Here is a 57,153-nt window from a genome sequence, read left to right as displayed (position 1 = left end):
GACCTGGACCGGCCTGGGCTTCGACACCGCCAGCGAGGCCGACGGACTGGCCCTGCTGGAGAGGCTCTTCGCCGGCGTCCTCGACGGCCACCCCCTCATCGGCCGCTCCGGCGCCGACGGCAGCGACCGGTGGCGGCCCTTCCGCACCTTCTTCAACCACACCTGGCACCACGACAACCTCGTCCTGCTCGGCGACGCCGCCCACACCACGCACTACTCCATCGGAGCCGGCACCACCCTCGCCCTGGAGGACGCCATCGCCCTCGCCGACGCCCTGCACGAGCACCCGGTCCTCGCGCAGGCGCTCGCCCACTACGAACGGGAGCGCAAGCAGGCCCTGTTGTCCATCCAGAGCGCGGCCCGCTACAGCGCCCAGTGGTACGAGGACCTGGACCGCTACCTCCAGCTGCCCCCGGACCAGATGTTCGCCCTGCTCGGCCAGCGCCACTCACCCCTGCTGCCGCATCTGCCGCCGCAGCTGTACTACAAGATCGACAGGGCGGCCGGGCAACTGGAGGCCATGCGCCGTCTCAAGCGCTGGCTCGGACCGAAGGTCGCACGCACCGTGCACGCCAGGGCTCTGGCATCCCGCACCTAGGGCCTCACCGGAACAGCCGGTCGAGGAAGGCGTTGCCGAACACGCCGTGGGGGTCGAGGCGGTCCAGGACCCCGGAAGCCTCGCCCCACACGCCCTCCCCGAACGTGCCGGGCACGACCGTGCCCAGCACCTCCCCGTCGCTCCAGGCGGCCTCCTTCGTAAAGGCCCAGCCCTTCGACCACTCGACGCGGGTCATGGCGTACTCGCCGTCGAAGGTGCGCAGCAGAAACCGCTCGATCTGGCTCAGGAAGGCCTCCGCGTACGGTGTCGTGGGCAAGGTCAGGATGTTCAGCCAGACGGCGGTGTCCCACTCGGGACGGTCGTCGCGTGGGCGGAGCGCCGACAGCAGCGGGGTCCGCGCCCCGTCCAGGCCGGCGTCCGCCGGATCGTCGAGGCCGGTCACCCGGATCTCCACCGACCCGTTGACGGGGAACTGCCCCCGGTCGGCGTACGCCGCGAGACGCTCCCGGTAGAAGGCCGTGAACTCGGCCACGACGCGCTGTACTTGCGCCCTGCCGGTGAGCACCGCGTAGCCGTTCGTGGCGATCCTCAGCGTCGTCGGCCGCAGATACAGCAGCGTGTTCTTCGACGGCCCCCAGATGTCCGCCGACAGCGTCGCCGCCAGTCCGAGCGCGGCCACGTCGTACTGCGCGTTGCCGAGCACCGGTGCCAGATACCAGGCCCCGTCCGACACGATGTGCCCCACCAGGTCCGCGACGGGGGTCGGGACGCTGTCGGAGAAGGGATAGTTGTACGGCCTCGTCACGCGCCTCGAGGCCGGCGGCCTGGTGGGGGAGACACTCCACACCTTCAGCCAGGGGAACTCGGTGAAGGCGAACCAGATCGCCTCGACCCGCCCGGACCGGTCCAGGAAGCTCGCGAGGGTGCGCCCGTCGGTGCCGGGCGCGGCGAACAGCTCGCCCGCCGGGATGTCCGTACGGCTGACGCACCGAAGGTTGGTGTTCACGCCCACGCGCAGCACGACCTCGGTGACCAGCGAGCGGCCGAGATGCGCGAGCAGGGCGGCGCAGTCCGCCTCGTCACGGCCGTACGTCCGCAGCACGTACGCACTGCTGGCCTCGTCCCAGACGACGGCCGTCAGCGACAGCACGAGATTGCTCAGCGAACCGTACGTGTGCCCGGGCAACCGCTGTTCGCCGTGCGCCGGTACGGCGGTGCCGTGCGCGTCGACGGTCAGGGCGCCGCCCAGGGTGAGGTTGCCGGGCGCGGGCGCCGCGGTGACGCCGAGGCCATTTTCCTCGAGGTAGGTGAGCAGGGCCTCCAGGGTGACGCCGGTGCCGGCGCGGACGGCCGTCGGCGACTCCAGGGACAGGCCGGTGAGATGGGAGGCGGTGTCCACGAGGAGGACCGGCGCGTCCGACGGGGTGCCCTGCGTGATCGTCAGGGGCGACCACCCGTGCGAGGCACCCCGGGCACGGACCCTCCAACCGTGCCGCCAGGCCCAGTTGACGACGGCGACCACCCGCTCGGCGCGGGCCGGTGCGCAGGCCCACAGGCCGTCGGCGGTGATCTCGCCGACCCAGTTGCGGTACGCCGAGCGGTAGAGCGCCACATCGGCCGGGAAGTCGGGCAACTCCTGTGCCGCGGCGGCCGGATCCGCCGGCAGAAGAGTCGGTACGGCCGTCAGCGCGGCTGCCGTGCGCAGGAAGCCCCTGCGGCTGAAGTCGTCGGTCACGGGCTCACGCTAGGGACCGCCTTGACAGGCACCGCTCGCCTGTCGATTTGATTCACCCGTGTGAGTGATGGATTCACAGGTAACGAGGCGGAGGGGCCTGTTCCGCGCACATGGATGACGAATGACACACTGACGCCATGGACGAGCGTGTAATCGGTAGGTCGGGTCAGCGGGCATCCGTCGTCGGTCTCGGTACCTGGCAGCTGGGCGCCGACTGGGGAGACGTCGACGACAAGGAAGCCCTGGCCGTGCTGGAGGCGGCGGTCGAGTCGGGAGTGACCTTCTTCGACACGGCCGACGTGTACGGCGACGGGCGCAGCGAGCAGACCATCGCCACGTTCCTGCGCGCCAGGCCCGAGCTGGACATCTTCGTGGCGACCAAGATGGGCCGCCGCGTCGACCAGATCCCCGAGAACTACGTCCTCGACAACTTCCGTGCCTGGAACGACCGTTCGCGGCGCAACCTCGGCGTCGACCGCCTCGACCTGGTCCAGCTGCACTGCCCGCCGACCTCCGTCTACTCGACGGACGAGGTGTTCGACGCCCTCGACACCCTGGTGGCGGAGGAGCGCATCGCCCGGTACGGCGTCAGCGTGGAGACCTGTGAGGAGGCGCTGACCGCGATCGCCCGCCCGGGTGTCACGAGCGTGCAGATCATCCTCAACCCGTTCCGCATGAAGCCCCTGCGCGAGGTGCTGCCCGCCGCGCACGAGGCCGGCGTCGGCATCATCGCCCGGGTGCCGCTGGCCTCCGGCCTGCTGTCGGGCAAGTACACCAAGGACACCGTCTTCGCCGCGAACGACCACCGCACCTACAACCGGCACGGCGAGTCCTTCGACCAGGGCGAGACCTTCTCGGGCGTCGACTACGCCACCGGCGTCGAGGCCGCCGCCGAGTTCGCCGAGCTGGCCCCGCAGGGCTATACGCCGGCCCAGCTGGCGCTGCGCTGGATCATCCAGCAGCCGGGGGTGACCACCGTGATCCCGGGCGCCCGGACGCCCGACCAGGCCCGCGCCAACGCTGCTGCGGCCGCACTGCCGGAGCTGTCCCGGGACACGCTCACCGCCATCCGGGACCTCTACGACCGGCGGATCCAGGACCAGGTGGCGGGCCGCTGGTAGACCCGGTGCGCCTGCGGCGGTGACCACCCGACTGCTCCCGGAACCACGCCGTTTGAGCGCTCGACGCTGCGGTTACTCGTAGCGCATGACTGAGCATGAAAGACGGACGGGACGGGACGAGAGCGAGGAGGAGCGTGCCGACCGGATGTGGGGCGAGCTCCTCCAAGAGGTCCGGGTGGCCCAGATGGGCGTCCAGATCCTGTTCGGCTTCCTGCTCACCGTGGTCTTCACGTCGAAGTACGACACGCTGAGCGACACGGACCAGACGATCTACATCGTGACGGTCGTGCTGGGTGCCACCGCCACCGGAGCCCTGATCGGTCCGGTGTCCCTGCACCGTCTGGTGTCGGGTAGCCGCATCAAGCCGCAGGCCGTGCAGTGGGCCTCCCGGCTGACCTTCGTCGGCCTGCTCCTGCTCCTCGCCACGACGGCGTCCTCGCTCCTGCTCATCCTGCGGGTCGCCACCCACGACGACTACGTCCCCTGGCTGGTCACGGGCGTGGTCCTCTGGTATCTGCTGTGCTGGTTCGTGCTGCCCCTGTGGGCGCGCCGCCGCCACACGGAGTGAAGCGGCGGCAGCACGCAGATGTGAGCGGCTACTGCTCCTGCGCGGGGCCCGACCGGGCCCCGCGCAGTGCGGTGATGCACGAGGCGACGGCCTGCTGGAGCTCCTCCAGCTGCTGGACCATGTCGTCCTCGACGAACTCCTGCACATCGTCGAAGGTCAGCTCCTCGAAGACCTTCGTCGCCCGCTGCAGGCTGCTGTAGAACTTCGTCCGCCGCTCCTGCACCCGCAGCTCGGGGTCGGCCTCCACGGTCTCGGCGACGAGGGACTTCATGGTGTCGTAGGCCTCGGTGGCCCACTCGCCGGTGTCCTGCTCGTCCTCCAGCTCGTCGATGAGCGACAGGTGCCGCTCGGCCTCCTGGCGCAGGTCGACGGGCGCGTCCACGGTCTGCCCGGCCGGGGTCTTGAACTGGCCGGACTCGGCGATCTGGCGGACGTAGCCGATCCGGTCGGCCGCCCGGCTCTCGGTGGCGACGGCCTTCTTGAGGTCGTCGGTGCGGACGACGTCCCGTGCCAACTCGGCCTGCAGATCGGGGTCCTCGCGGACCCGGTCGAGGAGCGCCTGGCGGGCCGCGCGGGCCGTCGAGGGGTCGGCGAGGATCGCCGCCCGCAGCGCGGTGGGGTTCTCGGCGACCTCCAGCGCCTTCGTCGGGCGGATGCCCTCGGCCTCGGCGGCCTCGGTGATGGCGGTGCCCCGCTCCGAGGTGGCGCTGTTGCGGGAGACGTAGTAGCTGAGCCACACCTCGGCGTCGGGCAGCTCCACCTCGTCGCCCGGCGTCAGCGTCTCGAAGTGCGGGACGAGACCGTCGTCGGCGGCGCGGTCCCAGGCCTTGTAGTAGCGCATGACGCGGTCGGGGGAGCACCCGGCGAGTTCGGCGAACTCCTTCGCGGAGACCTTCGGCGTCTCGCCCGCGCTCTGCCCGCCGGGCCGTACGCTGCGCGCCACCATGAGGCCGAAGGCCCATCCGCCGGTCCGCGCGTAGACGCCGAACTCACGCGCGTCCCGCGCGACGAGATCGGACAGCGGGGGCTGGGACGCGGGGGACGTCTCGGGCGGGACGAACGCCAGTGTCACGGATGACTCTCCTGTTGGGGCTGCTCGGAAGGCACCGCCGGGAAGGCTCAGGTGCCGACCGGCAGCCTATGGCACCCGCGGACGACGCTCTCGCGGTCCCCGGTGCCGCCGGGTGCGGTGCGCGTGTGCTCGCGCGCGTCAGCCGAGCGCGTCCCGCAGCGCGGGGAGCAGCGTTGTCTCCGCCCAGTCGATGTAGGGCCGTTGTTCCTCGCCGCCGATCTGGACCAGGGCGACCTCGGTGAAGCCGGCCGCGGCGAACGGACGGACGGCCTCGACGAAGGAATCCACGTCGTCGCCGCACGGGATCGCGTCGGCGACGTCGTCCGGCGTGACGAACCGGGTCGCCGCCTCGAAGGAGTCCGGGTGCGGCAGCTCCGCGTTGACCTTCCAGCCGCCGCCGAACCAGCGGAACTGGGAGTGGGCGCGCTTGATCGCGGTGTCCCGGTCGGGGTCGTAGCACACGGGCAGCTGTCCCACGCGCGGCTTCCCCGCGCCGCCGTGCCGGTCGAACGCCGCCAGCAGGTCCGCCTTGGGTTCCGTGGCGATCACCAGGTCGCCGAGCCGGCCCGCGAGTTCGCAGGACTGCTCACCGGAGACGGCGATACCGATGGGCGGTGGCTGGTCCGGCAGGTCCCACAGGCGGGCCGACTCCACGTCGAAGTGCGTGCCGCGACGGTTCACATGGCCGCCTTGGAAGAGCGCGCGGATGATCTCCACGGCCTCCTCGAACATCTCGTGCCGCACGTCCACGGACGGCCAACCACCGCCCACGACATGCTCGTTGAGGTTCTCGCCGGAACCGAGGCCCAGCCGGAACCGGCCCTCGGACAGCAGTTGCATCGTGGCCGCCTTCTGCGCGACCACCGCCGGGTGGTACCGGAACGTCGGACACGTCACGTAGGTCATCAGGGGAATCCGCGACGTGGCCTGGGCGGCCGCGCCCAGGAGACTCCACGCGTACGGGGAGTGACCCTGTGAACGCAGCCACGGAAAGTAGTGGTCCGAGGTCACAGAGAAGTCGAAGCCGGCTTCCTCGGCGCGGACCAGGTGGTCCACCAGGTCACGAGGGGAGGCCTGCTCGGTCATCATCGTGTATCCGATCTGCACCATGCGGCCCGAGTCCCCGGACAGGGGTGGTGAAAACGGGATCGACGGGACGGTCGGGACGGGGCGCGGACTCCGGGCGTGAATGCCTCTGCCATGGCCTCGGTATCGGAGAGGATGCTCGTATGAGTGTTCGCCCGTTGCCTTCGAGCACGCCCGCCGCCCAGGGCGTCGACGCCTCCGGTGTCCTCGCCTTCCTCGACGCCCTCGACGCCGCCCCCGACATCGAGCCGCACAGCCTGATGATCCTGCGCCACGACCGGCTCGTCGCCTCCGGCTGGTGGGCGCCGTACACCCCCGAACGCCCGCATCTGCTCTACTCGATCAGCAAGAGCTTCACCTCGACCGCGGCCGGGATCGCCGCCGGCGAGGGGCTCATCCGCCTCGACGACCCGGTGATCTCGTACTTCCCCGAGTTCGACGCCGACATCACCGATCCGCGCAGCCGCGCGATGCTCGTGCGACATGTGGCGTCCATGGCCAGCGGGCACGAGACCGACGCACTCGACGAGGCGCGCGCACAGGACCGTGAGGACCTCGTCCGCGGGTTCCTGCTGGCAGCGCCGACCCGCGACCCGGGCACGGTCTTCGCCTACAACCAGCCCGCCACCTTCACGCTCGCCGCCATCGTCCAGCGTGCGAGCGGTCAGTCGCTGACCGAGTATCTCCGGCCGCGCCTGCTGGACCCGCTCGGCATCGGCGAGGTCGCGTGGTTGCGCTACCGCGACGGCCGGGAGCTCGGGTTCAGCGGACTGCACGCCACGACTGACGCGATCGCCCGGCTCGGCCGGCTGTATCTGCGGGGCGGGATGTGGGACGGCAAGCGGCTGCTGCCCGAGTGGTGGGTGGCCGAGGCGACCCGCCCGCAGATCTCGAACTCCGGTGTCATGCCCGGGGACGACTGGCAGCACGGGTACGGCTTCAAGTTCTGGATGTCCCGGCACGGCTATCGCGGCGACGGCGCGTTCGGTCAGTTCTGCCTGGTGCTGCCCGAGCAGGACGCCGTGATCGCGACGACCGCGGACACCTGGAACATGCAGGGTCTCCTGGACCTGGTCTGGGAGCATCTCCTGCCCGCGTTCCGCCCCGCGCCCCTGACGGGCGGCGAGGCGGCGGACGTTGCCCTGGCCGAGCGGCTGGCGGGTCTGGCGCTGCCGCCCGCCGCCGGCGAGCCCGCGCCACCCCAGCCGGCGGAGGCCTGGTCCGCCGCCGCGTTCACCCCGTACGGCGACGTCGACGGGAACCTGTCCAGGCTGACCGCGGTCGACCTAACGCCGGACGGCGACGGCTGGGCTCTGACCCTCACCGAGGACGGCCATCCGCTTGGGCTGCGACTCGGGGAGGCCGGCTGGACCGTCACCGAGGGGGCGGTGCCCACCGCCGTCAGCGGCGGCTGGACCGACGCGGACACCCTCGCCGTGGACATCGCGTTCCTGGAGACCCCGCATCACCTGGAGGTGACGTGTTCGCTCAAGGACCGGACCTTCACGACGCGTTGGCGGACGGAACCGCTGCACCGCCTGCCGCTGCGGGCGATGTCCGCACCCCGCGTGCCGGCCTGATCAGGCTTCGGGCACCCGGAAGGTGCTCAGGACGGTGTCCAGGGCCTCCTGGTTGTCGGCGTCGTTCCAGTCGTCCGCCGGGGTCGTCCAGCGCAGCGAGTAGCCCAGCTGGTCGCCGATGAGGAAGCCGCGGCCGAACGTGCGCACCCGGGTGCCGTCCACGTCGGCGAGCCACTGGATGTCGGCGGCCTTGTACCCCTGGTACGTGGTGGCCTCGATGTCGCCGATGCGTTCGTAGTCGGCGTCGGCCTGCTTCAGTCCGGGCTCGACGTCGTCGCGCCACACGGCGACGGGGTCCGGGCCGACGCGTTCGCTGTAGGTGACAGCGAGGGTGCGCGGATCGCCCTGCGCGCTGAACACGACCCGGTACGCCAGGTCCGAGGCGCGCGTGGTGCTCAGGGGTTTCCAATCCTGGGGAAGGGCGAGGGAGAAGCCCTCCGGTGAGGTGTACGTCCGGAAGCCTGAGGGCAGCCCCGTGTCCGAGGGGGACGCGGTGGGCGATGCGGTCTCCGGCGCGCTCTTCGTGGGGGAGGCCGTGGGTTCCTTCGTGGGGGAAGCGGTCGGAGCCGGAGCCGTGGGCTTCTCGGCGGAGGCCGACGGGCTGGGTGCCGTACCGGCCGCCGAGGGGTCCGAGTCGTCCGACCGGTCGCTGGTCACCACCAGGACGGCCGCGGCGACCGTGACGACGGCGAGCGCGGTGCCGGCGATCATGGCGCGCCTGCCCCAGCCCGGTCCGACGGCGTACAGACCGCGCAGCCGGGGGCGCGGCTCGGCCGGCAGGGGCGTCTCGGGATCCTCGTTGAGGGCGCGCACGAGCGCGTCGCGGACCACGGGTCTGCTCAGCCGCTCCCGGGAGTCCTTGCGCAGCAGTCCCTGCACGGCCTGGGTGAGCGGCCCGGCACGCACCGGGGCGCGCAGCGGAAGCCGGTCCACGCCTTTCAAGGTGGCCTCGGGCCGGTCCCGTTCGCGATACGGCGGGCGCCCCTCGACCATGGCGTAGAGGATCGCGCCGAGCGCCCACAGGTCGGACGCCGGTCCGATGTGCTCGTCGCGGGCCTGCTCCGGTGAGGCGTACGACGGTGCGGCGACCCGGGGCACAAGCGTGGCGCCGGCCAGTCCGAAGCCGGTGACCACCACGGTGCCGTCGCCGCGCACGAACACCTGGCCGGGGCTCAGTTCGCCGTGCGTGATGCCGGCGACGTGCGCCGCCTCCAGTACGTCGAGCAGTTCCAGGCCGATGCGCGCGGCCCGCACATAGTTGAACGTGCCCTGCTGGGTGAGGAGTTCGCCGAGGGGCGTACCGTCGATCCACTCGGTGACGATCCACAGGTTCCCGCCGTCCTCGATGGCGTCCACGACCGTGGCGACCGCGCCCGGGCGCAGCAGCCCGATCCGCTCGGACGTGCGCAGGAGGCGCGAGGTGGCGCGGCGCCTGTCATCCGGATTGGAGTCGTCGGGGAGCCCGATCTGCATCAGAAGGAACGGGTGTTCGGTCTCGATGTCCTCGCCGTAGTAACTGACGCGGTTCGTCTCGTGATGCACGACATCGACGAGCCGGTACCTCCCGGCGACCAACTCGGAAGTGGAGACGCGCGCCTTGACCATGGCCATCCCTCGCTGAACCCCTGATTCTCATTTCTCACAGGAAGTACGAGAGACGGGACAGGAAGCGTTCAACGAAAACCTCAACTAAAGGGCCACTCCTTTCCTTTGCTTCTTACGCGTGAGTAACCTGACGAAAAAGTAAGGAATTCGAGCCGGCGTTTCAGTGAACACCGAAATCCGCCGCCCACCGCAGCACTTCCCCCGTCGTCGCGTTGCCCCCACACACCACCAGCCCGAGCCGCGCGCCGTCGCCGACCCGCTCCAGGACGCGCCGGGCCGCGGGCAGCAGACAGCCGGCGGCCGGCTCGGTCCACACCTTGGCGTGCTCGGCGAGGTCGAGCACACCCCGCACCGCCTCCCGGTCCGGCACCACGAGCACCTCGTCGACCAGGGCGGACACATGGTCGTACGTCAGCCGGGACGCGGCCGGCGCACACAGCGTGGACACGATCGACGACAGGGCCACCGGTACCGGCCCGCCCGCCGCCAGCGCCTCGGACATCGCCTCGGCGCCCTCGGTCTCCACGCCCCAGATCCGCACGTCCGGACGGCGGGCCCGCAGCGCGACCGCGACGCCGGAGATGAGTCCGCCGCCCCCGACGCTGACGATCACGTCCGTGAGCTCCCCGGCGTCGTCGGCGAGCTCCAGCCCGACGGTGCCCTGGCCGGCGATCACCAACGGGTCGTCGAAGGGATGGACGAGCGTCAGCCCTTCGTCCCGCAGCCGCGTGACAAGGGAGAACGCTCCGCCCATGTCGTCCGTCAGCCGGACCGACGCCCCGGCGCCCCGGGCGATCTCCACGGCGCGGGCCGGCGCCGAACGCGGCATCACCACGGTGGCCTTCACATCGAGGACGGCGGCCGTCATCGCAAGGGCGATCCCGTGGTTGCCACCGCTGACCGCCACCACCCCGGCCGCACGCTGGGCCTCGGTCAGCGACAGCAGTTTCGCCGTCGCCCCGCGGGCCTTGAACGAGCCGGTGCGCTGCAGCAGTTCGAGCTTGGCCGTCACCGGGACGCCCAGCAGGGCCGACAGTCCGGGGCTGGGCACGGTCGGTGTGTGGACGACGTGGCCGGCGATGAGGTCGGCCGCGGCTTCGACGTCGGAGATCCCGATCAAGGCAGTCACCCTTCCGGCGTGGGGGCGGGGTCCACGCCGTTGGCACCCTGACGCGAGAGGCGACGCCGGTCAACTCGGGCTCGCCGGGAGCGGCACCGTGACTCGACGATCACCGCCCCTGCGCATGGCACGCGTCTACGCGGGCGCGACGCGGGCCGGACGGTGAACCGGCGGTCACGGCCTTCCTGCGAGCCGGTCCGTCACAGGTCGCGCCGCATCAGGAAGCCGAGCAGCGACCGCAGCTCCCCGGCGGGCCTGGCCTTCAGGGGTACGTCGGCCGGAGCGGTCTCCGCGGCGGTCGCAGGCCCCCGTCTACGCGGGCGCGACGCGGGCCGGACGGTGAACCGGCGGTCACGGCCTTGCTGCGAGCCGGTCCGTCACAGGTCGCGCCGCATCAGGAAGCCGAGCAGCGACCGCAGCTCCCCGGCGGGCCCGGCCTTCAGGGGTACGTCGGCCAGAGCTGCCTCCACGGCGGTCACATGGCGCCGGGCCTCGGCGAGCGCGGCCGAGCGGCCGTCCGCCTCCTCGATCAGCGAGGCCACCTCGGCGGGGTCCGCGGCCGAGTCCAGGAGCGCTGCGAGACGCCCTCCGGCGGGCGAGTCGAGGGCCGCCAGCACGGGGAACGTCTTCTTGCGCTCCCGCAGATCGCCGTACACCGGCTTGCCCGTGACGGCCGGGTCGCCCCAGATGCCCAGCAGATCGTCGACCACCTGGAAGGCGATGCCCAGATGCCGGCCCGCCCGGTCGAGGGCGGCAACCGTTGCCGGCGGCGCGCCGCCGAGCAGGGCGCCCAGCGCGGCCGCGCAGCCCAGCAGGGCCCCCGTCTTGTGCTCGGCCATCGTCCGGTACTCGTCCGGCCGCACGCGCTCCGGCCCCGTCCACGGACGGGTGGCGAACAGCAGGTCGTCCGCCTGCCCGCGCACCAGATCCTGCAACGCCACGGACAGCAGCCGTACGGCCCGCGGTCCGGCCGGTGCGGCAGCGAGCGTCTCGACGGCGAGCGCGAACAGCGCGTCACCCGCGAGGACGGCGGGTCCCGTGCCGTACGCCTTCCACACGGTGGGGCGGCGGCGCCGGGACGTGTCGCCGTCCATGATGTCGTCGTGCAGCAGGGAGAAGGCGTGCACCAGCTCCACCGCGACCGCCCCGGGCACCGCGAGCCGCCCGGGCGCGCCGGCCGCCTCGGCACCGAGCACGGCCAGCGCCTGCCGTACGCCCTTCCCGCCGGAGGCGGCGGCGGGCGCCCCGCCCACCTCGCACCAGCCGAAGGAGTACGCGGCCATCTCACCCACCCACGGATGCGTCCGCCCCACGGCCTCCCGCAGCGCGGGCCGCACCAATGCGCCGCAGCGGTCGAGGACTTGGTGGGCGTCCGGTGCAGCCTGAACCGACGAAGGGTGCTCCGCGATACCGGACGGAGCTCGAAGAGCAGAAGGGGAAGCCGTCACCGTACGACCCCCGTCCCGGCGCCCGCCATGGCATCCTCGCCGACGCCGAACTCCGCCTGCGCCCGGGCCACCATCTCCCGGGCGTGCCGCAGCCCGATCCGCTCCAGTACCCCGGCCAGCTCGGCCAGTTCGGTGGCCGTCTCGGCACGGTCGCGCCCCAGCTGCGCACGCGACTTGGCCAGCCCCAGCCGGGACAGCGCCTCCCCGCGCGGCTCGCTCATGGCGCGGAACTCGGCGAGCGCCTGCTCGTACAGGTCCCGGGCCGCGGCGTAACGCCCGGCGCGGTAGAGGACGTTGCCGCGCATCTTGTGGTTGTAGGCCAGCGCGCTGGACAGCTTCATCGCCCGGCACATGGTCTCCGCCTCGGACAGCAGGGCCAGTGCCCGTTCCGTGTCGCCGTCGCGCACGGAGACGACGTCGGCGAGCCCCCGCAGCGCCCAGGCATGACCCCGCCGGTCCTCGGCGCCCGCGGCGATCCCGGCCGCCTCCTCGAACAGGTCGTACGCGGTGTCGTACGAGCCGGTGTTGCGGTGGATCTGGGCGATGCCCTCCAGGGCCCACACGGTGTGCCGCGCCTCGCCGCGCCGCCGGGCCTCGGCCAGCAGCTGCTCGTGCAGCTTGTGGACGGCGTCGTAGTCGCCCTGGATGCGGCCGGTCTCGGCGAGACCGGCCAGGGAGTAGCCGCGTACGACGATGTCGCCGCCGCGGTCGCCGAAGTCCGCCGCGAGCTGCAGCAGCCGCCGGGCCAGGGCGAACGACCCGCGCTGGCGGGCCAGCGTGCCGCCGCTCCACAGCGCCCAGGCCATCGCCGCGGTGTCGTCGGCCTCCCGGGCGGCGCGGTAGCTCGCCTTCCATGCCTGGTCCGCGTCCCTGATCTGCCCCAGCCGGCGGTGCGCCTCGGCGACCGCGAGCCCCGAACGTGCCGCCTCGCCGTGCTGCCCGGCCTGCTCGGCCGCTCTCAACTGCTCGGTGCCGGCGGCCAGTACGTCGGTCAGCGAGGAGTTCACGGACAGCTTGGTCAGGGCTCCCTGGTACTCCGGGGCGAATGCCTTGCCGTACATCGATGCCTCTCGATCGATACACACGCCATCTCTACTCTCTGTGTATACGCAGTGCGTATACGTGATAGGTATACATGGCGTGTATAGAGCGTTGAAAACCTGCCCTGGCCGGAAAGGGCGGCCAGGGCTTCACTTGTTGTCGATCAAGACGTCGGCAAGGCGGACGGGGTTGCTCGTGAGGCGCAGATCACCTCACGGTGGCGGTATCAGTGCTGCTGGGACTTCTGCGGTGTCGCCTCGCTGGGCCGAACGACGACATGGCCCTGGCCCTGCAGCATCAGTTGCACGGCCTCCCCGGAACCGCCGCGCAGCATCGAGCCGAGGGACTGTGAGCGGTGCAGCGAGGTGTCCAGGCCCGCGGTCCAGCCGACGACGGCGTCCGTGTCGACGAACACCGGGTACTGCGGCGAGACCGGGATGACCAGTGGATTGCCCTCACACACCAGGCCCAGCCTGCCCTGCCCCGAGAAGACGCTGTTGAACAGACCGCCGCCGGCGATGCCGGCGCCCTTCACCGTCGCTATCCGGTACGACAACGAGGCGTCGAAACACAGGACGTTGCGGCCGTTGACCGTGAACTCGTCGCCGGGGTCCACGTCGACGACGAAGCAGTTCTGCGCCTCGTGCGCGAACCAGGCCTCGCCCTGCCCGCGCACCGCCATCAGCGGCAGCCCTTCACCGGTCATCGCCCGCTTGAGCATGCCGCCCACGCCCTGGCCCTTGCGCTCGAACTGGAGGTTGCCGCGGTAGGCGACCATCGCGCCCTGACGGGCGTGCATCTCGCCATTCACCGCGTACTTGATGCATTTGGCGTTCTCGATCGTCATGCCCGGCGCCGTGGCGGGCTGGACCATGTGCTCGTTGGAAAAGAGGTCACCCTTCATGCGGGCATCCTGTCCCGGACGCTCCCGTTCCGCCTAGATCGCGGCAGGTCGGATTCCCCGGGCCGTCAGGCGCCGAAGAGTTGAGTCCAGTACGTGCCGGCGGGCCCGCCGCCCGCGAAACCGATCCCTATCTGGGTGAAGTCGCGCTTGAGGATGTTGGCGCGATGGCCCGGGCTGTTCATCCAGCCCTCCACGACCTCGCCGGGGGAGCGCTGGCCGCACGCGATGTTCTCGCCGATCGAGCGCATGCGGGAGCCCGCGGCGGCGGCCCGGTCCCAGGGCTGGGTTCCCTCGGGCGAGGTGTGGGAGTAGAAGGCCCGGGCCGCCATGTCGGCGCTGTAGGCCTGCGCCGCGGTGCCGAGCGCGGCATCGACGGCGAGGGGACTCAGCCCGGCCCGCGCCCGCTCCCGGTTGGTGAGGTCGACGACCTCGGCCGCCGTGCGGGACAGGTCGCCGGGGGCCAGCGGCCTGGTCCACAGCGCCGTCCAGTACGTGTCGCCCGAGCGGCCGCCCGTGACGTGTGCCAGCGCGGCGTGGGTGAAGGCCGGGTCGTGCAGGGTGCGGCGCGGTTGTTCGGTGCGCAGGCAGTACGCGACGAACTCGGCGGGGGTGCGGGGGCCGGAGACCAGGTGCTCGCCGACGGTCAGATACGCGTACCCGGCGCCGGTGATGCGCTGGTACACGGAGACGCCGTCGCGGCCCTCGACACCGAGCTGCCCTGCCGCTGCCATGGCGGAGGCGTGGGCCTGCGCGGCGGACGCCAGGCGCGCGTCGAGGGTGACGGGCGGTGAACCGCCACTGGCGCGCGCGGAGTTGACCAGGCCGAGGAAGCCGTCGCGATCGGGGGCGGGGGTGTGCGGGACGGTGACGGCGGACAGGGTGTGCATCGCGGACCGAGCCGTCGGTCCGGCCGGAGTGATCGGTGGGGGTGCCGCGGCGACCGGGCTCGGCGTCGCGTCCTCGATGACGTCCACCCCGAAGTCGCGCGCCAGCCCCGCCAGCCCGTCCGCGTACCCTTGCCCAAGGGCCCGCAGCTTCCATCCGTCGCCACGCCGGTAGATCTCCGCGAGCAGCAGCAACGTCTCCTGCCGTGGGCGCGGCGGGGCGAACCGGGCGATCGTGCGTCCGCCCGGGCCGCCGACGTGGAGCACGGGGGCCGGCAGACGGCCCAGGGGGGTGCCCGGGTCGGCGGGGCTGACGACCACGGTGACCCGCGTGGCCCCGGGGCGCAGGCGTGGCGGGTCGACGGTCAGCGTGTCGCCGTGGAGCCGGGCGCCGGGCGCGGACGGCTGGTTGTAGAACACGAAGTCCGCATCGCCGCGGACCTTGCCGCTGTCGTCGGTGATGAGCGCGGACACGTCGAACGGGCCGGGCACCCGGACGGTCACGCTGCCGCCCGGGAGGGGCAGATTGCCCCCGGGAACCAACTCGCTCATCGGGCCGTCCTGGTGGGTCGTACGAGATCCGGTGGGATGCCGGTGGGGTTGTCCTGGAAACGTCCACCGGATCTCGCGGGTTCCCGACCCGCCCGCGTCCTCAGCCGGCGTTCGGGCCCAGGGGGAGCCGGATCCCGGGTTCGATGTCCTCGTGCCGTTCGACCACGGCGGCACGCTTGTGCGGCTTCGTCTGCTTGCCGCAGAACGCGGACTCCAGCGTGCCCATCATGGAGTTGAGGACCGTGCCGTTGTTGGAGGTGTTGGCGAGCGCGGCGAGGCTGCGCCTGCCGTCCTTGGAGGCGAACGCGTACGTGTAGTAGCCCTGCACGGCGCCCGTGTGGCCGTACACGGAGACCCCGCACGACAGATCGCGGCGCCGCAGCCCCAGCCCGTACGACTGCACACCGCCCGCCGGTACCCAGCGCTGCATCTGGGCCAGCTGGGCCCGGGAGGTGAGCCGGCCGCCGAGCAGCGCCGACAGGAACGTGTTGAGGTCCCGTGTGCTGGAGATGACCGCGCCCGCGCTCTGCGCCCAGGACGCCGTCTGCTCGGTGGCGTCGACGAGCGCCGCGCCCGCCGTGTCCGGCGTGAGGTAGCCGCGGGCGTGACGCCCGGGGATCTTCCTGCCGGGGTGCACGTAGAAGGTGTCGCGCAGCTTCAGCGGTTCGATGATCCGGTTCCGGTACTCGGTGCCCACGGAGTGCCCGGTCAGCTTCTCGATGAGCATCCCGGCGACGACGAAGTTGGTGTTGGAGTAGGAGTAGGCGCCGCCCAGCTTCGTGGTCCGCGGCTTGCTCAGGGACCGGTTCATCAGCTGCCGGTACGTGAACACCTTGGTGCGGACCGCCTCGAAGCCGGGGACAGTCCGCGCGAACATCTCGTTGGTGTAGTCGTGCAGGCCGCTGCGGTGGCTGAGCACATGCCGCACCGTGATGCCGCCGTCGGGCAGCAGCCCCGGCAGATAGCGGTTGACCGGGGCGTCCAGCTGCAGCCTCTTCTCCTGGGCCAGTTGCAGCAGGACGACGGCCGAGAAGGTCTTGGTGACGCTGCCGATACGGAACCGGTCGGCGTTGTTGATGGCCCGCCCCGACTTGCGGTCGGCGACGCCCACCGCCGCCCAGTGGGCGGAGTCGCCGTCGTCGAGGCGCGCGATCGCACCGGGTGCGCCCTGCTGCCGCGCCGTGCGCAGGACGTTCCAGATGCCGGTGACGTCCGGGGCGGGCAGGGCCGCCGCCTTGGCTTCGACCGCGGCGGCGCCGGGCTGCCCGGGCGCGGCGTGGGCGGGAACCGCCAGGAGCGACACCAGGGCCGCCACCGCCGTACCTGTGACCACCGTTGCTGAGACCATCCGGATTCCTCACGTTTCTGTCGATGTGCTGCTCATACGAGAACGATCAGCTTCGCGCGGGGCAACCCTCTCGCATCGCGTCAGATCGCCACAGACGACGCACAGTTGGACAGGCGGGGATCACCGGGTGGGAGTCCTTCAGCGGTTCCTCAGGGAATCCTGCTTCTTTTATTGACGGCGGAAAATAACCCCTCTAGGTTCCGGGCATGTCCTCGATCCGCGGTGCCGAGACGTTCCCGGCGAACACGCCGGCCGCCTCGCAGATCTTCACCACCGTCCTGAGTCATGGGCCGCTCACCCGCCTGGAGGTGGCCCGGCGTGCGGGACTGTCCCCGGCCGCCGTCACCAAGGCGGTGCGGCCCCTCATAGAGGCCGGCTACTTGGTGGAGGACGCGGACGAGACGGCCCGGCCCGCGCTCGGCCGCCCCGCGAACCCCGTGCGGGTCGACGGGGGAAGGGCGCTGTTCATCGGCATCAAGGTGACCGGCGACGAGGTCATCGCCGTCCTCACCGACCTGTGCTGCCGTATCCGCGTCGCCCGTCACGCCCCGCTCCCGGACCGGGAGCCCAAGCGCGTGCTGGCCTCGGTCGCCGAGCTGGCGGGCGAACTGCTCGCCGAGGCCGGCGACTCGGGCGTGCCGGTCCTCGGCCTCGGGATCGCCGTCTCCGGTGACGTGGACCGCGGCGCCGGAGTGGTCCGCTACTCCCCTTTCCTGGAGTGGCGGGACGTGCCCCTCGCCGAACTCGCCGCCGCGACCACCGGATTGCCGGTCACCGTCGACAACGACGTACGGGCCCTGACCGTCGCCGAGCAGTGGTTCGGCGCCGGTGTGGGGCTCTCCGACTTCGCCGTGGTGACCGTCGGTGCCGGCATCGGCTGCGGCCTCGTGGTGCACGGCAGGGTGGTCGCCGGGGCGCACGGTGTGGCCGGGGAGATCGGGCACGTGACCGTCGACCCGGCCGGCCCGCCCTGCCACTGCGGCAACCGCGGCTGTGTGGAGGCCATCGCGGGGGACGCCGCGATCGTCAGGCGGATCCGCGAGACCACCGGCGTCGAGGTCACCGACACCGCAGAGGCCGTGGCCCTCGCCCACCGCGGTGTCGCCGGAGCGCGCGAGGCCTACGCGCGCGCCGGTGAGGCGATCGGACGCGGCATCGCCACCGTGGCCAACCTGCTCGGCCCCGAGCGGGTGATCATCTCCGGCGAGGGACTCGCCGCCTACGACCTGTTCGCCGAACAGATCCGCGACGCCTTCGCCGCGGCCGCGTTCGGCTCCGCCGACCGGTGCGACGTACAGACCCGCCCGCTGCCCTTCGAGGAGTGGGCGCGCGGGGCCGCGGCCACCGCGATCCAGTCCTTCATCAGAGCCGACGACCAGCCCCAGAACCGCTGAACCAACCCCGGGAGGTACGACCCATGAGGTCATCCTCGTACTCCGTCATGCCCGCACGCGCCCTGAGAGCCGTGGTGGTCCTGGCCCTCACCGCCGGTGTCACGGCCGCCGTCCCCGCCGCACAGGCCGAGACGCCCACGCCCCCGGCCGCCTCGGCCCCGACCGTGGCCGCCAAGCCCTACATGGGCTGGACGAGCTGGACCATGCAGTCGTCGAAGTACCCGGGCCTCAACCCGAAGGGCGACTACAGCTACCTGTCCGAGGCCAACGTCACCAAGCAGACCGACGCCATGGCCGCCAAGCTGAAGAAGTACGGCTACGAGTACGTCAACATCGATGCCGGCTGGTGGATGGACTGGTCCTGGAAGTCGCAGTTCGACGAGTACGGCCGGCAGAAGGCCGACCCGGTGCGGTTCCCCAGCGGCATGAAGGCCGTCGCCGACCGCATCCACTCCAAGGGCCTCAAGGCAGGCATCTACCTGCCGGTCGGCCTGGAGAAGGGGGCGTACAACGACGGCAAGAACCCGATCTGGAACGCCGACGGCTGCACCACCGGCGACATCGTCCACGACGACCTGCGCACCACCAACGGCTGGGACAGCGCCTACAAGATCGACTTCTCGGACCCCTGCGCCCAGAAGTACATCGACTCCCAGGCCCAGATGTTCGCCGACTGGGGCTACGACTTCCTCAAGCTCGACGGCGTGGGCCCCGGCTCCTTCAAGAGCGGCGACAACTACAACAACGTCGCCGACGTGGCCGCATGGCAGAAGGCCATCAAGACCGCCGGCCGCCCGATCCACCTTGAGCTGTCCTGGTCCCTCGACTACGGGCACGTCGAGGACTGGAAGAAGTACTCCAACGGCTGGCGCATCGACACCGACGTCGAGTGCTACTGCAACACCCTGGTCACCTGGGAGAACTCGGTCGACGATCGCTGGGACGACGCCCCGGCCTGGACCGCCCAGGCCGGACCCGGTGGCTGGAACGACCTCGACTCCCTCAACGTCGGCAACGGCGAGATGGACGGCCTCACCAAGGCCGAGCGGCAGAGCTACGCCACCCTCTGGGCGATAGCCAAGTCCCCGCTCTTCACCGGCGACGACCTCACCAGACTCGACTCCTACGGCCTGTCGCTGCTGACCAACCGCGAGGTCATCGCGCTCAACCAGAGCAGCGCCCCGCCCGCGAAGCCCGTCACCGCCTCCGACCCGCAGCAGGTGTGGGCCGCGAAGAACCCGAACGGCACTTACACCGTCGCCCTGTTCAACCTGTCCGACGCGCCCGCGTCGGTCACCGCCAACTGGTCGACCCTCGGCTTCAAGGGCAAGGCTTCGGTGCGCGACGTGTGGAACAAGGAGAACCTCGGCTCCTACACCGACAAGATCACCCAGGCTCTCCCGGCGCACGGCTCCCGCCTGTTCACCGTCACCCCGCGCGGCACCGACCTCGCCTGGACCGCCCACGAGGCCGAGGCGGGCACCCTGAGCGGCAACGCCTCCGTCGCCGACTGCTCCGCCTGCTCCGACGGCCGCAAGGTCGGCAACCTCTACACCGGCGGCAAGCTGACCCTCGACGACGTCGTGGTCCCCAGGGCCGGCACCTACCAGATCAAGGTCGCCTACGTCAGCGGTGACGCCCGTTCGATCTCCATCTCGGCCAACGGAGGCGGCGGCACCTCGCACAAGTTCGCGTCCACGGGCGACTGGGGCACGGTGAACAGCGTCCACGTGCCGGTGAAGCTGAAGGCCGGGGCCAACACGATCACGTTCGACAGCGGGACCGGCTACGCGCCGGACATCGACCGGATCGACGTACAGAAGTCTCTCTGACCTCCCTCCATCGGGGCCCGGCCGCGCGCCGGGCCCCTGCCCAGACGCATCCGGAGCCCCGCATGAACACCAGCCCGAACGAGCCGAGCCGAAGAGCCCTCCTCTCCCTCGCCACCACCGCGGGCCTCACCGCCGCCCTCGGCACGCTGCCCACGTTCACCGCCTCCGCCGCTCCTGTGCGCCCCGCCGAAGTCCCGCTCCCTGCCGACGCCTCCCGCGAGCGGCTGTGGTGGCGGGCCCCGGGCGACGAGGGCTCACCCATCGAACAGGGCCTGCCCCTGGGCAACGGCCGCATCGGCGCCCTCGCGAGCAACGACCCCGGCCGTGAGCTCCTCCTGATCACCGACGCCACCATGTGGACCGGCGGCCTCAACGACACCCTCGACCAGGACGGCCAGTTCCCCTACGGCCGCTCCGACTTCGGCTCCTTCACGCTGCTCGCCAGGCTCACCGTCGACATCCCCGACCACGACCTCGGCACCGTATCCGGCTACCGCCGCACCCTCGACCTGGCCCAGGGCCTGGTCACCAGCTCCTACGTCCGCTCCGGCGTCACCTACCGGCGCGAGATGTACGCCAGCCACCCCGACGACGTCATCGTCCTGCGCTTCACGCAGAGCGGCGGCGGCCGCTACACCGGCTCCATCACCCTGACCGGCACCCACGGGGAGAAGCCGACCGCCGCCGAGTCGTTCGGCGCGGCCCTCCCCAACGGCCTGCGCTACGGCGCCGCCGTGAAGGCCCGCGGCAGCGGCGGCAAGGTCACCGTCAACGGCACTCGTATCGACTTCTCCGGCTGCAAGGACCTCACCGTGGTCGTCAGCGCCGGCACCGACTACGCCCCCGACGCCGAGGCCGGTTTCCGCAACCCCTCCCTCGACCCGGAGGGCCTCGCCCGTACGAAGGTCCGCGCCGCCGCCGCGGAATCCGCCGACGCCCTGCGGCGCACCCACGTCGCCGACTACCGCGCCCTGTACGGACGACTCGGCCTCTCCCTCGGCACCTCCACCGACGCGCAGCGCGAACTGGACACCTGGGAGCGCCTGCACGCCCGCACCCGCGATCCCGAGCCCGACCCGGAACTGGAAGCGGCCTACCTCCAGTACGGCCGCTATCTCATGATCACCAGCTCGCGCGACAGCCTGCCGATGGGCCTCCAGGGCCTGTGGCTGGACGGCAACGACCCGGACTGGATGGGCGACTACCACACCGACATCAACATCCAGATGAACTACTGGATGGCCGACCGCACCGGCCTGTCGCCCTGCTTCGACGCCTTCACGGACTACTGCCTCGCCCAGCTCTCCTCCTGGACCGACACCACCCGTCGCCTGTTCAACGACCCGCGCAACCGCTACCGCAACTCCAGCGGCAAGAACGCCGGCTGGGCCGTCGCCTTCTCCACCAACCCCTACGGCGGCAGCGGCTGGTGGTGGCATCCGGCGGGCAACGCCTGGCTGTGCACCACCCTGTGGGAGCACTACGAGTACACCGGGTCACGCGAGTACCTGAAGAAGATCTACCCGCTCCTCAAGGGCGCGTGCGAGTTCTGGGAGGCGCGGCTGCTCACCGTCACCCTCCCCGGCACCTCGAAGGAGGTGCTCGTGGACGACCGCGACTGGTCTCCCGAGCACGGTCCGCAGGACGCCAAGGGCATCACCTATGCTCAGGAAGTCGTGTGGACACTGTTCGGGAACTACTGCACCGCGGCCGCCGAACTCCGGCGGGACACCGACTACGCGGATACGATCGCCGCACTGCGCAGAAAGCTGTACCTGCCGCAGGTCAGCCCGACCACCGGCTGGCTGGAGGAGTGGATGTCGCCCGACAATCTCGGTGAGACCACGCACCGCCACCTGTCCCCGCTGATCAACCTGTTCCCCGGCGACCGCATCCGTCCCGACGGCTCCACCCCGGCCGAGATCGTCGCCGGCGCCACCGCCCTGCTCACCGCGCGCGGCATGGAGAGCTTCGGCTGGGCCAACGCCTGGCGCAGCCTGTGCTGGGCCCGCCTGAAGAACGCGGACAACGCCTACCAGCTGGTCGTCAACAACCTCCGTCCGTCGACCGACGGCAGCAACGGCACCGCGTTCAACCTCTTCGACATCTACGAGGTGGAGCGCGGCCGGGGCATCTTCCAGATCGACGCCAACTTCGGAACCCCGGCCGCGATGGTGGAGATGCTGCTGTACTCCCGGCCGGGCCACGTCGAGCTCCTGCCGGCGCTCCCCGACGCCTGGGCCGACTCGGGCCATGTGCGGGGCGTCCCCGCGCGGGGCGGCTTCGAGGTCGACCTGCGCTGGCGCGACGGACGCCCGGTCGAGGCCCGGATCCACAGCGTCGGCGGCCGCACCACGACGGTCGCGTACGGTGATGTGTCCCGCACGGTCACCCTGCGGCCCGGCGCGTCGGTCACGCTGAAGGACTTCGCCGAGTGAGGGCCGGGCTCCCCCTGGCCGCCGTCCTGCTGACGGTCGTCGCCTGCCAGTCGCCGCCCGCCGAGGCGACCGCCGACGCGAGCGGCGTCGTCACCTGGGCGGCGAGCGCCGACCGCATGGCAGACGGCGTCGCCGGCCGCAGCTACCGGCTCGTCGTGCACACCAGCGTGGGCGGCACGGACACCCGGATCCGGCTCTCCAATGCCTTCGGGGACCGGCCGACGACCTTCGACAACGTCTACGCGGGCATCCAGAAGCAGGGCGCCGAGCTGCGGCGCGGCAGCAACCGGCGGCTGAGTTTCGGCGGTGAGCGCTCGGTCACCGTGCCGGCCGGCGAGACCGTGTGGAGCGACCCGCTGCCCGGCAGGCTGCCCGCCGCGACCAACCTCGTCGTCAGCCTGCACAGCCCGGACGCGGGCGGCCCGGCGACCGGCCACTGGATGGCCATGCAGTCGTCGTACGCGACCCAGGGCGACCGCACCGCCGAGGAGGGCGGCGCCGCCTGGACCATCCCGACCGGTTCCTGGTTCTATCTCGACGCCGTCTCCGTGCGCGCCCGCGCGGGCACCGGCGCGGTGGCCGCGCTCGGGGACTCCATCACCGACGGATGGCAGTCCACCACCGACCTGAACCGCCGCTGGCCCGACTACCTGGCCCGCCGACTGCAACGCTCGGACACGGCGGTGAAGGGCGTGGCCAACGAAGGCATCTCCGGGAACAAGGTCCTTGCGGACGGCCCCGGAGAGAGCGCGCTGAACCGGCTGGAGCGGGACGTTCTGTCCCAGCCGGGCGTGCGGACCGTGTTCCTCTTCCAGGGCGTGAACGACATCAAGGCCCACACCGGTGTCACGGCCGACGACCTGATCGAGGGTTACCGCGAGATCGTCGACCGGGCGCACGCGGCCGGCAAGTGCGTCGTCGGCGCGACCGTCGCCCCCTTCAAGGGCTGGCACGAATGGGACCCGGCCGGCGAGGCCGTACGCCAGGAGGTCAACGACTTCGTCCGCACCAGCGGCGAGTTCGACGCCGTCACCGACTTCGACCGCATCCTGCGCAGCCCCTACGACCCCGCGCGGATGCTGCCCGCCCTCGACGGCGGCGACCACATCCACCCCAACGACAAGGGCATGCAGGCGATGGCCGACGCCGTCGACCTGACCGCCCTGGACTGCGACGACGCCACCCGCTGACGTGCACGAGGGGCGTCAGCCCACCGCCTCCTCGCGGGTGATCAGGCCCTCCCGATAGGCGATCGCCACCGCCTCGGTACGGCTCGCGGCGCCCAGCTTGGCGAGGATGTTGGAGACGTGGACGCTCGCCGTCTTGCCGGTGATGTACAGCTCCTCGCCTATCTGCCGGTTGCTGCGGCCGAGGGCGAGGAGCCGCAGCACGTCCTGCTCGCGGGCCGTGAGCGGAGAAGAGCGGTCGGCAGGGGTGTCCGCCAGGCGGCCCCGGCGGATCAGGGCGTCCACGCGCTCCAGCAGCAGCGTCGCACCGAGCCGGGCCGCCGTCTCCCGGGCCGCCCGGGCCTCGGTGGCCGCCGCCTCGCGCTCGTCCGCCGCCAGCAGGGCCTCGGCGTGACGCAGTCGGCAGCGTGCCCGCTCGTACTCGTCGCCGTAGTCGAACGCCGCCACCGCCTGCGCCCACGCCCGCACGTCCGGGCCGGACACCGTCCGTGCCCACTCCGCCTCCGCGCGGGCCAGCCACGCCATGCCTTCCGGGCCCTGAGGCCTGCCGTCCCCGCCGCGTGCGGCCGTCGCCCGCGCCAGCTCGACCAGTTCGGTCGCCGTGTCCGCCCAGCGGCGCAACCCCGCCTCGTCACCGGCAAGGCGCAGCTCGGCCGCCCGGTCGCCGACCGCGGACAGCGCGAGGGCGGCCAGCCGGACCGTGGCGTCGGGAAGCGTCCCCGCGTCGTCGGTGAGCGCCGCGACCGAGGACCGCATCCGCTCCACCGCCGCCTCCACGTCGCCGCGCCACGCGGCGGCGTCGGTGAGCGCAATACCCGCGATGAGCGTGCCCATCCAGTCGAAGTGACCCGCCAGCAGGGCGCGGGCCTGCTCGACGGCCGCGAAGTCACCGCGCGCGAGAGCGACGTACAGCGCGGGACCGGCCGTGTATCCGCCCGCCGCGGGCAGCACGTCGGCGTCTGCCGCCGCCACGCTCAGGCACTCGTCCCAACGGCCCAGCGTGTACAGCACGAGCAGCCGCAGGTACCGCATCTCCAGCGGATACAGCGAGGACAGCAACCCGGCACGCCGGGCCCGGTCCAGCCCTTCCGTCAACCAGGGCAGCGATTCCTCCAGGTCCCCGGACTCGTAGCAGCCGACGGCGAGGCTGAACAGGGCACGCATTTCCACCGGGGCGTTGCCCGAACGCCGCGCCAGATCCCGGGCCTCGCGCAGCCGTTCACGACCCTGCGGTGTGCGCCGCCCGCCGGCCTCGAGCACGGCCAGCGAGATGAGCAGGTCCGCCCGGGCGTCCGTCACCTGGAGTTTCTCGGCCGTGCGCAGGGCTTCGCGGGCGACCCGCAGGGCGGTCTCCTTCTCCCCGACGTGGCGGGCCGCCAGGACATGCGTGGCCGCCGCCCACACCCACGTCCGCGACGGGGGCTCCGCCGGGATCAGCGCGAGCGCCTCGCTGCTGTAGGCGAAGGCCGCCGTCAGACTGTCGACGCCGAGCAGGTTCCCGGCGAGCGTGTAGCGCACCCGAGCGGCGAGTTCGGCGTCGGTGTCCTGGCCGACGCCCGCGAGCGCGGAGCGGGTGAGGGAGACCGCGCGGTGCGACTCCCCGGCGTGCGCGGCGGCGGCCGACGCGCGCAGCGTGAGCGTCACCCGGTCGGTGCCCTCGCCCGACGGCCGCGCGGACGGCTCCACCGACGACCACAGGTCCAGGGCGCTCTCCAGGTGCCGTAGCTCCTCGGCGGGCGCGCCGACCCGGTGCGCCTGGTCGGCGGCCTCCAGCGAGGCGGCCAGGGCCTCGGCCAGATCGTGGCTCTCGCGGTAGTGGTGGGCCCGCTCCGCCGCCGTCTCGTCCGGCCGGCCGCGTCCGGCGAGCAGCCGGGCGAACGCACCGTGCAGCCGCGCCCGTTCACCGGGCAGCAGATCCGCGTACACCGCCTCACGCGCGAGCGCGTGCCGGAACGCGTACGTGTCGCCGTCGCCCGACACGAGCAACTGCCGCCCCACTGCCTCACGCAGCGCCGACTCCAGCTCCTCCTCCGGAATCCCCACGGCACCCCGCAACAGGTCGTGCTCGACGCGACGCCCCGCCACGGCGGCCGTACGCAGCACCTGCTGGGTGGTGTCGGACAACTGCTCGAACCGGATGAGGAGGACGTCGGCCAGCCCGCTGGGCACCCCGCCGGCCTCGGTGTCCGTCGCCGCGACCAGTTCCTCGGCGTAGAAGGCGTTTCCCTCGGCCCGCTCGACGATCCGCCGGACCGTGCTGTCCGGCAGCGGCCGCTCCTGGACGGCGCGCACCAGCCGGGCCACCTCGGTGTCGGCCATCGGGCGCAGCTCCAGCCGCTCCACGACGGGCAGGCGCACCAGTTCGGCCAGCAGCGGCCGCAGCGGATGCCGCCGATGCAGGTCGTCCGCGCGGTACGACGCGAACACGGCCAACCGATGCGCGGGCGCCCCACCCGCCTGCCGCTGCAGGAGCCCACGGCTCAGCAGGAACCGCAGCAGATCCCTCGACGACTGGTCGGCCCAGTGCAGGTCCTCCAGCACCAGCAGCACCGGCGCTACGTCCGCCAGATCGGCCAGCAGTCCGGCGACGCCCTCGAACAACCGCAGCCGGTCATTGACGGCGTCCGTGCCGCCCCCCAACAGCCGTCCGACCACCGGATGCGCGGCGAGGACGTCCGTGAACCGCTCGTCACCGGCGAGCACTCCCAGCACCTCGGTGAACGGCAGGTACGGCAGCCCGACATCGCCGAGATCGACGCAGTGCCCGGTGAGGACGACCATCCCGTCCCGGGCCGCCCGCCCGGCGGCCTCGTCCAGCACCCGGGTCTTGCCCACCCCGGCGTCCCCGGCGATCAGGACGGCCCGGGCCTCACCGTCCCGGGCCCGCTCCAGCGCCGTGAAGAGGCGAGCGAGCTCGCCGTCCCGCCCGATGAGCGGCGTGGTGAAAGAGGTCTGCGACACGCATACATCCTGTCACTCACCACCGACAACGCTTCTGCCCGTCAGGCACGCAACGTCTTCGCCCAGTCGTCCGGCACCCGCCCCGCGGGCCCCGGCGTCGGCTGCTCGGCCGGATGACTCCCGGGTGCCGCAAGCTCGGGCCCCGACTCGTACATGTCGTTCGTGTCGTAGTTCCAGTACCAGCTCTCACCCGGCTCGAAGCTCTGCACGAAGGGATGTCCGGTCTCTTGGAAATGTGCCGTCGCATGCTTCGCGGGCGAGCTGTCACAGCACCCCACATGCCCGCACTGCGCACACCGCCGCAGATGGAACCACCACCCGCCGGCCGCGTCGCAGTCCCCGCACCCACTGCCGCTCGGCGGCACGTTCGGATCGATGCCGTTGACGTCGTTCATGAAGCCTCCTCGGACATGAGTGGAAGCAGGACCTGGAAGCGTGTGTCGCCCGGTTCGGACTGCACCTGGATCGTGCCGTGGTGTTTGTTGGTCACGATCCGCCAGGAGATGTCGAGCCCGAGCCCGGTGCCCTCACCCACGGGCTTCGTCGTGAAGAACGGATCGAAGATCCGCCCCCTGTTCTCCGCCGGGATGCCGACGCCCGTGTCACGGAACTCCACCAGCAGCCGGTCGTGATCCGGAGCAGTCCGCACGGTCAGCGTCCCTTCGCCGCCCGCGCTGTTGATGGCCGAGACGGCGTTGTCGATCAGGTTCGTCCACACCTGGTTGAGCTCCGCCGGATACGCCGGGACCCTTGGGAGCGTACGGTCGTACTCCTTGACGACCTTGATCTGCGGGCCGATCTTGCCCGACAGCATCAGCAGGGTGCTGTCGAGGAGTTCGTGCACGTCGGCGTTCTGGAAGGGCGCGCGGTCGAGCTGCGAGTACTGCTTCGCGGCGTCCACGAGATGCGAGATGCGGGTGGTCGAGTCGTTGATCTCGTCCATCAACAGCTCGGTCTCGACGGTGTAGTTGAGCCATCCGATCGCGCTCGGCAGGATCTCCTCGTCCACGGCCGCCGCGACCTGGTCCAGCCAGTCCACGTCGAGACCGGCCTGGACGAAGGTGGGCGCGATCCGCCAGCCCTCCTGGATGCCCTGGTCGTCGAGCCAGTCGCTGAGCGCGTCCTCCCGGTCGGCGGCCTCCAGCGGGCTCAGCGTGGGCGCCTTGGCGACTCGCTCGGCGGTGCGTTCCTGGATCTCGATGAGGTTGGCGATGACCTCGGGGGAGTACGAACCCTGCGTGATGATGGCGAGCTTGTGCCGCATCTTGCCCACGCGTTCGCGCAACGTGGCGGTCGCCCGTACGGCAGCCGCGGCGGGGTTGTTGAGCTCGTGCGTGAGCCCGGCGGACAACGAGCCGAGCGCCAGCAGCCGTTCGCGCTGCCCGATGGCCTGCTGGGTGCTCTTCGAACCGAAGAAGAGCCCCTCCAGCAGATGCACCGCCATCGGGAACCACTCCTGCATGATCTGCGCGAAGGTGTCCGCGGGCAGCACGAAGAACCGCGTCGGCTCCGTGACACGCATGGAGTTGTTGTAGACCTGCCGCACCCGGTCACCCAGATACGCCTGCATGGACCCCGCGTACACCCCGCGCTGCGAGGTCCGCGTCACCTCAACGTCGTCCCCGGCGACCCGGCGGGACAGCACGACGGTGCCCTCGATCATCACGTAGAAGCAGGTCGAGGGGTCACCCTCGGTGTACACGGGCCCGGGCTCGAAGTACTCCACCCGCCCCTCGGCGCACAGCCTGCCGAGCTGCTCGGGGGTGAGCTTCTCGAACAGGAACAGGGACCCGATCTCCTGGGCGTTGCACGGCATCGACTGCCCGCTCATGACTGCTCCAGATAGCGGTGGACGAGCATGACGGCCATGGCTCCCTCTCCGACGGCGGACGCGACGCGCTTGGCGGACTCGGAGCGCGCGTCTCCCGCCACGAACACGCCGGGGACGTTGGTCTCCAGGTGGTACGGCGGCCGGTCCAGCTCCCAGCCGGCCGGCGGTCGCCCGTCGGACGACAGGTCGGGCCCGGCGAGGATGAACCCGCGCTCGTCCCGCAGCACCGTCTCGTCCAGCCAGTCGGTCAGCGGGGCAGCGCCGATGAACACGAACATCCACTGGGCGTCGACGAGTTCGGTCCCCCCGTGGTCCACGTCGCGCAGCGTCAGCTGCTCCAGGTGGTCGGAGCCGTGCGCGGACTCCACGACCGTCCGGGCCCGCACCGAGATGTTCGGCGCCTCTTCGATCTGCTGGACCAGGTAGTACGACATGGACGCCGACAGGGACTCGCCGCGGACCAGCAGCGTCACCGACTTGGCGCCCCGCGCCAGGTACATCGCCGCCTGCCCGGCGGAGTTGGCGCCGCCGACGATGTACACGTCCTGGCCCTGGCAGGCGGGCGCCTCCGTGAGCGCCGACCCGTAGTACAGCCCGCGGCCGGTCAGGTCGTCGCAGCCGGGCGCCGCCAACTGCCGGTACGACACCCCGGTCGCCAGGATCACGCTGTGCGCGGCGACCGCCGAGCCGTCCGAGAACCGTACGATCCGGGCGGCCCCGCTGACCTCCAGTCCCGTCACCTCGCGCGCGGTGAGGATCTCGGCGCCGAACCGCGCCGCCTGCCGCCGGGCCCGGTCGGTGAGCTGGGCCCCCGACACGCCGTCCGGGAAGCCGAGGTAGTTCTCGATCCGGGAGCTCTGCCCGGCCTGCCCGCCTGTCGCCGACCGCTCCACCAGCACGGTCCGCAGCCCCTCGGACGCCCCGTACACGGCCGCGCCGAGCCCGGCCGGTCCGCCGCCGATGACGACGAGGTCGTAGAAGTCGGCCGTCGGCATCGTGGCCAGCCCCACCTTCGAGGCCAGCTCGGGCGCCTCGGGCGCCACCAGGGGCGTCCCGTCCGGCGTGATCACCAGCGGCAGCCGCTGCCCGTCCTGCTCGGCGGCGGCCAGCAGCCGCCGGCCCTCGGGCTCGTCGGCAGAGTACCAGCGGTACGGCACCTGGTTGCGGGCCAGGAACTCCCGCACCTCCGAGGAGCGCGCCGACCAGCGGTGGCCGACGACCTTGGTGCTGGGCACCGGCCGGTAGTCGCTGCGCCGCCACGCCTCCAGCAGGTCGTCCAGGACCGGGTAGAGCTTCTCCTCCGGCGGATCCCACGGCTTGAGCAGGTAGTGATCGAGATCGACGACGTTGATCGCGTCGATCGCCGCGCTCGTGTCCGCGTACGCGGTCAGCAGCACGCGGCGTGCGCCGGGATAGACGTCCAGAGCCTGTTCGAGGAACTCGATGCCGTTCATCTGGGGCATGCGGTAGTCGGCCAGGATCACGGCCACGAGATCGCCGCGCAGCTTCAGCTCGCGCAGCGCCTGCAGCGCGGACTCGCCGGACTCCGCGCGCACGATCCGGTGCGACTCGCCGTAGCGCCGCCGCAGGTCGCGGGCGACCGCCCGGGACACTCCCGGGTCGTCGTCCACGGTCAGGATGACGGTCCGCGCTGCGTCGGACGCCTGTGCCATACGTCTCCCACCCCGGGCTTCGCGTTCACGGCGCGGCGGCGAGCGTCAGGAGGCGCGGTCGCCGAGCCGACTTTCGGCCATCGTATGTTCGATCCGCCCGCTTCGCTCAGGTATGCGGGCGCCCCCGCGCTCAGGCGCGCCGTGGGCCGAGCACGCAGAACTCGTTGCCCTCGGGATCCGCCAGCGTGACCCACGGCTCCTCGCCGCTCTGCCCGACATCCGCGTGGCGCGCGCCGAGCGCGAGGAGGCGGGCGACCTCCGCCTCCTGGTCGTCGGGGCGGAAGTCGAGGTGGAGACGGTTCTTGACCGTCTTGCCCTCCGGGACCGGCCCGAAGATCAGGCCGGGCAGCCGCTCCGGCGCGGGCCGGATCTCGAACTCGTCGGCCGAGTCGTTCAGCACGACCCAGCCGAGAGCCGCCGCCCACCAGCGGCCGAGGGCCACGGCGTCGGCCGCGTCGACGTTCACCTGCTCCCACTCCAAAGCCATGGGTGCAGGGTAGTGAAGACTGTGGTTCGAGGGACGTGACCGCGACACGAGGAGGCAGCCGGAATGACGCGCCCGATCACGGCAGGGGTGGACGGATCGGAGGAGAGCCTCGCCGGGCTGGCCTGGGCCGCCCGCGAAGCAGTCCGCCGGGGGCTCCCCCTGCGGGTGGTGCACGCCTGGCGGTTCCATGCGCACGACGCAATCGACGCGGGGGACGAGGGCACCCAGGCACAGTGGGTGCGCGACGGACTGGCCGAGGCGGCCCGCACCGTCACCGAGCGGCACCCGGGCCTGGACGTGACCACCGACATCGTCGAGGGCCCGCCCGCCGAGACGCTCATCGCGGCCGCGGGCGAGGCCGAAATACTGGTGCTGGGCTCGCGCGGCCACGGCCGGGTCGTCGGGTTCCTGCTGGGCTCCGTCGGGCAGCAGGCGATCGCCGGGGCCACGCGGCCCGTTGTGCGGGTACGCGCCGGGGACGAGCCGTCCGGCGAGGCCGGCGGGCGCGAGATCGTCGTGGGCCAGCAGGGCGACCCCGAGGACAGCGCCGCCGCGCTGCGGTTCGCCTTCGAGACGGCCGCGGCGCGTGGCGCGACCGTGCGCGCCGTGCGGGCCTGGACCCTGCCGCCGCTGTTCGCCTACAGCCCGGGCTCCCTGAAGCTCCTCGACGAGGCCGGGGGACTGGAGCCGTACGAGAAGAAGGCGCTGGGCGAGGCGCTGCGGCCGTGGCGGGAGCGCTTCCCCCACGTCCCCGTCGTCGAGCACGTCGAGATGGGCAGCGGCGGGCAGGTGCTGCTGTCGGTCTCCGGGCGGGCCCAGCTGATGGTCGTGGGGCGTCGTGCCCACCGCACTGCCGTGGGCGCCCGGATCGGCTCGGTGGCGCACGGCATGCTGCACCTCGCGGACTGCCCGGTGGCCGTGGTGCCGCACGACTGAGTCAGCCGGACATCAGTCGGACGTCGTCGGCTGCAGCGTCTCCCGTGCCTTGGGCAGGATGTGCGTGATGTAGTCCTCGACCACCCCGTCCAGGCCGATGTCGTGCTGCGCCTGCTCGCACAGGTACCAGCGGTGTTCGAGCAGTTCGTGGTAGATCTCGGCCGCGTCCATGGAGCCGCGCAGCTCCAGCGGCACGGCCCGCACGGTGGGGCGGAAGACGTCCCGCACCCAGCGGTGCGCGAGCACCTCGGGGCGGGCGCCGAGGGGGTCGCCCGGGGCGTAGTCGTCCTGGGTGGCCATCCAGCTCTCCAGGTCGTTCAGGAGGCGTCGGGCCTGGTTCTCCTCGGTGTCCAGGCCCGTCAGGCGCAGCAGTTGCCGTTGGTGGTGGCCGGCGTCGACGACCTTGGGCACGAAGGTGACCGTGTCGCCGTTCGTGGCGTGCTCGATCTGCATCTCGGCCACGTCGAAACCGAGGTCGTTCAGTCGCCGTATCCGGCGCTCTATGTAGTGGTACTTGCCCGCCGGGTACACCGATGTGCGGGTCAGTTCTTCCCACAGGCCGTGGTAGCGGGCGCAGATCTCGGTGCCGAACTCGATCGGGTCCACCGAGGGGTGCAGCGCCCCGGACGCCTCCAGGTCCAGCAGTTCACCGCTGATGTTGACCCGGGCGAGATCCAGGTCGTAGTCGCGCTGGCCGTTGCTGAGCTGCGGGTGCAGATCGCCCGTCTCCGCGTCCACCAGATACGCGGCGTAGGCACCGGCGTCGCGCCGGAACAGCGTGTTGGACAGCGAGCAGTCTCCCCAGGCGAACCCGGCGAGGTGGAGGCGGACCAGCAGCACGGCCAGCGCGTCCATGAGGCGGTGCATGGTCGCCGGGCGCATCGTCGTCTCGAACATCGAGCGGTACGGCATCGAGCCGCCCAAATGCCGGGTGATCAGGACCGACTCCAGGGAGCCGCCGCCGGCGTCGGTGCGGCCGGTGACCACGGCGAGCGGGTCGACGGACGGGATGCCGATGCGGTCCAGGTCGCGCAGGAGCTCGTACTCGCGCAGCGCCGGGCGTTCGGCGAGCTCCTTGACGGCGATCACCTCGCTGCCCGCGCGGGCGTAGCGCACGACGTGCCGGGATATACCGCGCGGCAGCGGGACCAGGATGTCCTCCGGCCACTCCTCCAGCGGCAGCTGCCAGGGCAGTTCCAGCAGGAGCGCGGGGTGCTCCGGGTTCGTCGCGCTGATCTGCAGTGCCATGGGCGTTCGTCCTCGCCTAGCCGTGATCGTCAGCTCACCTTAGAGCGCGCGCTCCCGGGCCTGAAGAGCAGCTTCCTGCACCGCACCACGGTGTACGGGGCCGTGCCCGGGGAGCATCACATCCCCCGTGAGGCCTTCGAGGACGTCCAGCGAGGCCACGGCGCGGGCCCGCTCGCGGTGGAACATGTCGGGCAGCAGCTGCGGTCCCTTGATCCGGGAGGTGGGGTGCCCGCTGACCAGGGCGTCGCCCGAGATCACCACACCGGCGCCGGGCAGATGGTAGGCGCAGTGCCCGTCGGTGTGGCCGGGCGTGTGCACCGGGACGGGCCGGCCGGGCAGGTCCAGCGGGCCTGCCGATGGGAACGGCTCGGGGGAGGTGACCGGGACGTGCGCGGTGCCGCCGGAGCGGATCGCGTGGATCGCCCAGGGCAGGACACCGGGTCGCCAGCCGTTCCTCAGGACCGTCCCGACGCCGACCTGGTGCAGGAACTCCCGGCGCGCGTGCGGTACTTCGGCCTCGTGGAGGTACACGGGCGTGCCGTACATGGTGCGCAGGTACTCGGCGCTGCCCAGGTGGTCGGTGTGTGCGTGGGTGATCAGTACGGCGCCGACGGCCTCCGGTGAACTGCCCACCTCGGCAAGGGAGGCGAGGAGCTTCGGCCGGTCCCCGGGGTAGCCCGTGTCGATCAGCGTGACGGCGTCCCCCTCGGTCAGGATCACCCAGTTGGTGTTGCTGCCGTGCACCAGATAGGTGCCGTCCGCGACTTGCTGCACATCTGCGCGCATGATCGTCCCGCGTGTGAGGTCCGTGCTCGACGGACACAGCAAAGCAGATCGCGGGGCAAGCGTGTTCGGCGGGTCCGGACCGGGATGGGGGCGTGATGAGGCTTTGCCCGGCGGAAGGGCTGCCCCCGGCACCGTCCACCGGAGGCAGCCCCCGCGCGCACCCGAAGCGGCCGCCTCTCCGCCTCAGTGCACGCCGTGCGGGCGGAACTGGATGCTGATGCGCGGTCCCGCGGCGCGCGTGGTCTTCGGAATGGAGTGTTCCCATGTCCGCTGGCAGGAGCCGCCCATCACGATGAGGTCGCCGTGACCCAGCGGCCTGCGCACCGTCTCGCCGCCGCCCCGCGCAGGGCGCAGCAGCAGATCCCGGGGCGCCCCCACCGAGAGGATCGCGACCATCGTGTCCTCGCGCGCGCCCCGCCCGATCCGGTCCCCGTGCCAGGCGACGCTGTCCCGGCCGTCGCGGTAGTGGCAGAGCCCGGCCGTGGTGAACGGTTCGCCCAACTCCTCGGCGTAGTGCGCGGACAGAGCGTCGCGCGCCTCCGCCAGGACCGGGTGCGGGAGGGCGTCGTCAGCGCCGTAGAAGGCGAGCAGGCGAGGTACGTCGACGACGTTGTCGTACATCGTGCGCCGCTCCGCACGCCAGGGCACCTCGGCTGCCAGCTGTTCGAACAGGGCGTCGGCCCCGCTGAGCCAGCCGGGCAGGACGTCGATCCAGGCGCCGTGCCCGAGCCAGGTACGGCGGATCCCGGGGAGGGACCCGAGCCGCAGCTCGTCGGTCTGGTCGAACAGGGAGCCCTGGAGGTGCGTGGCCATGGTTCCAGAGTACCCCTGAATCGAATATCTGTTCCCATAGTTTTTCCCGCTCTTCCTCGCACCCCCTTTGGATACATTCATGTATCGGATACATTCCCGTATCGAATGGAGGTCCGGACATGGCGGTGGAGGGCACGACCAAGCGCGTCACCAGGCGCCGCGTCCGCACGCGCGCCAATCTCCTCGACGCCGCGTTCGCGGTGTTCGCCGCCAAGGGGTTCGGCCGCGTCTCCATCGAGGAGGTCTGCGAGGCCGCCGGCTACAGCAGGGGAGCCTTCTACTCCAACTTCGACAGCCTGGACGAGCTGTTCTTCGCCCTCTACCAGCAGCGCGCGGACCTGATCGCGGAGCAGGTGTCCGGGGCGCTCGCCCTGGACGGGCCCGACCTGGACGTGCCGGCCGCCGTGGACCGGGTGACGGACGTGCTGCTGCTGGACCGCGACTGGCTGCTGGTGAAGACGGACTTCCTGGTGCACGCCGCCCGCGACCCGGCCGTCGCGCGGACCCTGCTGGAACACCGGGCACGACTGCGCGGGGCGATCGCCGACCGGCTCTCCCGCGCACAGGTGCACAGCGCACTGCCCGCCGTACTCGGCGACATCGACGGCGCCGCGCACGCCGTGGTCGCCGCCTACGACGGAGTCACCACCCAACTGCTGCTGGACAAGGACGTCGAGCACGCTCGCGTCTGGCTGGGGCAACTGCTCACCGCGCTGCTCACCGACGGCAGCGACACCACCGCATGAGGACATGAGGAAGGGACGGTCGCCATGGATGCCGACGTCATCGTCGTCGGAGCAGGACTCGCGGGTCTGGTCGCCGCGAGCGAACTGACCAGCCGGGGCCGCAGGGTCGCGCTGGTGGACCAGGAGAACGCTGCCAACCTCGGCGGGCAGGCCTTCTGGTCCTTCGGCGGGCTCTTCCTCGTCGACTCCCCGGAGCAGCGGCGCCTGGGCATCAAGGACTCCCTCGACCTGGCCTGGAACGACTGGCAGGGCAGCGCCCAGTTCGACCGCGTGGACGACGAGGACTCGTGGGCGGTGCGCTGGGCGCGCGCGTACGTGGAGTTCGCCGCCGGCGAGAAGCGGACCTGGCTGGACACACACGGCATCAAGTTCCTGCCCACGGTCGGCTGGGCCGAGCGCGGCGACCTGCGCGCCGACGGTCACGGCAACTCGGTGCCCCGGTTCCACATCGCCTGGGGCACCGGCACGGGGGTCGTGGAGCCTTTCGTCGGGTACGCCAAGCAGGCCGCGCGCGACGGGCTGCTCACCTTCTACCACCGGCACCAGGTCGACGCGCTCGTCATAGCGGAGGGCGCGGTACGCGGAGTGCGCGGCACCGTCCTGGCCGACGACAACTCTCCGCGGGGCGTCGCCTCCAACCGTGACCGGGTCGGCGAGTTCGAGCTGACCGCCCAGGCCGTCGTCGTCACCAGCGGCGGCATCGGCGCCAACCACGACATCGTCCGCCGTCACTGGCCCGAGCGCCTCGGCACCCCGCCCACCGAGATGGTCACCGGTGTCCCCGCCTACGTCGACGGCCGGATGCTCGACATCAGCGCGGAGGCGGGCGTACGGCTGGTCAACCGCGACCGGATGTGGCACTACACCGAGGGCTTGCAGAACTGGGACCCGATCTGGCCCGGCCACGGCATCCGCATCCTGCCCGGACCGTCCTCCCTGTGGTTCGACGCCCTCGGCCGCCGGCTGCCCGACCCGTGCCTGCCGGGCTACGACACCCTGGGCACCCTCAAGCACCTGCGCACGGACGCGGACATCGCCGGCCACGACCACTCCTGGTTCATCCTCAGCCAGAAGATCATCGAGAAGGAGTTCGCACTGTCGGGCTCCGAACAGAACCCCGACATCACCGCCAAGGACCGCGCCGGGTTCCTGAAGGAGCGGGTGCTCGGCAAGGGCGCCCCGGGGCCGGTGGCGGCGTTCGTGCGCAACGGCGCGGACTTCGTGACCGCGCCGAACCTGGAGCAACTGGTCGAGAAGATGAACCAGTTGACGGACAAGCCGCTGCTCGACGCGGAGGGCATCCGGCGCCAGATCGAGGCGCGTGACCTGCAGATCGCGAACCCCTACAGCAAGGACGCCCAGGTGCAGGGCATCCGCAACGCCCGCCGCTATGTCGGCGACCGCCTCGGCCGCGTCGCCACCCCGCACCGCATCCTCGACCCCGCGGCCGGCCCGCTGATCGGCGTCAAGCTGCACATCCTGACCCGCAAGACCCTCGGCGGCATCCAGACCGACCTCGACTCCCGCGCGCTCGGAGCCGACGGGACGCCCATCGACGGCCTGTACGCGGCCGGCGAGGTCGCCGGCTTCGGCGGTGGTGGCGTCCACGGCTACAACGCCCTGGAGGGCACCTTCCTCGGCGGCTGCCTCTTCTCGGGCCGCACGGCGGGACGGGCCGCGGCGCGGCAGACGGCCTGACGGCGGCGTACGGCCCGTCTCCTCACGCCTGCAGGAGACGGGCCAGGACGGCGGCGTGGCTCTGCTCGGGAGTCTTCGACGAGGTCAGCAGGGTCACGGTGCCCTTGCCCGCCAACTTCCGTACCTGGTCGAGGAGCCCGGCCGCCTCCGGAGCGGCCAGCTCTGCCTCGTAGCGGTCGGCGAACTCTTCGTACGACCCTTCACCCGCGTGATACCAGCGGCGCAGCTCGGTCGACGGGGTGAGCCCCTTGGGCCACTCGTCGACGTGGGCCGCGTCCTTCGACAGACCGCGCGGCCACAGCCGGTCGACCAGGACACGCACGCCGTCCTCGGGTTCGGGAGCTTCGTAGACGCGACGGATGCGAACGCTCATGCCGGGCCTTTCTCGGACGCTCGCGCTCGGATGCGAGCCCCTCGGATGCGCGTGGCGACCCGCCGAAACCGACGGATCCTTACAAGTTCCTTACAAGTGTCGGTCAAGGACGATGCATGATCACGCACAAGTCCCGTGTCGCCCTGCTGGTCGCCTCCCTGCTGCTGACCGGCTGCGGCGCCGGTGCCACTGCGACGCCGGATGAGGAGCCCGCCGTCACCGGCGCACCCAGGCCCGCCCACGCCGCCGAGGCCGCCGCCCGGGCCGCCACCGAAGCGGCCGCCCGGGCCGCCGCGCGGAAGCTGCCCGGACTGGGGCCGGTGACCTGGGCCAAGGTGCCGTCCGAGGCCCGGCAGGCCGTCGTCGTGACCGGACGCGGCAGGGACTCCTCGCACTCCACCGTCGTCCTGTACGAGCGCACCGACACCGGCTGGAGGGCAGGCAGCAGCTGGCCCGCTCGCAACGCGTTGCGCGGCTGGACCGACAACCACCTCGCCGGTGACCTGCGCTCACCCATCGGGGTCTTCACGCTGACGGACGCCGGGGGCCTGCTCGATGACCCCGGGACCAGGCTGTCGTACCACTACAGTGACGGATTCACGGCCAGCGGTACCGGCTTCGAGGGCGAACCCCTCGCCGGTTCCTTCGACTACGTGATCGCCATCGACTACAACCGCAGGACCGGCACCTCGCCCCTCGACCGGACCCGCCCGCTCGGCACCGGGCTCGGCGGCGGCATCTGGCTCCACGTGGACCACGAAGCACCCACCCAGGCCTGCGTCGGGCTCGCGCGGGAGCACATGAGGCAGCTGCTGCTGGCGCTGGATCCCGAGCGGCGTCCCGTCGTCGTCATGGGCGACGCCGAGTCGTTGGCCCGCTGACGTCCCCCGAACGGCTCAGGGTTCCACCGACGAACTCGCCGAGTGGCGCGACCGGTTGATCCATGGATCATCCCGCCCGCTGCCGCAACGCCCTTCGCTCCGCCTCGCTCTTGCCGCCCCAGATCCCGATGAACTGGTCCATCTCGAGCGCCCAGCGCAGACATTCCTTCCGGACGGAGCAGCGCCGGCAGACGGCCTTCGCCTGCTCCGTCTGCAACAGGGTCGGTCCGGACGTGCCGATCGGGAAGAAGAGGTCCGGGTCCTCATGGCGGCAGGCGCCGTGCCCTCGCCAGTCGTCCATCAAAGTCACCTGCGATCGTCGACGTGCCCTCGGGTGGAGCATTACTCGTATGCGAGTCGCCTGTCGATGCGTGAGTGAAACCCGGTTGGACACCGGCGAATCCAGTCACTGTTCGCGCATGCCCCACGGGGAGCCGTACGCCGTCAGCAGGTCCAGGAAGGGACGGGCCGGGAAGGCCTCCGGGCCCAGCACGCCCGCGCCCGACCAGGCGCCGGTGGCCAGGAGCTCGAGGGCGACGACCGGGTTGACGGCGGTCTGCCACACCACGGCCTGGCTGCCGTACTCCGCCATGGACCACTGGTTGTCGACCACGTGGTAGAGGTACACCTCGCGCGGCTTGCCGTCCTTGACGCCCCGCACCCAGGTGCCCGCGCAGGTCTTGCCGTGCATCCGTTCGCCCAGCGTCGCCGGGTCCGGCAGACACGCGGCTACGACGTCCCGGGGCGAGACGGCCACCGGCCCGGAGGCGCTCGGCACGGTCACCGGCTCGGTGCTGTCCAGGCCCAGCAGGTGCAGCGTCTTCAGCGTGCCGATGAACTCCTCGCCCAGGCCGTACTTGAAGGTCACCCGGCGTGCGTCGATCCAGCGCGGCATCAGGAGCACCTCCTCGTGCTCCACGTTCACGCACTCGACCGGGCCGATGCCCTCGGGGAAGTCGAACACCTCGGGCTCGCTGAACGGTTCGGTGGTGAACCAGCCGCGGCCGGCCTCGTGGACGACCGGCGGGTTGAGGCACTCCTCGATGGTCGTCCAGATGCTGAAGGACGGCGCGAAGTCATAGCCGTCGACGGTGAGGTTCGCGCCGTCGCGGACGCCGATCTCCTCGATCTCGTCGAACAGTTCGTCGGCCGCGTGCCGGGCGAACACATCCGACAGGCCCGGTTCCACGCCCATGCCGACGAGGGCCAGCGCGCCGGCCTTCTCCCAGTCGGCGGCCGCCTCGAACTGGGCGTCGCCCAGCTTCACCCCGCACTCCTCGTACGGCCGATCCGGGTGCGGCCGTGACAGTGACATCGCCATGTCGACATAGGTGGCCCCGGCCGTGCGGGCGGCGCCGAAGAGCGGCATCACGAACCGCGGGTCGGTGGCGTTGAGCAGCACGTCGCACGCGTGCTGCTCCAGCAGAGCGGCCACCGCCGCCTCGTCGTTCGCGTCGACGCGCTCCGGCCGGAACCGGGCGTCCCCGCCGAGGGCCGCCACGGCTGCCTCGGCGCGCGCGAGGTCGTAGTCGGCGACCACCATCGCCTCGAAGAACGGACGCCGGGCGGCGATCCGGGTGATGGCGGTACCCACCCCGCCGGCACCCACGAGCAGTACACGCATGACAAGACTCCCTCGGCTTGAAGGTCTACGACGTGATGGGGCCCCGCGAGAGATACAACGCGGTCCGTTCACGTAAGGTCAATGGCGTTGGCATAAGGCGGGGTGTGCGGCATGGACTGCGGCACAGGGACGGAGAGCATGGTGCCGAAACCGGTCGTTCCGGAGGAGAAGCGGCGCCGACGCCGTCCCACGAAAAGCGGCATGGTGCTCTCCGAGCAGCTCATCGTCGAGACGGCCCTGCGCATGCTGCGCGAACACGGCAGCGCCGGCCTCACAGCCCGCCGCCTGGGTCTGGCCCTCGACGCGGACCCGAGCACGCTGTACCGCTATTTCCGCGGCATGGACGACCTGACCCTCGCCATCGGCGACGCCCTCATCGGCCAGGCGCTGGAGGGCTGGGAGCGGACGGGGGAGTGGCGGGAGGACCTGCGCGCTGTCGGGCTGCGCATCCACGCCGCGTACCTGGCCCATCCGCAGGCCGCCGCGCTGACGACCAGCCGGGTCACGGGCCGGGCCAATGAGCTCGCCGCCGACGAGGCCGTGCTGGACGTCCTGCGGACCGCCGGCTTCTCGCTGCCGGACACCGTGCGCATCTACCACGCCTTCATCGACCAGGCGCTGGCGTTCGCGGCGCTGGACGCCGCGTCGTTGGCTCTGCCGAGTGACTCGCTGCGTTCGGACGAGAGCATGTGGCGGTCGACGTATGCGCGATTGCCCCGTGCCACCCATCCTCGGATCGCCGAGGCGGCGCCCTTGCTGGCGAACCGGATGGTGACCAGTGCGTATCCGGCGGCGCTGGAGATGCTCCTGGCCAGCGCGGCGGCGGAGTTGGCGGCGTTGTAGCGCTCCGATGGTTGTGCGATACGCCGTCGTGCGGGTGGGCCTCCGTCGTGGCCGGTCGCGCCCACGCGGCGGAGCCGCTCATCGATACCGCCCGCGCCCCTCGGAGGCGTCGCGGAACCGTCGGTGACAAGTCGCCCGGCCTGCTCAGCCGCGCAGGGCCTCCGCCGCCGTTGCCGTCACCGCCTCGGTGACCGCCTCCAGCGCCGGTGAGTCCAGCTTCCACTGCTGCCAGTACAGCGGGACGTCGAGAGGCCGGTCCGGGGCCAGGTGCACGAGGCGGCCGGCCTTGAGGAGGGGCTCCGCCTGGACCTCGGGGAGCAGGCCCCAGCCCAGTCCGGCGACCACGGCCGACAGGAAGCCCTCCGAGGTCGGGACGTAGTGCCGCAGGGCACTCGCGCCCGTGCGGGTGTGCCGCAGCCTGCGGACGAACGCGTCCTCGAGATCGTCACTGCGGTCGAAGGACATCACCGGCGCCCGCATGAGGGCGTCCCCGAGCGAGCCGCCGAGATGGCGCTCGGCGAACTCCGGGCTCGCCGCCGCCAGATAGCGCATCCGGCCCAACGGCCGTACGGAACACCCGGCCACGGGATCCGGCGAGGAGGTCACCGCGGCCATCACCAGGCCCTCCCGCAGCAGCATCGCGGTACGGCTCTCGTCCTCGCGCCGCAGCTCGAAGCAGAGCTGCGGCTCCTCCGGCACCCGGGTCAGCGCCGCCAGGAACCACGTAGCGAGCGAGTCGGCGTTGACCGCGATCGACACCTGGGTCGCCTCCCCGGCGCCGCTCATGCCGAGCTCGGCCCGCGCGTCCCGCTCCAGCCGGGCCAGCTGACGGGCGAACCGGACGACGACCGAGCCCGACTCCGTCGGCCGCACCGGTTTCGTGCGCACCAGCAGCACTCGCCCCGTGCGCTGCTCCAGCGCCTTCACCCGCTGACTCACCGCGGACGGCGTCACATGCAGCGCCGCGGCGGCCGCGTCGAAGGTGCCCTCGTCGACCACGGCGAGCAGGGTCCGCACCTGGTCGAGGGGAAGCTCGGTCAGCTCGGTCTTCACGGGAGCTAATGATACGTAAGAATCTTTAGCTGTACGTAAAGAGATCGCTTCCCTAGCGTCAATGGCATGACAAACGCCTTGACCACCGCGGCCGCCGGATTCGGCACCGGCCTCTCACTGATCGTCGCCATCGGCGCCCAGAACGCCTTCGTGCTGCGCCAGGGAATCCGCCGCGACGCGGTCCTCGCCGTCGTCGGCATCTGCGCCCTGTCCGACGCGCTCCTGATCACCCTGGGCGTGGCCGGCGTCGGCGCGGTGGTCGTGGCCTGGCCCGGGGTGCTCACGGCGGTCGCCTGGGTCGGCGGGGCTTACCTGCTCGGCTACGGCGCCCTCGCCGCCCGCCGCGCCCTCAAGCCGGGCGGCGCCCTGATCGCGGACGGCCAGGCGGTGCGGTCACGGCGGCGGGCGGTGCTGACCTGCCTCGCGATGACGTGGCTCAACCCGCACGTCTACCTCGACACCGTCTTCCTGCTCGGCACGGTCGCCGCCGACCGCGGCCCGATGCGCTGGACGTTCGGCCTCGGCGCCGTACTCGCCAGCCTGTGCTGGTTCGCGGCGCTGGGCTTCGGGGCCCGCCTGCTCAGCCGCCACCTTGCGAAGCCCGTCGCTTGGCGCGTGCTGGACGGACTGGTCGCCGTGACGATGGTCGTCCTGGGGGTCTCCCTCATCTCCGGGGGCGGCGGCGCCTGATCCGTCCTCCGAACTCCCGCCCGGTGCTGCGATAGTGATCCCCGACGAGAAAGATGTAACGAGCATCCAGGAAGCGCGTGGACACCAGCGAGAGCAGCACCGAACCACAGGAGAAGGACCCGTCCGCGGTGATACCCGCGCGGCGCGGCTGGCGGCGCTGGGCCATGGACACCCGGCCCCTGCGACGCCCGGCCTACCGCCGCCTGTGGTCCTCGACCATCGTCACGGCCGTCGGCAGCCAGCTCACCGCTGTCGCCGTGCCCAAGCAGATATACGACATCACCGGCTCCTCGGCCTGGGTGGGCGCCGCGAGTCTCGCCGGGCTGCTGCCGCTGGTGGTGTTCGCGCTGTGGGGCGGGGCCATCGCCGACAGCATGGACCGGCGCAAGCTGCTGCTGATCACCAACAGCGGCATCGCGGTCACCTCGGTGCTGTTCTGGCTCCAGGCCGTCACCGGCCTCGCGTCGGTGGCCGTGCTGATGGTGCTGCTCGCCGTGCAACAGGCGTTCTGGGGGCTCAACGCCCCGGCCCGCAGCGCCTCCATCGCCCGCCTGGTGCCCGCCGACGAACTGCCCGCGGCGAACGCCCTCGGCTCGACGGTCATGCAGACCGGCCAGGTGGTCGGACCGCTGCTGGCAGGCGTGCTCATACCCGTGATCGGCCTGGCCGAGCTGTACCTCATCGACGCGCTGGCCCTGTGCGTCACCGTCTGGGCCGTCGCACGGCTGCCCGCGCTGCCGCCCTCGGCTGCCACCACCCAACGCCGCGCGGGCATACGGGAGATCGGGGACGGCTTCCGGTACATGGCCCTGCACAAGGTGCTGTTGCTGTCTTTCCTGGCCGACATCATCGCCATGGTCCTCGGCATGCCCCGCGCCCTGTTCCCGCAACTCGCGAGCCAGACCTACGGGTCGTACGGCGAAGGGCTCGCCCTCGGCCTGCTGTTCGCGGCGATCCCCATCGGTGCCGTGCTGGGCGGACTGTTCTCCGGCACGTTCTCCCGGGCCCGCCGGCACGGCTGGATGGTGATCGGCGCGGTCGTCGCCTGGGGCGCCGCCATCACCGGATTCGGACTGAGCGGCAGCCTGTGGCTCGCGGTGGTGTTCCTGGCCCTCGCGGGGGTCGCCGACATGGTCTCGATGGTCTTCCGCGGGTCGATCCTGCTGTCCGCCGCCAGCGACGAGATGCGCGGCCGGATGCAGGGCGTCTTCACGGTGGTCGTGGCGGGCGGCCCGCGCCTCGCCGACGTGCTGCACGGCACGGCGGGGTCGGCCTTCGGCGCGCGCACGGCGACCGTGGGCGGCGGACTGCTCGTCGTCGTCGCGATGCTGGGCCTCGCCGCGGGGGTGCCCGCCCTGCGCCGCTACCGGGTCTGAAGGTCAGAGCGCGCTGCGCCGATGCTGCCCGTACTGCTCCATGAGCCTGCCCCGGGTCATCTCCAGCCGGTGCGCGAGGATTTCGGCGACGTGCCGGATCAGGGACATTCCGAGCGCCGGTTCCTCCTCGCACAGCCGGAGCACCGCCTCGGCCTCGAACTCGTAGGCGCGCACGGGGCTGAAGGCTTCAGCGCCGAAGTCCCACTGGTACGGCGGGAACAGCCAGGACCAGCCGAGCAGATCGCCCGCGCCGAGGCTGGCCACGGTGACCCGCTGCACGGAGGTCACGCGCTGGTCGAGGGAGACGGCGCCGGAGCGGATGACCCAGAAGCGGTCGGCCGTGCCGCCCGCCTCGAAGATCCGGGCGTCCTCCGGGAAGGAGACCTCCCGGGCGAGCGCCATCAGATGCTGGCGCTGAGGCGGCGGAAGGGCGGTCAGCAGTTTGATCGCTTTGGTCATGACGCGGGGCTCCTCACCGACGACTGAGGTTCCGGTGCTTCCCTGCGTCCATTTCAGCCGCTACCGACGCCGTGAGCACCTCGGCGGAGCGTGGTTTCGGTTCTGGCCGGGAATCGTCGCTGGACGGGGGCGCCCGCGGCATTAAGAAGCCCTGGCTGGACGGGGGAGACCAGCCAGGGCCGTAAGTGGTGGTGCAGGGGGGACGAATGCGGTCTACCCGCGGTCTACCCCGAGACCACTTATGAATGAACCGTAAACCATCTCGACGGATTCCGCGCACCCGAGACCGGGGTAAGTGACCGGTTTCACTTGTCCTCCGCCACCACCCTGACCGTCGCCAGTCGAGGATCGCCCGGATCGGGAAGGGTGATGCCCGCGGCGAGACCGCTGGTGAGATGGCGCAGTACCGGTCCGCTCAGCCGCTCACCCGACAGGACGAGACCGGAAACGACCGACCTGTGGGCGTCCCGGCCGAGCAGCAGCTCTCGTGCGGGCCCGCGACGGCCGGCATCGCCGCCTGAACGCCGCCGTGGTGCAGCCGGTCGTCCGGACCGCCCGACGCCGGTACGTCACCGAGGATCCCCGCGTCGCCCAGCACCTCCCGCACCGCGGGGGAGGCTCCCCGGGCCTGCTTGTGACCGGGCGGCGAGAACGACGTCCGCGCCTTGCGGTGGTAGTCGGCCGGCGCTTCCAGGACCGGGGCCCGGGTGTGATCGGCTGGCATGCGCCCTCGGGTGCCCACCGGGGGCGACGCCAATCGGCGGCGCCGGTCAGCCGTCCCCGGCGTGCGAGCCGGGCGAAAGGAACTCGTCCAGCACGTTGATCACGGTCTCGTAGGCGATCACCCGCACGTCGGCGTCCCGGGCTGCCGCTGGGTCGGCATGCTCCAGCTCGTTGCTGCGGGCCTGCCAGACCCGCTCCTCCCGCCGGGCGTAGGCCCTGGCACGCTGCATGCGCCTCAGCAGTTCGTCTGAGTCCACGACATCGGTCATGACTTCCGCGTACCCCGGTATCGCCCGGATGAGCCGTCATCCCCGGTATCGCAGGGATGAGCGGTCATCCGTCCGACGTCTTCACGGGCACGCCCAGCGGACGGGCCAGACCGGACACGGCCTCGTCGAGGCGTTGCAGGTGCCGCAGGACACGGTCGGTGACGCGGCCGTAGCGCGGTGCGCCGGGGACGGTCCGGCCCAGGAGCGAGGCGATGCTCGGGCCGGTCTCGATGCCGGCCGAGGAGAGCTCGTCGGTGACGTGCGCGGCGATCGCCTCGATGTTGTGCGCGATGCGCCCCGCCGCTCGCCGCAGCCGGGGATCCGCCGCGATCGAGGGATGGGTGGGCAACAGCTCGGCGGTCGCCGCCAGCGAACGCGCGTGATAGGCGCAGGTCTCCAGCAGCGCGACGACGTAGCGGGCGGTCTCCTTGCGGGCCCGCAGCGGCGTCACCGGATGCGTGAGCGGCTGCACGGCCGCCCGCAGGTCGGCGAGCGCCTGGTCCAGATCGCGCGCCTGGTCGAGCAGCTCGACGGGCGGTCCGCCACTGAGCTGGTCGACGGAACTGCGGGTGACCTCGCCGAGCCGTTCCAGCACCGTGGCGAGCAGTTCGTTCGTACGGCGGTCCGTCTGCACCGGCAGGACCAGGGCGGCCGCGATCACCCCGCAGGCCGCGCCGAGCGCGGTCTCCTCGATACGCAGCACGAGCACCGAGAGGCTGTAGGTCTGCAGCAGGGTGTACAGCAGCCCGAGCGCCGCGGTGACGAAGAAGGACGACAGCGTGTACGACAGCGGTGCCGAGTAGAACATCGCGAAGACGAACAGCAGCACCAGCGCGAACGCCGTCCAGGTGTGACGGCCGACGGCACCCGCCAGCACGATTCCGGCCAGGACGCCGAGCACGGTGCCCAGCAGGCGACGGTAGCCCTTGACCAGGATCTCGCCCGTGGAGGCGGTGTTGAGGAACACGATCCAGCAGGTCAGCACCGCCCAGTACCAGCGGTCGTGGGACAGCAGCTCGCCGCCGATGATGGCCAGCGTCGACCCCACGGCCACCTGCACGGCGGCACGCGTCGTGGGGCGCCGCAGCCCGCTGGGCTCCTCCGACGGGGCCTCCTCCCCGGCGTCGAGCACGGCGTCCTCCGCGTCCAGCTCCTCGCGTGAGCGCGCCGTGGCCGGGCTGTCGTCCGACTCGTCCGGAGCCCCGCCCAGGGCGATCCGCAGCCCGAGGACCGCGCGGGCGGCCTCGCCGACGGCGCGGAAGGCATCCTGCACGGCGGGAGAGGCGTCGGGCAGGTTCTCCTCGTCGCGGTAGGCGAGGAGCCGGTTGCGGACCTGGGCCAGCGCCTTGCCGGAGGCCTGGCCGACGGGGTGCAGGACGAGCAGGCGCAGGGCCTCGAGGTCACGGCGCAACGTGACGGTCGCCTCCTCCCGGACGGGATGCCGGCTGCCCGACGGGACGGGGGCGCCCGGCAGATGCATGGCCAGGGTGTCGGCGCGCTCGGCGCCGCGTGCCGCGAGCAGGGACAGCCCCAGGCGCTCGGCCGCGATCTCGGCGTCCGCGACGCGCCGTTGGACGAGCCGGGCCATCGCCTCGTCGGCGGTTCCCTCCTCCAGCCGGCCCTGGATCAGCAGGGCCGTCTCGTGCAGGCGCGCGGTGCCCTCGCGTACGTGCTCCAGGGCCCGGTCCGCTTCCTCCGGGCCGGCGCCGAGCAACTCGAGTTGTGCCGACAGCAGCTGGGCCAGTCGGGCACGGAAGGCGCTGCGCAGCCGTTCGAGCACCCCCGTCGGTGTCTCGGGGACGAGCACGAACCGCACCAGCGCGCTGCACGCGAAGGCCATGGCGACCGCGCCGCACAGCGCGGGCAGGCCGGCGACGGTGGCGCCGACGAAGAGGGACATGAAGTAGGTCTGGAAGCCGATCAGGCCGAGCGCGGTGCCGCGGTCGCCGAACCTGCGCCCGTAGACGGCACAGAAGATGAGCCCCACGAAGGCCAGGTCGCCGGCCACGACATGACGGTGCAGCAGTGCCGCCAGGGTCATCGAGGCCAGCGCCACCGGGAGGCCCAGGGCGAGGGTGACGGCCTGCGGCCCGCGCTGTTTCTCCCGGATGGCGAAGGTGGCGACCATCGCCGCCAGCGCGCCCGTCACCAGGTGCGTCACATCGGCGCCCAGCAGGGCGAGCACGGCGACCGCGAGGGCGATCGCGCCCGCCGTGCGCAGCCCCGCGGCCAGTCGCAGCAGCCCGGGGTCCGACGCCGCGACACGGTCCCGCACGCGCGCCCGGACCGGCCCTCCCGCTGACCTCACGCCGACGTACTCTCTCCCGCTCTCTTTCCGGTCACACCGCGAACCGAAGGCTCTCAGCCGAGGCCGTCACCTCACTCAGCCGTCCCTTCGGGCGCCTCGGATCCGCCCTTCCCGGCCACGCGGTCCTGGAGCTGGTCCGGTGTCAGGTAGGCGTGGATGAACTCGAAGTCCTTGAGCTTGGCCGGCCTGCGGGCCTGGAACCCGGTCCGCACGAAATCGTCCCCGGCAACGGCGTTGAGAAGCCAGTTCGTCATGACGCGTGTCTTAGCGACATTGGTGCGCAGCGCCGACCAGTGGTAGCCGCGGGCGACGGCCATCGCCGGCAGGCCCTTCAGCTCGACGCCGAGGGGCTTGGAGACGGCGTCGCGGCCGCCGAGGTCGACGACCAGGCCGAGGTCCTTGTGCTCGTACGGCCGCAGCGGCTGGTTGCGCAGGGACGCGATGACGTTGTCGGCCACGACCTTGCCCTGGCGCATGGCGTGCTGGGCGGTGGGCGGGCAGACGGCGCCCTCCTCGCCCTTGGCGACATCGGGTACGGCGGCGGCGTCGCCGAGCGCGAACACACCGTCGTCGCCGGGCAGTTTCATCTCGGCGGTGACCGCGAGCCGGCCTCGGACCGTGTCCGCGCCCAGCGTGCCGATCAGCGGGCTGGCGACCACTCCGGCGGTCCAGATCAGGGTCCGGGTGGGGACCACCCGGCCGTCGGTGAAGGTGACCTCCTCGGGGCCCGCCTTGGCGATGGACACCCCCAGCGAGATGTCGACACCGCGCCTGCGCAGGATTTTCTGCGCCGCGGTGCCCAGCTTCTCGCCGAGTTCGGGCATCAGCCTCGGCGCGATGTCGATCAGATGCCACTTGATCAGGTGCGGGTCGAGCCGCGGATAGCGCTTGACCGCGTTGTGCGTCAGCATCTGCAGACATGCGGCGGTCTCGGTGCCCGCGTATCCGCCGCCGACCACCACGAACTGCAGCCGGGCGGCGCGCTCGGCAGGGTCCTGGCTGGCGTCGGCGAGGTCCAGCTGGGAGATGACGTGGTCGCGCAGGTAGGCGGCCTCCGCCAGCGTCTTCATGCCGTACGCGTTGTCGGTGAGCCCGGGGATGTCGAAGGTGCGGGTGACGCTGCCGGGGGCCAGCACGATGTAGTCGTACGGCTCGTTGACGATCCGGTCGGTGATGGTGCGGATGACGCAGACCTTGGCCGCGAGGTCCACGCCGATGGCGCCGCCCGGGATGATCCGGGTGCGGTACCTGCGACTGCGGCGCAGGGACACGGCGATCGACTGGGGCGTCAGGACGCCGGAAGCGACCTGGGGCAGAAGTGGCAGGTAGAGCTGGTAGGAGGACGGCGTAACCAAGGTGATCTCGGCCTCGTCGGCGGAGAGTTTGCGTTCGAGTCGGCGAACGCAGCCGACTCCGGCGAAGCCTGCGCCAACCACCAGGATCCTGGGTCGTGTCACGGTGATCTTCCCTTCTGCGGCTCCAGGCGGTCTGCCTCGACGTCGTTCGCCTGCCCCTGGATCGCGGCTTCGCACGCCTCGATCCCACCGCGCCACCGGCCGTTCCGCCAGCCGGGTGCGGCAGGCAGATGAACCCGTCGTCAGCCACCTTGCCCCAACCGGCGCGGGGGCACACCGGTTCGGGTGTGAAAGACGTGTCCGCTCGATCTCTTGACGACTGATTGGTCTGAACCTAACGTCCGTCTCGATCGTCCATGTCAGGGACCGTAGTTCATGTATGTGATCGTGCGCGTCACCATGTGCGTGGCCAGATGCGGGACGTGCGGTCCACCCCCATCCGACAGGAGGCAGGATGCTCGTACGCCTGCGCACCCTCACCGTCACCACGGCGCTGTGCGCCACGTCCTTGCTCGCCGCCCCGCACGCGTTCGCCGAAGTCGAGCCCGGCGGCTGGCAGTCGGTGTCACCGAGCTACACCGTGCAGGAACGGGGCTGCGGCCAGGTCGACGGCCTGACGTTCCGGCTCACCTGCTCCACCGCGAGCGGCGACCAACGGGCTGAACGACGCTACGCCACCTACACCGGCGGCACCCGCCAGTTCGAGGGCTACTTCCGTATCACCAGCCTCAGCGGCACCCGGATCAGCCTCAAGCAGACCTTCAACGAGTCGGGCTCCGGCCCGTACTTCATGCTCGCCGTCGAGCGCGGCGGCCGGCTGTACGCGGTGCACGGCGGCTCGACGCTGTCCAACGCCGGGACCGTCGGCGCGACGGTCCGCGTGAACACGGTCCACCAGGTCGGCGTCGAGCACCGCACCTACATCAACGGCTCGCTCAAGCACTCGTACGACAGCCCCGGCGGCAGCTTCTACGACAAGTTCGGCGCCTACCGCACCAACAGCGGCAGCGGGCAGGCCACCGTGGAGTGGAGCAACGTCCGCTTCTGGCGCAAGTAGCGGCTGCCGTATGCGAGGAAAGGCGCGCATCGCGGCGTCGGCAGCGCTGATCCTGGCGCTGCCGGCCTGCTCGGCCGGCACTGCGGACGCCGACAGGCCATTGCGAGGTGTCCTCACGACACCCACGGACATCGACCTCGACTGGACGGACGACCGACCGGGAGTCGCGGGCCACCTGCTGGAGTTCGCGACCGAGGAAAGGGGCCCCTACACCGTCCTGGACTACCTGCCCCGGCAGATGTCGGACTACCGGCACCCCGACCTCATGCCGCACACCACGTTCCACTACCGCCTGCGGACCTACCGGGGCCCCGTCTCCCGTCCGACGCGCGCCGAACTGCCGGACGGCATCCGCTTCACCTGGACCGACGCGTCCTCGGACGAGGACGGATTCCTCCTGGAGATGCGCAAGAAGAACAGCACCGGCTACGAACCCGTCGCCGTCGTCGATCCGGACGTCACCGCCACGACCCTGGTCACCCTGCCCGGCGATAAGAACGCCACCTTCCGGATCCGCGCCTTCGTCCTCGGCGAGCAGTCGAATGTCGTACGCCTCACCACGGGCGAGTAGGCGCGCTCAGCCGAAGACGTTGTCCGAGTCGTCCCAGTGCGGCGGCTCGTCCACCAGGTGATCCCGCGGCACACGTGCACTCGCCTGGTACATCGCGTCGATCTGGAGGGCGTAGTGCCGCACGATGGCGTCCCGGCGCAGCTTCATCGACGGCGTCAGCAGGCCGCTGGCCACGTCGAACGGCGCCGGCAGCACCCGGAACACGCGGATGGACTCCGCGCGCGACACCGCGCTGTTCGCGGCGGCCACGGCCCGGCCGATCTCCTCCCGCAACGCGTTCTCCTCGCGCGCCTCCCGGATCCGCGCGTCACTGCGCAGCGTGAGTGATTCCCGCCAGTAGGACAGAAAGTCGGGGTCCAAGGTGATCAGGGCCCCGATACAGGGCCGGTTGTCGCCCACGATCACCGCCTGGTGGATCATCGGATGCATCCTCAGGCGCTGCTCCAGGAGCGCCGGGGAGACGCTCTTGCCGCCGCTCGTGATGATGACGTCCTTCTTGCGTCCGGTGATCGTCAGATAGCCGTCGGAGTCCAGCCGCCCGAGATCCCCGGTGGCCAGCCAGCCGCCGCGCAGCGCCGCCCGTGTCGCGGCCTCGTCGTTCACATATCCCTGGAACACCGACGGCCCGCGCACGAGGATCTCCCCGTCGTCGGCCACCCGGATGTCCACCCCCGGCAGTGCCTTCCCGACCGTGCCCGACAGTTCCCGGCCCAGCGGTGGTGCCGTGACCCCGCCGCAGGTCTCGGTGAGACCGTAGGCGTCGTTCACGTAGATGCCGATGCCCTCGTAGAACAGGGACAGTTCACGGTTCAGGGACGAGCCGGCGGACGTCGCCCGGCATACCCTGCCGCCCAGTGCGGCCCGCAGCTTGCGGTACACCGTGCGTTCGTACAGGGCGTGTTGCAGCCGCAGATCGTAACGGGGCCCGGGCCCGCCGCCCAGCCGCTGCCGTTCCAGTGCCGCCGCGAAGTCCCGCGCGGTGTCCGCGGCCCGCTCGAACAGCGCGCCACGGCCGGCCTGCTGGGCCGTGCGCAGGAAGTTCTTGTAGATCTTCTCGAAGATCGACGGTACGGCGCACAGATAGGTCGGCCGGAAGGTGCGCAGCGCCGCCGACAACGCCTCCCCGTTCAGCTCGGGTTCATGGCCCATCAGCATGCCGCCGCGGATGGCCAGCCCCTGCACCACCAGGCCGTACACATGGGAGAAGGGGAGGAAGGCGAGAACCGACGCCTGCTGCTCGCCTGGCGGGATCACGGTGTGGCCCCAGCCCGCGAGGAGGGTGTCGCAGGTGCTCGCCAGACCGCGGTGGCTCAGCGCGCAGCCCAGCGGGTGACCCGTGGTGCCGGAGGTGTAGACGACGGCCGCGGTGGAGTCGGGCAGCACGATTCGGCGCAGTGAGTCGACCGTGGTGAACGGGACGAACTCGCCGCGCTCCACGAGCTGCTGAAGCCCCCCGGCGTCCAGCTGCCACACATGGCGCAGCATCGGCAGCGATCCGCACACGGAACCCACCGTCATGATGGCCTGCTCGTCCTCGACCACCACGGCCACGCATTCGGCGTCCCGCAGGATCCACTCGACCTGGTCGCGCGACGACGTCGGATAGATCGGCACGACCTCGGCGCCCACCGCCCACAGGGCGTAGCAGAACACCGTCCACTCGTACCGGGTGCGGGCCATGACGGCCACACGGTGGCCCGGCGAGATCCCGGACGCGATCAGCCCCTTGGCCAGATCGCCCACTTCGTCGCGCAGTTCCACGGCGGTCACCTCCTCCCACGTGGTGGAGGAGGGATCGGGGTGGCGCGCGAGCATCGGCAATGTCGGATCGAGAGCCGCCATCTCGAAGACGCTGTCGGCGAGCCCGCCGGTCAACGGCGTGACGGTCGGGGGAGCGAGGCCGAGGTCGCGCATGCGCTGCTCCTGATGTGTACCGGGTGTGACATCACCGATGAGTTCCGTTATCGGCGGTGCCCGAATCTAGCCCAGCTGAGAGCGCATGGTGTCGAGAACTGACAATTGACCCCGTTCGGTGATCTCAGCCGCGGGGGCAGGGCGACAGCAGCACCGTGGCAAGGGGCGGCAACGTCAGGCGGATGCGGTTGTCCTCCGGCTTCACCGGGTCGGGGTTGACGACGTCGCTGCCGCCGTACCGGGCGGCGTCCGTGTTGAGGGTCTCCTGCCAGGCGATGACGTCGTCCGGCACCCACAGGGCATAGTCGTGACGCACGACGGGGGAGAAGTTGGAGACGGCGAGCAGGGGGCTGCCGTCGGCACCGAACCTCAGGAAGGCGAAGACGTTGTCGTCCGCCGCGTCCCCCAGCACCCACTGGAAGCCACCGGGGTCGGTGTCCCGCTCCCAGAGAGCCGGCGTCGTCCGGTAGAGCGCGTTGAGGTCACGGATCAGATCCTGGACGCCGCGGTGGTCACCCGCGGACGCGTACCCGGGATCCAGCAGCCACCACTCGGGACCGTGCTCCTGGGACCACTCGGCGCCCTGCGCGAACTCCTGGCCCATGAAAAGGAGCTGCTTGCCGGGGTGGGCCCACATGAAGCCCAGGTAGGCGCGGTGGTTGGCGCGTCGCTGCCACCAGTCGCCGGGCATCTTGGAGACCAGCGCCTGCTTGCCGTGCACGACCTCGTCGTGGGAGATCGGCAGGACGTAGTTCTCGCTGTAGGCGTACACCATCGAGAAGGTCATCTCGTTGTGGTGGTACTTGCGGTGCACCGGCTCCTTGGCGATGTACTCCAGGGAGTCGTGCATCCAGCCCATGTTCCACTTCAGCCCGAACCCCAGTCCGCCGCTGTCGGTCGGCCGGGTCACCCCCTCCCACGCGGTCGACTCCTCCGCGATGGTGATGACGCCCGGATTGCGCCGGTACACGGTCGCGTTCATCTCCTGCAGGAACGCCATCGCGGCCAGGTCCTCCCGCCCGCCGAAGGCGTTCGGCGCCCACTGCCCGGACTCCCGTGAGTAGTCGAGGTAGAGCATCGAGGCGACGGCGTCCACCCGCAGCCCGTCGATGTGGAACTCCTCGCACCAGTAAGTCGCGTTGGCGACCAGGAAGTTGCGCACCTCGGTGCGTCCGTAGTCGAACTCGTACGTCCCCCAGTCCGGGTGCTCGGCGCGCCGCTCGTCCCCGGGTTCGTACAGCGGTTCCCCGTCGAACCGGCTCAGCGCCCAGTCGTCCTTGGGGAAGTGGGCCGGCACCCAGTCCACGATCACACCGATGCCGGCCCGGTGCAGGGCGTCCACGAGGTACTTGAAGTCGTCGGGCGTACCGAGCCGCGAGGCCGGCGCGTAGAAGCCGGTGACCTGATAGCCCCAGGACCCGGCGAAGGGGTGCTGGGCGACCGGCATGAGCTCGACATGGGTGAAGCCCAGGTCCTTGACGTACGCGGGCAGTTCCTCGGCGAGTTGGCGGTACGTCAGTCCCGGGCGCCAGGACGGAAGGTGCACCTCGTAGACCGAGAAGGGTGCTTGATGGACCGGGACGTCGCCCCGGTGCGCCATCCACTGCGCGTCGCCCCACTCGTGGTGCGAGGCGTGCACGATCGACGCCGTGTCCGGCGGGACCTCCGCACGGCGTGCCATCGGGTCGGCCTTGAGGAACCGGCCGCCGTACCGGGAGGTGATCTCGAACTTGTACCGGGTGCCCTCTCCGATGCCCGGCAGGAACAGCTCCCACACCCCGGACGCCCCGAGGGACCGCATCGGGAACGCCGTGCCGTCCCAGCAGGTGAAGTCCCCGGCGACCCGCACGCCCTGAGCGTTCGGCGCCCACACGGTGAAGCGGGTGCCCGTCACGCCCTGGTGGGTCATCGGCTCCGCGCCGAGCGCCTTCCACAGTTCCTCGTGCCGTCCCTCCCGGACGAGGTGGAGGTCCAGCTCGCCGAGGGCGGGCAGAAAGCGGTACGGATCGTGGACCTCGCACTCGTCGGACCCGTCCTCGGCGTACGACACCAGCAGCGTGTACGCGGGGATCTCCTTCAGCGGCAGTACGCCGGAGAAGAGACCGCCGCCCTCCGAGACCAGCGCGGTGCGCTTGCCGTCGGCCACGACGCTCACCGCGCACGCGAACGGGCGCAGCGCCCGGAAGGCGATCCCGCCCGGGACCGGATGTGCCCCGAGCAGCGCGTGCGGATCGTGGTGGGCGCCCGACAGCAGGCGCTCACGGTCGGCCGGATCGAGTGCGGGCGCGGTGGCACGCCAGCCCGGTCCGGCCGATTCGGGGCGCGAGGTCTCGTGCAGGGCCATGGGTCAGGCTCCTCTCACGGCGAGGCGTTCGATCGCCGCCATCGGTACGGGCAACCAGTCGGGTCGGTGCCGGGCCTCGTACAGGACCTCGTACACGGCGCGGTCGGTCTCATACGCACGCAGCAAGCCGTGCTTCTTACGCGGGTCCCAGCCGGCGTGGGCGGCATAGCCCGCGCAGTAGGCCTCCCGGCAGCGGCGCGCCCACTCCGGACGCCACGGACGGCGCTGCCGGGCGGCGTAGTCGAAGGAGCGCAGCATGCCGGCGATGTCCCGCACCGGCGAGTGGACACCGCGCCGCTCGGCGAGCGGGCGGGACGGCTCGCCCTCGAAGTCGATGACGAACCACTCACGGCCCGCCCGCAGCACCTGCCCCAGGTGCAGGTCACCGTGGATGCGCTGGTCCGGCGGCCCGGGGTCGCAGCTGGCGAGGGCGCCGAAGGCGGTGCGCAGGCCGGGCACGTAGGGCTGTAGGGCGGGGACGAAGTGCGCGGCGATCTCCAGACGCTCCGTCATCGCCGCCGCCATCCCGGCGTTCTCGCCGTGCGCCCGGGACGGGAAGGCCGACTCCAGCGCCAGATGCACCTCCGCCGTGGCCCGCCCCAGTTGGCGGGCCTCCGCCGTGAAGTCGCCGCCGGAGGCCAGCGCGTCCAGCGCCAGCGTCCAGCCGTCGGAGGCGTCACGCAGGAACGGCTGCAGCACGCCGAGCGTGGCCTCCCACGGGTGCGTCGTCCGGAACCAGGCCACGGGGGCCGGGACTCGCCCGCAGCCCTGCTCGGCCAGGGCGCCGGACAGCTCCAGGTCGGGATTGACGCCGGGCTGGATGCGCCGGAACAGCTTGAGGATGAACGTATCGCCGTACACCAGCGAGGAGTTGGACTGCTCGGCGTCCAGCACCCGGGGCACGAGCCCCGCCGGCACCGACACGGACGGGTCCGCCTCGAAGCACAGCGGTCCCGCCGTGCCGGGATGCCGCAGCCGCTCCAGGAGCAGCTGGGCCGAACGGGGGTCCTGCAGCGCGTCGAAGACCGTCAGGCCGGCCAGCGGCCCCTCCTCCGCACGGCCGATCAGCGCACGGCCGAGCCGCGGCGACAGATGCTGGCGTACGCCGAGCAGCAGCTGGTAGCAGTCGCCGGCCGGGGGAGCGCCGCCGGGCGCGGGCACCGCGGAGTGACCGGCGTGCACCAGCAGATGCAGACAGCCCGGGAACAGCTCCGTCATCGACAGCAGCGCGAGGTCCGTGACGGGCCGGTCCTTGCCCGCGAACCAGCGCTGCCGTGGCAGCCACTCGCGCAGCAGTCCGGCGAGCGAGGCCATGGGGCTCGCGTCGACCGTACGGCTCGATCGGGGAGTTGCGGTCTTCTGCATGGTGACCCGTCCTTTCCTCGGCACACGCTCGAAGCTCACGCTCAAAGTCGTCGGCCGATGCGGGATGCGACTCGGGAGAGCCGGAACCAGTAGAAGCCGTGGCCCCCGAGGGTCAGCAGATACGGCAGTTCGCCGATCGCCGGGAAACGGACCCCGCCGAACAGTTCGACCGGATGCCGTCCGGCGAACTCGCGCAGGTCGAGTTCGGTGGGCTGCGCGAAGCGCGCGAAGTTGTTCACGCACAGCACCAGGTCGTCCTCGTATTCCCGCAGGAAGGCGAGCACCGCCGGGTTGGAGGACTGGAGTTCCGTGTAGGTGCCGAGTCCGAAGGCCGGGTTCTGCTTGCGGATCTCGATCATGCGACGGGTCCAGTGCAGCAGCGACGACGGCGAGGCCATCGACGCCTCCACGTTCGTCACCTGGTAGCCGTAGACCGGGTCCATGATGGTCGGCAGGCAGAGCTGGCCCGGGTCGCAGGTGGAGAAGCCGGCGTTGCGGTCCGGCGTCCACTGCATCGGGGTGCGGACGGCGTCGCGGTCGCCGAGCCAGATGTTGTCGCCCATGCCGATCTCGTCGCCGTAGTACAGGATCGGGCTACCCGGAAGGGCGAGCAGCAGAGCCGTGAACAGCTCGATCGAGTGCCGGTCGTTGTCGAGGAGCGGGGCGAGCCGCCTGCGGATTCCGATGTTGGCGCGCATGCGGGGGTCCTTGGCGTATTCCGCCCACATGTAGTCGCGTTCCTCGTCGGTGACCATTTCCAGGGTCAGCTCGTCGTGGTTGCGCAGGAAGATGCCCCACTGGCAGCCGGACGGGATGGCCGGGGTCTTGGCGAGGATTTCCGAGACCGGGTACCTCGACTCCCTTCGTACGGCCATGAAGATCCGCGGCATGACGGGGAAGTGGAAGGCCATGTGGCACTCGTCGCCACCGTTTTGATAATCGCCGAAGTAGTCGACCACGTCCTCGGGCCACTGGTTCGCTTCGGCCAGCAGCACCGTGTCCGGATACATCGCGTCGATGTCGCGGCGGACACGCCTCAGGAATTCATGAGTGGCGGGAAGGTTCTCGCAGTTCGTGTCCTCCTCCGCGTACAGATAAGGCACCGCGTCCAGCCGGAAGCCGTCGATTCCCAGGTCCAGCCAGAAGCGCAGGGCGGCCAGGATCTCCTCCTGGACGGCCGGGTTCTCGTAGTTCAGGTCGGGCTGGTGGGAGAAGAAGCGGTGGAAGAAGTACTGCTTGCGGACCGGGTCGAAGGTCCAGTTGGAGGCCTCGGTGTCGACGAAGATGATGCGGGC

At 71.4% G+C, this 57,153-nt stretch carries 47 protein-coding genes and 1 pseudogene (1 of these 48 only partly in view); 17 read left to right on the top strand and 31 right to left on the bottom strand.

Annotated elements, in window-relative coordinates; translation table 11 throughout:
* Positions 1-598: the 3' portion of an FAD-dependent monooxygenase gene (locus ACZ7M7_RS29380; protein ID WP_472121822.1), read on the top strand. Its footprint begins 626 nt before the window's first position; the window shows 598 of its 1,224 coding nt (coding positions 627-1,224); its start codon lies off the left edge, out of view; it ends in the stop codon at positions 596-598.
* A 4-nt stretch (positions 599-602) separates the two neighbouring features.
* Here the strand turns inward: ACZ7M7_RS29380 and ACZ7M7_RS29375 are convergent, their stop codons facing one another.
* Entirely contained in the window at positions 603-2,294 is a 1,692-nt protein-coding gene (locus ACZ7M7_RS29375; protein ID WP_472121819.1) for a cholesterol oxidase substrate-binding domain-containing protein, read from the bottom strand.
* Between the two features lie 137 nt (positions 2,295-2,431).
* Here ACZ7M7_RS29375 and ACZ7M7_RS29370 point away from each other — a divergent pair, with 137 nt between their 5' ends.
* Together ACZ7M7_RS29370 and ACZ7M7_RS29365 are read left to right on the top strand one after the other, a co-directional pair.
* The gene (locus tag ACZ7M7_RS29370) at positions 2,432-3,415 is read left to right on the top strand and encodes an aldo/keto reductase (protein WP_472121816.1); all 984 of its coding nucleotides are present in this window, start codon (positions 2,432-2,434) and stop codon (positions 3,413-3,415) included.
* Positions 3,416-3,500: 85 nt separating this feature from the next.
* Positions 3,501-3,983, top strand: coding sequence for a DUF6328 family protein (locus tag ACZ7M7_RS29365; RefSeq protein ID WP_383625673.1), 483 nt, complete (start codon positions 3,501-3,503; stop codon positions 3,981-3,983).
* 28 nt (positions 3,984-4,011) lie between these two features.
* Here the strand turns inward: ACZ7M7_RS29365 and ACZ7M7_RS29360 are convergent, their stop codons facing one another.
* The gene (locus ACZ7M7_RS29360) at positions 4,012-5,055 is read right to left on the bottom strand and encodes a hypothetical protein (protein WP_451173548.1); all 1,044 of its coding nucleotides are present in this window, start codon (positions 5,053-5,055) and stop codon (positions 4,012-4,014) included.
* 138 nt (positions 5,056-5,193) lie between these two features.
* On the bottom strand, positions 5,194-6,165 hold the full coding sequence (locus ACZ7M7_RS29355; protein WP_472121813.1) for an LLM class F420-dependent oxidoreductase: 972 nt from the start codon (positions 6,163-6,165) through the stop codon (positions 5,194-5,196).
* A gap of 119 nt (positions 6,166-6,284) precedes the next feature.
* Between ACZ7M7_RS29355 and ACZ7M7_RS29350 the strand changes: the two genes are divergently transcribed.
* Positions 6,285-7,721 carry a serine hydrolase domain-containing protein gene (locus tag ACZ7M7_RS29350; protein ID WP_472121810.1) on the top strand — a complete coding sequence of 479 codons (1,437 nt, stop codon included), beginning with the start codon at positions 6,285-6,287 and terminating at the stop codon, positions 7,719-7,721.
* Here the strand turns inward: ACZ7M7_RS29350 and ACZ7M7_RS29345 are convergent, their stop codons facing one another.
* The 7 genes from ACZ7M7_RS29345 to ACZ7M7_RS29315 form a co-directional block, all read right to left on the bottom strand.
* Positions 7,722-9,332, bottom strand: coding sequence for a serine/threonine protein kinase (locus ACZ7M7_RS29345; RefSeq protein ID WP_472121807.1), 1,611 nt, complete (start codon positions 9,330-9,332; stop codon positions 7,722-7,724).
* Between the two features lie 154 nt (positions 9,333-9,486).
* Positions 9,487-10,446, bottom strand: a complete 960-nt coding sequence (locus ACZ7M7_RS29340) for a threonine/serine dehydratase (RefSeq protein ID WP_472121804.1) — start codon at positions 10,444-10,446, stop codon at positions 9,487-9,489.
* A gap of 377 nt (positions 10,447-10,823) precedes the next feature.
* Positions 10,824-11,894: a polyprenyl synthetase family protein gene (locus ACZ7M7_RS29335; protein WP_383611280.1), complete on the bottom strand. Its 1,071-nt coding sequence runs from the start codon at positions 11,892-11,894 to the stop codon at positions 10,824-10,826.
* Positions 11,891-12,955 (bottom strand): tetratricopeptide repeat protein, encoded by a 1,065-nt coding sequence (locus tag ACZ7M7_RS29330; protein ID WP_472121801.1) that lies wholly within the window; start codon positions 12,953-12,955, stop codon positions 11,891-11,893. Before ACZ7M7_RS29330 ends, ACZ7M7_RS29335 begins: the two co-directional genes overlap by 4 nt.
* 206 nt (positions 12,956-13,161) lie before the next feature.
* Positions 13,162-13,839, bottom strand: coding sequence for an AIM24 family protein (locus ACZ7M7_RS29325; protein WP_472121798.1), 678 nt, complete (start codon positions 13,837-13,839; stop codon positions 13,162-13,164).
* Between the two features lie 65 nt (positions 13,840-13,904).
* Entirely contained in the window at positions 13,905-15,275 is a 1,371-nt protein-coding gene (locus tag ACZ7M7_RS29320; protein ID WP_472121795.1) for a CAP domain-containing protein, read from the bottom strand.
* 100 nt (positions 15,276-15,375) lie between these two features.
* A complete protein-coding gene (locus ACZ7M7_RS29315; RefSeq protein ID WP_472121792.1) occupies positions 15,376-16,623 on the bottom strand; it encodes a serine hydrolase domain-containing protein in 1,248 nt (415 codons plus the stop codon).
* 206 nt (positions 16,624-16,829) lie between these two features.
* Here ACZ7M7_RS29315 and ACZ7M7_RS29310 point away from each other — a divergent pair, with 206 nt between their 5' ends.
* The 4 genes from ACZ7M7_RS29310 to ACZ7M7_RS29295 all read left to right on the top strand — a co-directional run bounded on the left by ACZ7M7_RS29310 (position 16,830) and on the right by ACZ7M7_RS29295 (position 23,477).
* Positions 16,830-18,017 (top strand): ROK family transcriptional regulator, encoded by a 1,188-nt coding sequence (locus ACZ7M7_RS29310; RefSeq protein ID WP_383625650.1) that lies wholly within the window; start codon positions 16,830-16,832, stop codon positions 18,015-18,017.
* 23 nt (positions 18,018-18,040) lie between these two features.
* The gene (locus ACZ7M7_RS29305) at positions 18,041-19,849 is read left to right on the top strand and encodes an alpha-galactosidase D (RefSeq protein WP_472121788.1); all 1,809 of its coding nucleotides are present in this window, start codon (positions 18,041-18,043) and stop codon (positions 19,847-19,849) included.
* Between the two features lie 62 nt (positions 19,850-19,911).
* A complete protein-coding gene (locus ACZ7M7_RS29300) occupies positions 19,912-22,287 on the top strand; it encodes a glycosyl hydrolase family 95 catalytic domain-containing protein (protein ID WP_472121785.1) in 2,376 nt (791 codons plus the stop codon).
* Between the two features lie 26 nt (positions 22,288-22,313).
* Entirely contained in the window at positions 22,314-23,477 is a 1,164-nt protein-coding gene (locus ACZ7M7_RS29295; RefSeq protein ID WP_472122476.1) for an SGNH/GDSL hydrolase family protein, read from the top strand.
* Between the two features lie 15 nt (positions 23,478-23,492).
* On the opposite strand, the gene ACZ7M7_RS29290 is transcribed toward ACZ7M7_RS29295, so the two are convergent.
* The 5 genes from ACZ7M7_RS29290 to ACZ7M7_RS29270 form a co-directional block, all read right to left on the bottom strand.
* Positions 23,493-26,435, bottom strand: coding sequence for a helix-turn-helix transcriptional regulator (locus ACZ7M7_RS29290; protein ID WP_472121782.1), 2,943 nt, complete (start codon positions 26,433-26,435; stop codon positions 23,493-23,495).
* Positions 26,436-26,476: 41 nt separating this feature from the next.
* A complete protein-coding gene (locus tag ACZ7M7_RS29285) occupies positions 26,477-26,830 on the bottom strand; it encodes a UBP-type zinc finger domain-containing protein (RefSeq protein ID WP_383611259.1) in 354 nt (117 codons plus the stop codon).
* Positions 26,827-28,266, bottom strand: coding sequence for an ATP-binding protein (locus tag ACZ7M7_RS29280; protein WP_472121778.1), 1,440 nt, complete (start codon positions 28,264-28,266; stop codon positions 26,827-26,829). The genes ACZ7M7_RS29285 and ACZ7M7_RS29280 overlap by 4 nt, the downstream gene beginning before the upstream one ends.
* Positions 28,263-29,939, bottom strand: a complete 1,677-nt coding sequence (locus tag ACZ7M7_RS29275; RefSeq protein ID WP_383611253.1) for an NAD(P)/FAD-dependent oxidoreductase — start codon at positions 29,937-29,939, stop codon at positions 28,263-28,265. Before ACZ7M7_RS29275 ends, ACZ7M7_RS29280 begins: the two co-directional genes overlap by 4 nt.
* Positions 29,940-30,069: 130 nt before the next feature.
* A complete protein-coding gene (locus ACZ7M7_RS29270) occupies positions 30,070-30,426 on the bottom strand; it encodes a VOC family protein (protein ID WP_383611250.1) in 357 nt (118 codons plus the stop codon).
* A 63-nt stretch (positions 30,427-30,489) separates the two neighbouring features.
* Here ACZ7M7_RS29270 and ACZ7M7_RS29265 point away from each other — a divergent pair, with 63 nt between their 5' ends.
* Positions 30,490-31,362: a universal stress protein gene (locus tag ACZ7M7_RS29265; RefSeq protein WP_472121774.1), complete on the top strand. Its 873-nt coding sequence runs from the start codon at positions 30,490-30,492 to the stop codon at positions 31,360-31,362.
* 12 nt (positions 31,363-31,374) lie between these two features.
* On the opposite strand, the gene ACZ7M7_RS29260 is transcribed toward ACZ7M7_RS29265, so the two are convergent.
* The 3 genes from ACZ7M7_RS29260 to ACZ7M7_RS29250 all read right to left on the bottom strand — a co-directional run bounded on the left by ACZ7M7_RS29260 (position 31,375) and on the right by ACZ7M7_RS29250 (position 34,209).
* Positions 31,375-32,610 (bottom strand): DUF4032 domain-containing protein, encoded by a 1,236-nt coding sequence (locus tag ACZ7M7_RS29260; protein WP_383611244.1) that lies wholly within the window; start codon positions 32,608-32,610, stop codon positions 31,375-31,377.
* Between the two features lie 39 nt (positions 32,611-32,649).
* Positions 32,650-33,396 (bottom strand): MBL fold metallo-hydrolase, encoded by a 747-nt coding sequence (locus tag ACZ7M7_RS29255; protein ID WP_472121771.1) that lies wholly within the window; start codon positions 33,394-33,396, stop codon positions 32,650-32,652.
* Positions 33,397-33,579: 183 nt separating this feature from the next.
* Entirely contained in the window at positions 33,580-34,209 is a 630-nt protein-coding gene (locus ACZ7M7_RS29250) for an alpha-ketoglutarate-dependent dioxygenase AlkB (protein WP_383611239.1), read from the bottom strand.
* A 119-nt stretch (positions 34,210-34,328) separates the two neighbouring features.
* Here ACZ7M7_RS29250 and ACZ7M7_RS29245 point away from each other — a divergent pair, with 119 nt between their 5' ends.
* Together ACZ7M7_RS29245 and ACZ7M7_RS29240 are read left to right on the top strand one after the other, a co-directional pair.
* Positions 34,329-34,955 (top strand): TetR/AcrR family transcriptional regulator, encoded by a 627-nt coding sequence (locus ACZ7M7_RS29245; RefSeq protein ID WP_383611236.1) that lies wholly within the window; start codon positions 34,329-34,331, stop codon positions 34,953-34,955.
* Positions 34,956-34,979: 24 nt separating this feature from the next.
* The gene (locus ACZ7M7_RS29240) at positions 34,980-36,653 is read left to right on the top strand and encodes an FAD-binding dehydrogenase (protein WP_472121768.1); all 1,674 of its coding nucleotides are present in this window, start codon (positions 34,980-34,982) and stop codon (positions 36,651-36,653) included.
* 22 nt (positions 36,654-36,675) lie between these two features.
* Here ACZ7M7_RS29240 and ACZ7M7_RS29235 read toward each other — a convergent pair whose 3' ends face one another.
* Positions 36,676-37,026, bottom strand: coding sequence for a DUF488 domain-containing protein (locus tag ACZ7M7_RS29235; protein ID WP_472121765.1), 351 nt, complete (start codon positions 37,024-37,026; stop codon positions 36,676-36,678).
* A 116-nt stretch (positions 37,027-37,142) separates the two neighbouring features.
* Between ACZ7M7_RS29235 and ACZ7M7_RS29230 the strand changes: the two genes are divergently transcribed.
* Entirely contained in the window at positions 37,143-37,907 is a 765-nt protein-coding gene (locus ACZ7M7_RS29230) for a hypothetical protein (RefSeq protein ID WP_383611227.1), read from the top strand.
* Positions 37,908-37,974: 67 nt separating this feature from the next.
* Here ACZ7M7_RS29230 and ACZ7M7_RS29225 read toward each other — a convergent pair whose 3' ends face one another.
* Entirely contained in the window at positions 37,975-38,208 is a 234-nt protein-coding gene (locus tag ACZ7M7_RS29225) for a WhiB family transcriptional regulator (protein ID WP_383611224.1), read from the bottom strand.
* Between the two features lie 105 nt (positions 38,209-38,313).
* Positions 38,314-39,531 (bottom strand): saccharopine dehydrogenase family protein, encoded by a 1,218-nt coding sequence (locus tag ACZ7M7_RS29220; RefSeq protein ID WP_383625633.1) that lies wholly within the window; start codon positions 39,529-39,531, stop codon positions 38,314-38,316.
* Positions 39,532-39,672: 141 nt separating this feature from the next.
* Here ACZ7M7_RS29220 and ACZ7M7_RS29215 point away from each other — a divergent pair, with 141 nt between their 5' ends.
* The gene (locus ACZ7M7_RS29215) at positions 39,673-40,374 is read left to right on the top strand and encodes a TetR/AcrR family transcriptional regulator (RefSeq protein WP_472122473.1); all 702 of its coding nucleotides are present in this window, start codon (positions 39,673-39,675) and stop codon (positions 40,372-40,374) included.
* A gap of 144 nt (positions 40,375-40,518) precedes the next feature.
* On the opposite strand, the gene ACZ7M7_RS29210 is transcribed toward ACZ7M7_RS29215, so the two are convergent.
* Positions 40,519-41,427, bottom strand: a complete 909-nt coding sequence (locus tag ACZ7M7_RS29210) for a LysR family transcriptional regulator ArgP (protein WP_472121761.1) — start codon at positions 41,425-41,427, stop codon at positions 40,519-40,521.
* Positions 41,428-41,493: 66 nt separating this feature from the next.
* Here ACZ7M7_RS29210 and ACZ7M7_RS29205 point away from each other — a divergent pair, with 66 nt between their 5' ends.
* Together ACZ7M7_RS29205 and ACZ7M7_RS29200 are read left to right on the top strand one after the other, a co-directional pair.
* The gene (locus ACZ7M7_RS29205; protein WP_383611215.1) at positions 41,494-42,117 is read left to right on the top strand and encodes a LysE/ArgO family amino acid transporter; all 624 of its coding nucleotides are present in this window, start codon (positions 41,494-41,496) and stop codon (positions 42,115-42,117) included.
* A gap of 77 nt (positions 42,118-42,194) precedes the next feature.
* A complete protein-coding gene (locus tag ACZ7M7_RS29200) occupies positions 42,195-43,493 on the top strand; it encodes an MFS transporter (RefSeq protein WP_472121758.1) in 1,299 nt (432 codons plus the stop codon).
* A gap of 3 nt (positions 43,494-43,496) precedes the next feature.
* On the opposite strand, the gene ACZ7M7_RS29195 is transcribed toward ACZ7M7_RS29200, so the two are convergent.
* The 5 genes and pseudogenes from ACZ7M7_RS29195 to ACZ7M7_RS29175 all read right to left on the bottom strand — a co-directional run bounded on the left by ACZ7M7_RS29195 (position 43,497) and on the right by ACZ7M7_RS29175 (position 48,715).
* Complete coding sequence (locus ACZ7M7_RS29195) at positions 43,497-43,952, bottom strand: cyclic nucleotide-binding domain-containing protein (RefSeq protein ID WP_383611210.1); 456 nt, start codon at positions 43,950-43,952, stop codon at positions 43,497-43,499.
* Between the two features lie 425 nt (positions 43,953-44,377).
* Positions 44,378-44,676 (bottom strand): annotated as a pseudogene (locus ACZ7M7_RS29190) (ornithine decarboxylase); the annotation flags it as partial.
* A 46-nt stretch (positions 44,677-44,722) separates the two neighbouring features.
* Positions 44,723-44,944 carry a hypothetical protein gene (locus ACZ7M7_RS29185; RefSeq protein WP_472121756.1) on the bottom strand — a complete coding sequence of 74 codons (222 nt, stop codon included), beginning with the start codon at positions 44,942-44,944 and terminating at the stop codon, positions 44,723-44,725.
* 64 nt (positions 44,945-45,008) lie between these two features.
* Complete coding sequence (locus ACZ7M7_RS29180; RefSeq protein WP_472121753.1) at positions 45,009-47,252, bottom strand: FUSC family protein; 2,244 nt, start codon at positions 47,250-47,252, stop codon at positions 45,009-45,011.
* A gap of 71 nt (positions 47,253-47,323) precedes the next feature.
* On the bottom strand, positions 47,324-48,715 hold the full coding sequence (locus ACZ7M7_RS29175) for an NAD(P)/FAD-dependent oxidoreductase (protein WP_451173647.1): 1,392 nt from the start codon (positions 48,713-48,715) through the stop codon (positions 47,324-47,326).
* Between the two features lie 346 nt (positions 48,716-49,061).
* On the opposite strand from ACZ7M7_RS29175, the gene ACZ7M7_RS29170 reads away from it, so the two are divergent.
* Together ACZ7M7_RS29170 and ACZ7M7_RS29165 are read left to right on the top strand one after the other, a co-directional pair.
* Complete coding sequence (locus ACZ7M7_RS29170; RefSeq protein ID WP_472121750.1) at positions 49,062-49,664, top strand: hypothetical protein; 603 nt, start codon at positions 49,062-49,064, stop codon at positions 49,662-49,664.
* A 10-nt stretch (positions 49,665-49,674) separates the two neighbouring features.
* Entirely contained in the window at positions 49,675-50,235 is a 561-nt protein-coding gene (locus tag ACZ7M7_RS29165) for a hypothetical protein (RefSeq protein WP_472121748.1), read from the top strand.
* Between the two features lie 6 nt (positions 50,236-50,241).
* Here the strand turns inward: ACZ7M7_RS29165 and ACZ7M7_RS29160 are convergent, their stop codons facing one another.
* The 4 genes from ACZ7M7_RS29160 to treS form a co-directional block, all read right to left on the bottom strand.
* Positions 50,242-52,149, bottom strand: coding sequence for an AMP-dependent synthetase/ligase (locus ACZ7M7_RS29160; RefSeq protein WP_383611193.1), 1,908 nt, complete (start codon positions 52,147-52,149; stop codon positions 50,242-50,244).
* 124 nt (positions 52,150-52,273) lie between these two features.
* The gene (gene glgB / locus ACZ7M7_RS29155; protein WP_472121745.1) at positions 52,274-54,493 is read right to left on the bottom strand and encodes a 1,4-alpha-glucan branching enzyme; all 2,220 of its coding nucleotides are present in this window, start codon (positions 54,491-54,493) and stop codon (positions 52,274-52,276) included.
* 3 nt (positions 54,494-54,496) lie between these two features.
* Positions 54,497-55,858, bottom strand: coding sequence for a maltokinase N-terminal cap-like domain-containing protein (locus ACZ7M7_RS29150; protein ID WP_453826252.1), 1,362 nt, complete (start codon positions 55,856-55,858; stop codon positions 54,497-54,499).
* A 41-nt stretch (positions 55,859-55,899) separates the two neighbouring features.
* Positions 55,900-57,153, bottom strand: a 1,254-nt coding sequence (treS, locus tag ACZ7M7_RS29145) for a maltose alpha-D-glucosyltransferase (protein WP_451173627.1), incomplete at its 5' end; no start/stop codon positions are given.

It is taken from the genome of Streptomyces sp. NPDC111606, assembly GCF_055656945.1.
This window is presented reverse-complemented; position numbering and strand designations above follow the sequence as displayed.

Coding starts and splice junctions, on each gene's coding strand:
- ACZ7M7_RS29370 (WP_472121816.1), top strand. CDS start 2,432: ATGGACGAGCGTGTAATCGGTAGGTCGGGTCAGCGGGCATCCGTCGTC.
- ACZ7M7_RS29365 (WP_383625673.1), top strand. CDS start 3,501: ATGACTGAGCATGAAAGACGGACGGGACGGGACGAGAGCGAGGAGGAG.
- ACZ7M7_RS29355 (WP_472121813.1), bottom strand. CDS start 6,165: ATGGTGCAGATCGGATACACGATGATGACCGAGCAGGCCTCCCCTCGT.
- ACZ7M7_RS29350 (WP_472121810.1), top strand. CDS start 6,285: ATGAGTGTTCGCCCGTTGCCTTCGAGCACGCCCGCCGCCCAGGGCGTC.
- ACZ7M7_RS29345 (WP_472121807.1), bottom strand. CDS start 9,332: ATGGCCATGGTCAAGGCGCGCGTCTCCACTTCCGAGTTGGTCGCCGGG.
- ACZ7M7_RS29330 (WP_472121801.1), bottom strand. CDS start 12,955: ATGTACGGCAAGGCATTCGCCCCGGAGTACCAGGGAGCCCTGACCAAG.
- ACZ7M7_RS29325 (WP_472121798.1), bottom strand. CDS start 13,839: ATGAAGGGTGACCTCTTTTCCAACGAGCACATGGTCCAGCCCGCCACG.
- ACZ7M7_RS29320 (WP_472121795.1), bottom strand. CDS start 15,275: ATGAGCGAGTTGGTTCCCGGGGGCAATCTGCCCCTCCCGGGCGGCAGC.
- ACZ7M7_RS29315 (WP_472121792.1), bottom strand. CDS start 16,623: ATGGTCTCAGCAACGGTGGTCACAGGTACGGCGGTGGCGGCCCTGGTG.
- ACZ7M7_RS29310 (WP_383625650.1), top strand. CDS start 16,830: ATGTCCTCGATCCGCGGTGCCGAGACGTTCCCGGCGAACACGCCGGCC.
- ACZ7M7_RS29305 (WP_472121788.1), top strand. CDS start 18,041: ATGAGGTCATCCTCGTACTCCGTCATGCCCGCACGCGCCCTGAGAGCC.
- ACZ7M7_RS29300 (WP_472121785.1), top strand. CDS start 19,912: ATGAACACCAGCCCGAACGAGCCGAGCCGAAGAGCCCTCCTCTCCCTC.
- ACZ7M7_RS29285 (WP_383611259.1), bottom strand. CDS start 26,830: ATGAACGACGTCAACGGCATCGATCCGAACGTGCCGCCGAGCGGCAGT.
- ACZ7M7_RS29280 (WP_472121778.1), bottom strand. CDS start 28,266: ATGAGCGGGCAGTCGATGCCGTGCAACGCCCAGGAGATCGGGTCCCTG.
- ACZ7M7_RS29275 (WP_383611253.1), bottom strand. CDS start 29,939: ATGGCACAGGCGTCCGACGCAGCGCGGACCGTCATCCTGACCGTGGAC.
- ACZ7M7_RS29270 (WP_383611250.1), bottom strand. CDS start 30,426: ATGGCTTTGGAGTGGGAGCAGGTGAACGTCGACGCGGCCGACGCCGTG.
- ACZ7M7_RS29265 (WP_472121774.1), top strand. CDS start 30,490: ATGACGCGCCCGATCACGGCAGGGGTGGACGGATCGGAGGAGAGCCTC.
- ACZ7M7_RS29260 (WP_383611244.1), bottom strand. CDS start 32,610: ATGGCACTGCAGATCAGCGCGACGAACCCGGAGCACCCCGCGCTCCTG.
- ACZ7M7_RS29255 (WP_472121771.1), bottom strand. CDS start 33,396: ATGCGCGCAGATGTGCAGCAAGTCGCGGACGGCACCTATCTGGTGCAC.
- ACZ7M7_RS29250 (WP_383611239.1), bottom strand. CDS start 34,209: ATGGCCACGCACCTCCAGGGCTCCCTGTTCGACCAGACCGACGAGCTG.
- ACZ7M7_RS29245 (WP_383611236.1), top strand. CDS start 34,329: ATGGCGGTGGAGGGCACGACCAAGCGCGTCACCAGGCGCCGCGTCCGC.
- ACZ7M7_RS29240 (WP_472121768.1), top strand. CDS start 34,980: ATGGATGCCGACGTCATCGTCGTCGGAGCAGGACTCGCGGGTCTGGTC.
- ACZ7M7_RS29235 (WP_472121765.1), bottom strand. CDS start 37,026: ATGAGCGTTCGCATCCGTCGCGTCTACGAAGCTCCCGAACCCGAGGAC.
- ACZ7M7_RS29230 (WP_383611227.1), top strand. CDS start 37,143: ATGATCACGCACAAGTCCCGTGTCGCCCTGCTGGTCGCCTCCCTGCTG.
- ACZ7M7_RS29225 (WP_383611224.1), bottom strand. CDS start 38,208: ATGGACGACTGGCGAGGGCACGGCGCCTGCCGCCATGAGGACCCGGAC.
- ACZ7M7_RS29220 (WP_383625633.1), bottom strand. CDS start 39,531: ATGCGTGTACTGCTCGTGGGTGCCGGCGGGGTGGGTACCGCCATCACC.
- ACZ7M7_RS29205 (WP_383611215.1), top strand. CDS start 41,494: ATGACAAACGCCTTGACCACCGCGGCCGCCGGATTCGGCACCGGCCTC.
- ACZ7M7_RS29195 (WP_383611210.1), bottom strand. CDS start 43,952: ATGACCAAAGCGATCAAACTGCTGACCGCCCTTCCGCCGCCTCAGCGC.
- ACZ7M7_RS29185 (WP_472121756.1), bottom strand. CDS start 44,944: ATGACCGATGTCGTGGACTCAGACGAACTGCTGAGGCGCATGCAGCGT.
- ACZ7M7_RS29170 (WP_472121750.1), top strand. CDS start 49,062: ATGCTCGTACGCCTGCGCACCCTCACCGTCACCACGGCGCTGTGCGCC.
- ACZ7M7_RS29165 (WP_472121748.1), top strand. CDS start 49,675: ATGCGAGGAAAGGCGCGCATCGCGGCGTCGGCAGCGCTGATCCTGGCG.
- ACZ7M7_RS29160 (WP_383611193.1), bottom strand. CDS start 52,149: ATGCGCGACCTCGGCCTCGCTCCCCCGACCGTCACGCCGTTGACCGGC.
- glgB (WP_472121745.1), bottom strand. CDS start 54,493: ATGGCCCTGCACGAGACCTCGCGCCCCGAATCGGCCGGACCGGGCTGG.
- ACZ7M7_RS29150 (WP_453826252.1), bottom strand. CDS start 55,858: ATGCAGAAGACCGCAACTCCCCGATCGAGCCGTACGGTCGACGCGAGC.